Annotated in this window: 51 protein-coding genes and 2 pseudogenes (2 of these 53 running past the window's edge); 27 read left to right on the forward strand and 26 right to left on the reverse strand. The window is 71.2% G+C overall.

The genetic code is table 11. The features are described from left to right. Positions 1 to 257 carry the 5' portion of an STAS domain-containing protein gene (locus ABZ117_RS02865; RefSeq protein ID WP_356816741.1) on the reverse strand. It extends 100 nt beyond the left edge of the window, so the window shows 257 of its 357 coding nt (coding positions 1–257); its start codon is at positions 255 to 257; its stop codon lies beyond the left edge, outside the window. Beyond that, complete coding sequence (locus tag ABZ117_RS02870) at positions 254 to 898, reverse strand: SpoIIE family protein phosphatase (protein WP_356816743.1); 645 nt, start codon at positions 896 to 898, stop codon at positions 254 to 256. The genes ABZ117_RS02865 and ABZ117_RS02870 overlap by 4 nt, the downstream gene beginning before the upstream one ends. Before the next feature lie 413 nt (positions 899 to 1,311). Between ABZ117_RS02870 and ABZ117_RS02875 the strand changes: the two genes are divergently transcribed. The 4 genes from ABZ117_RS02875 to ABZ117_RS02890 all read left to right on the forward strand — a co-directional run bounded on the left by ABZ117_RS02875 (position 1,312) and on the right by ABZ117_RS02890 (position 7,985). Next, positions 1,312 to 5,286 carry a SpoIIE family protein phosphatase gene (locus ABZ117_RS02875; protein ID WP_356817384.1) on the forward strand — a complete coding sequence of 1,325 codons (3,975 nt, stop codon included), beginning with the start codon at positions 1,312 to 1,314 and terminating at the stop codon, positions 5,284 to 5,286. Continuing rightward, positions 5,286 to 5,573: an STAS domain-containing protein gene (locus tag ABZ117_RS02880; RefSeq protein ID WP_356816744.1), complete on the forward strand. Its 288-nt coding sequence runs from the start codon at positions 5,286 to 5,288 to the stop codon at positions 5,571 to 5,573. The genes ABZ117_RS02875 and ABZ117_RS02880 overlap by 1 nt, the downstream gene beginning before the upstream one ends. Positions 5,574 to 6,061: 488 nt before the next feature. Continuing rightward, positions 6,062 to 7,567, forward strand: a complete 1,506-nt coding sequence (locus ABZ117_RS02885; RefSeq protein WP_356816745.1) for a GAF domain-containing SpoIIE family protein phosphatase — start codon at positions 6,062 to 6,064, stop codon at positions 7,565 to 7,567. A 16-nt stretch (positions 7,568 to 7,583) separates the two neighbouring features. Then, complete coding sequence (locus tag ABZ117_RS02890) at positions 7,584 to 7,985, forward strand: STAS domain-containing protein (protein WP_356816747.1); 402 nt, start codon at positions 7,584 to 7,586, stop codon at positions 7,983 to 7,985. A 222-nt stretch (positions 7,986 to 8,207) separates the two neighbouring features. On the opposite strand, the gene ABZ117_RS02895 is transcribed toward ABZ117_RS02890, so the two are convergent. The 4 genes from ABZ117_RS02895 to ABZ117_RS02910 form a co-directional block, all read right to left on the reverse strand. Continuing rightward, positions 8,208 to 9,290: a HoxN/HupN/NixA family nickel/cobalt transporter gene (locus ABZ117_RS02895; RefSeq protein ID WP_356816748.1), complete on the reverse strand. Its 1,083-nt coding sequence runs from the start codon at positions 9,288 to 9,290 to the stop codon at positions 8,208 to 8,210. A gap of 401 nt (positions 9,291 to 9,691) precedes the next feature. Next, the gene (locus ABZ117_RS02900) at positions 9,692 to 10,222 is read right to left on the reverse strand and encodes an ABC transporter substrate-binding protein (RefSeq protein WP_356816750.1); all 531 of its coding nucleotides are present in this window, start codon (positions 10,220 to 10,222) and stop codon (positions 9,692 to 9,694) included. After that, positions 10,219 to 10,524: an Ada metal-binding domain-containing protein gene (locus ABZ117_RS02905; protein WP_356816752.1), complete on the reverse strand. Its 306-nt coding sequence runs from the start codon at positions 10,522 to 10,524 to the stop codon at positions 10,219 to 10,221. The genes ABZ117_RS02900 and ABZ117_RS02905 overlap by 4 nt, the downstream gene beginning before the upstream one ends. 86 nt (positions 10,525 to 10,610) lie before the next feature. Continuing rightward, positions 10,611 to 12,101 carry an IucA/IucC family protein gene (locus ABZ117_RS02910; protein ID WP_356816754.1) on the reverse strand — a complete coding sequence of 497 codons (1,491 nt, stop codon included), beginning with the start codon at positions 12,099 to 12,101 and terminating at the stop codon, positions 10,611 to 10,613. A 179-nt stretch (positions 12,102 to 12,280) separates the two neighbouring features. On the opposite strand from ABZ117_RS02910, the gene ABZ117_RS02915 reads away from it, so the two are divergent. The 4 genes from ABZ117_RS02915 (at position 12,281) to ABZ117_RS02930 (ending at position 16,171) form a co-directional block, all read left to right on the forward strand. Then, a complete protein-coding gene (locus ABZ117_RS02915) occupies positions 12,281 to 13,792 on the forward strand; it encodes an IucA/IucC family siderophore biosynthesis protein (protein ID WP_356816756.1) in 1,512 nt (503 codons plus the stop codon). A gap of 62 nt (positions 13,793 to 13,854) precedes the next feature. Then, positions 13,855 to 14,028 (forward strand): hypothetical protein, encoded by a 174-nt coding sequence (locus tag ABZ117_RS02920; protein ID WP_356816758.1) that lies wholly within the window; start codon positions 13,855 to 13,857, stop codon positions 14,026 to 14,028. An 80-nt stretch (positions 14,029 to 14,108) separates the two neighbouring features. After that, on the forward strand, positions 14,109 to 15,371 hold the full coding sequence (locus tag ABZ117_RS02925) for a VWA domain-containing protein (RefSeq protein WP_356816760.1): 1,263 nt from the start codon (positions 14,109 to 14,111) through the stop codon (positions 15,369 to 15,371). After that, complete coding sequence (locus ABZ117_RS02930; RefSeq protein ID WP_356816761.1) at positions 15,371 to 16,171, forward strand: hypothetical protein; 801 nt, start codon at positions 15,371 to 15,373, stop codon at positions 16,169 to 16,171. The genes ABZ117_RS02925 and ABZ117_RS02930 overlap by 1 nt, the downstream gene beginning before the upstream one ends. A gap of 127 nt (positions 16,172 to 16,298) precedes the next feature. Here the strand turns inward: ABZ117_RS02930 and ABZ117_RS02935 are convergent, their stop codons facing one another. Beyond that, the gene (locus ABZ117_RS02935; protein ID WP_356816763.1) at positions 16,299 to 16,925 is read right to left on the reverse strand and encodes a winged helix-turn-helix transcriptional regulator; all 627 of its coding nucleotides are present in this window, start codon (positions 16,923 to 16,925) and stop codon (positions 16,299 to 16,301) included. Between the two features lie 81 nt (positions 16,926 to 17,006). Between ABZ117_RS02935 and ABZ117_RS02940 the strand changes: the two genes are divergently transcribed. The 4 genes from ABZ117_RS02940 (at position 17,007) to ABZ117_RS02955 (ending at position 20,224) form a co-directional block, all read left to right on the forward strand. Next, a complete protein-coding gene (locus tag ABZ117_RS02940) occupies positions 17,007 to 18,215 on the forward strand; it encodes a pyridoxal phosphate-dependent aminotransferase (RefSeq protein WP_356816765.1) in 1,209 nt (402 codons plus the stop codon). A gap of 147 nt (positions 18,216 to 18,362) precedes the next feature. Continuing rightward, entirely contained in the window at positions 18,363 to 18,962 is a 600-nt protein-coding gene (locus tag ABZ117_RS02945) for a histidine phosphatase family protein (RefSeq protein WP_356816767.1), read from the forward strand. A 160-nt stretch (positions 18,963 to 19,122) separates the two neighbouring features. Continuing rightward, entirely contained in the window at positions 19,123 to 19,749 is a 627-nt protein-coding gene (locus ABZ117_RS02950; RefSeq protein ID WP_356816768.1) for a hypothetical protein, read from the forward strand. Between the two features lie 52 nt (positions 19,750 to 19,801). Next, positions 19,802 to 20,224, forward strand: coding sequence for an acyl-CoA thioesterase (locus ABZ117_RS02955; RefSeq protein ID WP_356816770.1), 423 nt, complete (start codon positions 19,802 to 19,804; stop codon positions 20,222 to 20,224). 76 nt (positions 20,225 to 20,300) lie between these two features. On the opposite strand, the gene ABZ117_RS02960 is transcribed toward ABZ117_RS02955, so the two are convergent. From ABZ117_RS02960 to ABZ117_RS02995, 8 genes are all read right to left on the reverse strand, one after another. Continuing rightward, positions 20,301 to 21,668, reverse strand: a complete 1,368-nt coding sequence (locus ABZ117_RS02960; protein ID WP_356816772.1) for a nucleobase:cation symporter-2 family protein — start codon at positions 21,666 to 21,668, stop codon at positions 20,301 to 20,303. Positions 21,669 to 21,930: 262 nt separating this feature from the next. Beyond that, positions 21,931 to 23,316, reverse strand: a complete 1,386-nt coding sequence (locus ABZ117_RS02965) for an 8-oxoguanine deaminase (protein ID WP_356816774.1) — start codon at positions 23,314 to 23,316, stop codon at positions 21,931 to 21,933. A gap of 69 nt (positions 23,317 to 23,385) precedes the next feature. After that, positions 23,386 to 24,798 (reverse strand): nucleobase:cation symporter-2 family protein, encoded by a 1,413-nt coding sequence (locus ABZ117_RS02970; RefSeq protein ID WP_356816775.1) that lies wholly within the window; start codon positions 24,796 to 24,798, stop codon positions 23,386 to 23,388. A gap of 64 nt (positions 24,799 to 24,862) precedes the next feature. After that, positions 24,863 to 25,810 carry a factor-independent urate hydroxylase gene (gene pucL, locus ABZ117_RS02975; RefSeq protein ID WP_356816777.1) on the reverse strand — a complete coding sequence of 316 codons (948 nt, stop codon included), beginning with the start codon at positions 25,808 to 25,810 and terminating at the stop codon, positions 24,863 to 24,865. Between the two features lie 4 nt (positions 25,811 to 25,814). After that, a complete protein-coding gene (gene uraH, locus ABZ117_RS02980; protein WP_356816779.1) occupies positions 25,815 to 26,222 on the reverse strand; it encodes a hydroxyisourate hydrolase in 408 nt (135 codons plus the stop codon). 4 nt (positions 26,223 to 26,226) lie between these two features. Beyond that, the gene (uraD, locus tag ABZ117_RS02985) at positions 26,227 to 26,739 is read right to left on the reverse strand and encodes a 2-oxo-4-hydroxy-4-carboxy-5-ureidoimidazoline decarboxylase (protein ID WP_356816781.1); all 513 of its coding nucleotides are present in this window, start codon (positions 26,737 to 26,739) and stop codon (positions 26,227 to 26,229) included. A 152-nt stretch (positions 26,740 to 26,891) separates the two neighbouring features. Continuing rightward, positions 26,892 to 27,254, reverse strand: a complete 363-nt coding sequence (locus ABZ117_RS02990; protein WP_356816783.1) for a helix-turn-helix domain-containing protein — start codon at positions 27,252 to 27,254, stop codon at positions 26,892 to 26,894. Then, positions 27,251 to 27,514, reverse strand: a complete 264-nt coding sequence (locus ABZ117_RS02995) for a thiamine-binding protein (protein ID WP_356816785.1) — start codon at positions 27,512 to 27,514, stop codon at positions 27,251 to 27,253. The genes ABZ117_RS02990 and ABZ117_RS02995 overlap by 4 nt, the downstream gene beginning before the upstream one ends. Before the next feature lie 158 nt (positions 27,515 to 27,672). Between ABZ117_RS02995 and ABZ117_RS03000 the strand changes: the two genes are divergently transcribed. The 4 genes from ABZ117_RS03000 to ABZ117_RS03015 all read left to right on the forward strand — a co-directional run bounded on the left by ABZ117_RS03000 (position 27,673) and on the right by ABZ117_RS03015 (position 31,753). After that, on the forward strand, positions 27,673 to 28,545 hold the full coding sequence (locus tag ABZ117_RS03000; protein ID WP_356816787.1) for a TIM barrel protein: 873 nt from the start codon (positions 27,673 to 27,675) through the stop codon (positions 28,543 to 28,545). A 16-nt stretch (positions 28,546 to 28,561) separates the two neighbouring features. Then, positions 28,562 to 29,452 (forward strand): 2-hydroxy-3-oxopropionate reductase, encoded by an 891-nt coding sequence (locus tag ABZ117_RS03005; RefSeq protein ID WP_356816789.1) that lies wholly within the window; start codon positions 28,562 to 28,564, stop codon positions 29,450 to 29,452. Between the two features lie 188 nt (positions 29,453 to 29,640). After that, positions 29,641 to 31,104 carry a catalase gene (locus tag ABZ117_RS03010; RefSeq protein ID WP_356816791.1) on the forward strand — a complete coding sequence of 488 codons (1,464 nt, stop codon included), beginning with the start codon at positions 29,641 to 29,643 and terminating at the stop codon, positions 31,102 to 31,104. A gap of 415 nt (positions 31,105 to 31,519) precedes the next feature. Further along, entirely contained in the window at positions 31,520 to 31,753 is a 234-nt protein-coding gene (locus tag ABZ117_RS03015) for a hypothetical protein (protein WP_356816793.1), read from the forward strand. A 341-nt stretch (positions 31,754 to 32,094) separates the two neighbouring features. Here the strand turns inward: ABZ117_RS03015 and gcl are convergent, their stop codons facing one another. The 3 genes from gcl to ABZ117_RS03030 form a co-directional block, all read right to left on the reverse strand. Further along, positions 32,095 to 33,882 (reverse strand): glyoxylate carboligase, encoded by a 1,788-nt coding sequence (gcl, locus tag ABZ117_RS03020; RefSeq protein ID WP_356816795.1) that lies wholly within the window; start codon positions 33,880 to 33,882, stop codon positions 32,095 to 32,097. Between the two features lie 343 nt (positions 33,883 to 34,225). Further along, positions 34,226 to 35,851, reverse strand: a complete 1,626-nt coding sequence (locus tag ABZ117_RS03025; RefSeq protein ID WP_356816797.1) for an AMP-binding protein — start codon at positions 35,849 to 35,851, stop codon at positions 34,226 to 34,228. Beyond that, on the reverse strand, positions 35,848 to 37,521 hold the full coding sequence (locus ABZ117_RS03030; protein WP_356816799.1) for an AMP-binding protein: 1,674 nt from the start codon (positions 37,519 to 37,521) through the stop codon (positions 35,848 to 35,850). Before ABZ117_RS03030 ends, ABZ117_RS03025 begins: the two co-directional genes overlap by 4 nt. A gap of 114 nt (positions 37,522 to 37,635) precedes the next feature. On the opposite strand from ABZ117_RS03030, the gene ABZ117_RS03035 reads away from it, so the two are divergent. From ABZ117_RS03035 to ABZ117_RS03045, 3 genes are all read left to right on the forward strand, one after another. Further along, positions 37,636 to 38,466, forward strand: a complete 831-nt coding sequence (locus ABZ117_RS03035) for a helix-turn-helix transcriptional regulator (protein ID WP_356816801.1) — start codon at positions 37,636 to 37,638, stop codon at positions 38,464 to 38,466. Positions 38,467 to 38,618: 152 nt separating this feature from the next. After that, a complete protein-coding gene (locus tag ABZ117_RS03040) occupies positions 38,619 to 41,462 on the forward strand; it encodes an AAA family ATPase (protein ID WP_356816803.1) in 2,844 nt (947 codons plus the stop codon). Positions 41,463 to 41,702: 240 nt separating this feature from the next. Further along, the gene (locus ABZ117_RS03045; protein WP_356816805.1) at positions 41,703 to 42,494 is read left to right on the forward strand and encodes a serine protease; all 792 of its coding nucleotides are present in this window, start codon (positions 41,703 to 41,705) and stop codon (positions 42,492 to 42,494) included. 134 nt (positions 42,495 to 42,628) lie between these two features. Here the strand turns inward: ABZ117_RS03045 and ABZ117_RS03050 are convergent. Beyond that, positions 42,629 to 43,141 (reverse strand): annotated as a pseudogene (locus tag ABZ117_RS03050) (crosslink repair DNA glycosylase YcaQ family protein); the annotation flags it as partial. Between the two features lie 155 nt (positions 43,142 to 43,296). Here ABZ117_RS03050 and ABZ117_RS03055 point away from each other — a divergent pair. Then, positions 43,297 to 44,430, forward strand: a complete 1,134-nt coding sequence (locus ABZ117_RS03055) for a magnesium and cobalt transport protein CorA (RefSeq protein ID WP_356816807.1) — start codon at positions 43,297 to 43,299, stop codon at positions 44,428 to 44,430. Between the two features lie 300 nt (positions 44,431 to 44,730). Here ABZ117_RS03055 and ABZ117_RS03060 read toward each other — a convergent pair whose 3' ends face one another. Then, entirely contained in the window at positions 44,731 to 45,480 is a 750-nt protein-coding gene (locus ABZ117_RS03060) for an SAVMC3_10250 family protein (RefSeq protein ID WP_356816809.1), read from the reverse strand. A gap of 175 nt (positions 45,481 to 45,655) precedes the next feature. On the opposite strand from ABZ117_RS03060, the gene ABZ117_RS03065 reads away from it, so the two are divergent. The 3 genes and pseudogenes from ABZ117_RS03065 (at position 45,656) to ABZ117_RS03075 (ending at position 49,625) form a co-directional block, all read left to right on the forward strand. After that, a complete protein-coding gene (locus tag ABZ117_RS03065) occupies positions 45,656 to 47,458 on the forward strand; it encodes a hypothetical protein (RefSeq protein WP_356816811.1) in 1,803 nt (600 codons plus the stop codon). A 43-nt stretch (positions 47,459 to 47,501) separates the two neighbouring features. Further along, entirely contained in the window at positions 47,502 to 48,671 is a 1,170-nt protein-coding gene (locus ABZ117_RS03070) for a serine/threonine-protein kinase (protein WP_356816813.1), read from the forward strand. A gap of 335 nt (positions 48,672 to 49,006) precedes the next feature. After that, positions 49,007 to 49,625: pseudogene (locus tag ABZ117_RS03075) on the forward strand (restriction endonuclease). A gap of 63 nt (positions 49,626 to 49,688) precedes the next feature. Here the strand turns inward: ABZ117_RS03075 and ABZ117_RS03080 are convergent. The 3 genes from ABZ117_RS03080 to ABZ117_RS03090 all read right to left on the reverse strand — a co-directional run bounded on the left by ABZ117_RS03080 (position 49,689) and on the right by ABZ117_RS03090 (position 51,702). Continuing rightward, positions 49,689 to 50,936, reverse strand: coding sequence for a site-specific integrase (locus ABZ117_RS03080; RefSeq protein ID WP_356816815.1), 1,248 nt, complete (start codon positions 50,934 to 50,936; stop codon positions 49,689 to 49,691). 44 nt (positions 50,937 to 50,980) lie between these two features. Further along, positions 50,981 to 51,298, reverse strand: a complete 318-nt coding sequence (locus ABZ117_RS03085) for a helix-turn-helix domain-containing protein (RefSeq protein WP_356816817.1) — start codon at positions 51,296 to 51,298, stop codon at positions 50,981 to 50,983. Between the two features lie 119 nt (positions 51,299 to 51,417). After that, positions 51,418 to 51,702 carry a helix-turn-helix transcriptional regulator gene (locus tag ABZ117_RS03090; RefSeq protein WP_356816818.1) on the reverse strand — a complete coding sequence of 95 codons (285 nt, stop codon included), beginning with the start codon at positions 51,700 to 51,702 and terminating at the stop codon, positions 51,418 to 51,420. A gap of 241 nt (positions 51,703 to 51,943) precedes the next feature. Here ABZ117_RS03090 and ABZ117_RS03095 point away from each other — a divergent pair, with 241 nt between their 5' ends. The 4 genes from ABZ117_RS03095 (at position 51,944) to mobC (ending at position 55,208) form a co-directional block, all read left to right on the forward strand. Next, positions 51,944 to 52,837: a hypothetical protein gene (locus ABZ117_RS03095; protein ID WP_356817386.1), complete on the forward strand. Its 894-nt coding sequence runs from the start codon at positions 51,944 to 51,946 to the stop codon at positions 52,835 to 52,837. Between the two features lie 71 nt (positions 52,838 to 52,908). Further along, a complete protein-coding gene (locus ABZ117_RS03100; RefSeq protein WP_356817388.1) occupies positions 52,909 to 53,532 on the forward strand; it encodes an ATP-binding protein in 624 nt (207 codons plus the stop codon). 29 nt (positions 53,533 to 53,561) lie between these two features. Continuing rightward, positions 53,562 to 54,440, forward strand: coding sequence for a DUF2637 domain-containing protein (locus ABZ117_RS03105; RefSeq protein WP_356816820.1), 879 nt, complete (start codon positions 53,562 to 53,564; stop codon positions 54,438 to 54,440). Between the two features lie 438 nt (positions 54,441 to 54,878). Beyond that, positions 54,879 to 55,208: a plasmid mobilization relaxosome protein MobC gene (gene mobC / locus ABZ117_RS03110; RefSeq protein WP_356816822.1), complete on the forward strand. Its 330-nt coding sequence runs from the start codon at positions 54,879 to 54,881 to the stop codon at positions 55,206 to 55,208. A gap of 65 nt (positions 55,209 to 55,273) precedes the next feature. Here the strand turns inward: mobC and ABZ117_RS03115 are convergent, their stop codons facing one another. The 3 genes in view from ABZ117_RS03115 to ABZ117_RS03125 are tightly spaced (at most 54 nt apart) and all read right to left on the reverse strand, a layout consistent with a single transcriptional unit that may run on beyond the window. Beyond that, positions 55,274 to 55,687, reverse strand: a complete 414-nt coding sequence (locus ABZ117_RS03115) for an NUDIX hydrolase (RefSeq protein ID WP_356816823.1) — start codon at positions 55,685 to 55,687, stop codon at positions 55,274 to 55,276. A gap of 54 nt (positions 55,688 to 55,741) precedes the next feature. Then, positions 55,742 to 56,296 (reverse strand): flavoprotein, encoded by a 555-nt coding sequence (locus tag ABZ117_RS03120; protein ID WP_356816825.1) that lies wholly within the window; start codon positions 56,294 to 56,296, stop codon positions 55,742 to 55,744. Further along, positions 56,293 to 56,989, reverse strand: partial view of a helix-turn-helix transcriptional regulator gene (locus ABZ117_RS03125; RefSeq protein WP_356816827.1) — the 3' portion only. The gene runs 572 nt beyond the window's last position; 697 of the gene's 1,269 nt are visible here — the last part of the coding sequence; its start codon lies beyond the right edge, outside the window — the gene reads right to left on this strand; it ends in the stop codon at positions 56,293 to 56,295. The genes ABZ117_RS03120 and ABZ117_RS03125 overlap by 4 nt, the downstream gene beginning before the upstream one ends.

Below are 56,989 nucleotides of genomic sequence, written 5' to 3' on the forward strand. Positions count from 1 at the left end.
AGTCCGGTCAGGCTGAGGGAACAGCCGGCGGCCTCGGCGCGGTGGTAGGCGGTCACGAGCACGGTGATGCCCGTGGAATCGCAGTAGACGACACCGGAGAGGTCGATCACCAGGGGGGTGCCCGGGGCGAGCGGGACGCGTTCCAGCGCCTGGGTGAGCTGTGGCGCGGTGTGATGGTCGAGTTCGCCGGTCACCTTCACCAGGACGGGGCCGGCCTCGTGGATCTGCTGTGTGACGGTCAGGGTGGGCTCGGTCACCGTTTCTCCTGATGGGGTGATGCAGGCGGTAGGGGTACGGACAGGGCGAGCAGAGCTGTGTCGTCGCCGACTCCCGGACCCAGGCCTCCAAGGAGGCCGTCCACAGTGTGCAGCAAGTGCTCGGCCGACGGCACGCCGCCGGCCGCGAGATGCCGGGCGAGCCGTTCCTGGCCGAGCATGTCGCCATCGGGTGTACGGGCCTCGACGAGGCCGTCGGTGTACAGCAGCAGGGACTCGTCCGGATCGAGGTGGATGGTGGCCCGGACGACACGCGGCTCGTGCAGCAGACGGATGAGTTGCCCGTCGACGGTGGAGACCGGCTCCACGGTTCCGTCCGAACGGATGCCGACAACCCTGGCAGGCGCACCACCTCGGTCTCCGCGGCCAGGCCATGGGACGCGACGAGCCGTACCTGGTCGGCGTCCCCGATCGCCACGCCGGCCATCGGGGTGGCGAAGATCCCGGCCGCCAGGGAGGCAATCTTGTCGTTGTCGAGAGCATGACCGGACCATTTGTCTGCGACGGGGTACTCGCGGACCGCGGCTATGCGTCCGTCCTCGTCGGACGTCAGGCCGAGGCGACATGCAGGCGCACTCGAAGTCATGGCCTGCGGCCTCCAGCGTGAGGGGCTCCTGCACCATGCCGAGTGCTGGTGCCCTGGCTGGTGGGCCTATCCTACGAGGCGATCCTTTTCGAGAGGACAGGTCGGTCACGCCACCAAAAGCGGAAGAACCTGCCGGGCGGGTGCCTTTTGTGTCGATGGCCTGTTCGGAAAACGTCGGCTCGTTCCGGGCGTGGTGACGGAGCCCGCCCACGGCGCGGTCGACACGGTGGCTCGGACTGGACGGCGTGGATGAAAGGGTTGGCTGTGGCAGGTTCCGCAGATGCTGAACGTCGGCCGTCGACGTTCGCGGCCGATGTGTTCGCCGCCGACGCGGAGATCGGCGAAGATCTTGCCGCGGTGGACTGGGCCGTGACCCCGCTCGGGCCGCCGGACGGCTGGCCGCAGAGTCTGCAGACGGCGGTCAGCATCCTGCTGTCGTCACGGTTTCCCATGTGGATGGCCTGGGGACCCGATCTGACGTTCTTCTGCAATGCCGCCTACCGCCAGGACACCTTGGGGCAGAAGTACCCCTGGGCGTTGGGGCGTTCTGCGAGCGAGGTCTGGGCGGAGATCTGGGACGACATCGGCCCGCGTATCGACGCCGTACTGGCCACGGGCGAGGCCACGTGGGACGAGGCGCTGCTGCTGTTCCTGGAGCGCTCGGGGTATCCCGAGGAGTCGTATCACACCTTCTCGTACAGCCCGCTGCGCGACGATTCCGGCACGGTGGTCGGGATGCTGTGCGTGGTGAGCGAGGAGACCGAACGGGTCATCGGTGAACGACGGATGGCGACGCTGCGGGACCTGGGTTCCGATCCGAGCGTCGTGCGGACCGAAGAGGAAATGCTGGCCTTCGCCGGTCAGCAACTCGGTCACAACCCGCGCGACCTGCCGTTCACGCTGACGTACCTCTTCCAGCCGGACGGCACCGCGCGACTGGCGGGACGCACCGGGCTGCCGGCGGGGCACCCCGTGGCACCTGCCGTCCTGCCGGCCGACGCGGAGAACGCTCTGTGGCCCACCGCCGCCCTGGCCGGAGGGGAGTCCGCGGTGCTGGACCTCGACGGCGCCCCCTTCACCGCGCTGCCCGTCGGGCCGTGGCACGAGCCGCCCGCCCGGGCACTGGCCGTGCCACTGCTGCAACAGGGCAGCGCCCCCTACGGGTTCCTGGTGGCCGGACTGAACCGCTACCGCCCGCTGGACGCGAGCTACCGCGGCTTCGTCGAACTGGTCGCCGGACACATCGCAGCCGGGATCTCCAGCGCGCGCAGTTACCAGGCACAGCAGCGCCGGGCCGAGGAACTGGCGGAGCTGGACCGGGCGAAGACCACCTTCTTCTCCAACATCAGCCACGAGTTCCGCACCCCGCTCACGCTGATCATGGGGCCGGTGGAGGAGCTCCGCACACAGTTCGACGGGGGCGATCCCCGGGTGCGCGACGAACTGGAGGCCATTCACCGCAACGGCCTCCGACTGGGCAAACTCGTCAACAGCCTGCTGGACTTCTCCCGTATCGAGGCGGGACGGATGCAGGCCAGGTACGAACCCGTCGACCTGTCGGCGGTCACCGCCGAACTGGCCAGTGTCTTCCGCTCGGCCGTGGACAAGGCCGGTCTCGGTTTCGAGGTCGACTGCCCCGCGCTGGATGAGCCGGTGCACATCGACCGGGGCATGTGGGAGAAGGTGGTCCTCAACCTGATCAGCAATGCGCTGAAGTTCACCTTCGAGGGATCCATCCGCATCTCGGTCCGTGCCGAGGGCGGCGACGCGGTGGTCACGGTCGCCGACACCGGCATCGGCGTGCCCGCCGAGGAGATGCCCAGGCTCTTCGAGCGCTTCCACCGCATCGAGAGCGCCCGCTCACGTTCCAACGAGGGCAGCGGCATCGGTCTCGCGCTGGTCAAGGAGCTCGTCGGCCTCCACGGCGGCACGATCACCGCGGACAGCACGCTGGGGCAGGGCACCCGCTTCACGGTCCGCCTGCCCTTCGGTACGGAGCACCTGCCCGCCGACGCCCTGGCGCCGGCCGCCTCCACCGCCGTCCCCTCGGCCACTGCCGAGCCGTATGTCCTGGAGGCGCTGCGCTGGCTTCCCGCGGACGCCTCCGGCGCGGAGACAACCATGGCGCCGGCGACGAGCGACACCGCCTATACCTCGGGTCCCGTGGTACCGGCGCGGGTGCTGACCGCGGACGACAACGCCGACATGCGTGAGTACCTCACCCGAATCCTGCGAGGCGCCGGATACCACGTGCAGGCGGTCACCGACGGACACGAAGCCCTGCGGGCCGTCCGTGCGGACGCTCCCGACCTCGTGGTCAGCGATGTCATGATGCCCCGCCTGGACGGGCTCTCCCTGGTGCGGGAGCTGCGCGCCGACCCGCGCACCGCTGCCGTGCCCGTGCTGCTGCTGTCCGCCCGCGCCGGGCAGGAAGCCTCCATCGAGGGCCTGCAGGCCGGTGCGGACGACTACCTCGTCAAGCCGTTCGCCGCGGCGGAACTGCTGGCCCGGGTGCGGGCCAACGTGGAACTGTCCCGTCTGCGTACTCATCACGCCCGCTGGCGCACCGCGCTGGTCGACTCCCTGAAGGAGGCGTTCTTCGTCTGTGACGAGGAAGGCGCGGTCGTCGAGACCAACTCGGCGTTCACCGACATCCTCGGGTACGGCCCCGACGAGCTGCCCTACCAGCCGATCCACCCCTGGTGGCCGAAGGCCGACAGCGATCCGGAGGGCCACGAGCAGGTCGCCCGCGCCTTCGCCGGATTGATGGAGGAGGGACACGGCCGCTACACCATCCCCGTCACCCACCGTGACGGGCGCCGGCTGTGGATCGACGTCGCCTTCAACCAGGCACAGGATCCCGACACCGGGCGCCGCGTGGTTGTCGGTACCTTCCGGGACGTCACCGCCGAGCACTACGCCATCCAGCGTGACAGCGCCCTGGCGGCGCTGAGCCTGCGCGTCTCCCGGGCCACCAGCCTGCCCGAGGCCCTGACCGGTGCCCTGAGCGAGCTGAAGGAACTGTGGCGGGCCCGGCAGGTGCTGGCCGTCGTCTTCGGCCACCACGCGGATCCCGTGGTGACCGCCACGGAAGCCGCACCGGACTGGCGGGACCTGCCCGCCGACCGGCGCGAGGTGCTCACGGCCCTGCGCGAGCGACCCCTGCTGACCCCGGTCACCGATCACACCAGTGCGGGCATCACCGTGGAGCATCCCGACGGCCCCATGGTGCTGTGGGTGGACCTCGGCGCCAACCGGCCGTTCACCGACGAGGACCAGCTGCTGCTGTCGCTACTGGCGGGGCACCTGGCTCAGGGGCTGGTGCGGGCCCACCAGATCGACCAGCAACGCGAGACCGCCATCGCCCTCCAGCGGGCCATCCTCGGTCCATCCCATCTGCCCGACGGCTTCGCCGTCCGCTACGAACCGGCCACCCAGCCTCTGGAGGTCGGTGGTGACTGGTACGACACCGTGGCGCTGCCCGACGGCCGGATCGGCATCGTCGTCGGGGACTGCGTCGGCCGGGGACTGGAAGCGGCCAGCGTCATGGGCCAGCTGCGCAGCGCCTGCCGCGCCCTGCTCCTTCAGGACGCCAACCCGTCCCGGACCCTCATGGCCCTGGACCGCTTCGCCGCCGGCATCCCCGGCGCGCTGTGCACCACCGTCTTCTGCGGCGTTCTCGACCCCGGGACCGGCCGGCTGACGTACTCCAGCGCCGGACACCCGCCGGGCATCCTCGCCCACCACGACGGCACCACCCGCCTGCTCGAGGACGGGCGGTCCGTGCCCTTGGCCGTGCGTCCCGGCAGGGCACGCCCCGAGGGGGAGTGCACGATCCCGGCGCGTGCCACTCTGCTGCTGTACACCGACGGTCTCGTCGAGCGCCGCCGACGCCCGTTGAGCGCGGGCATCCACCAGGCCGGCGAAGCCGTCCAGGACGGCAGGGACGCGGCCGTCGACGATCTCGCCACCCAGGTCATGACCCGTCTGGCTCCCGAGAACGGTTACGACGACGACGTCGCCCTGCTGCTGTACCGGCACCCAGCACCGCTGGAGGTGACCTTCCCCGCCGAGTCCTCGCAGCTCGCACCGGTCCGCCAAGCTCTGCGTACCTGGCTCGAACGGTGCCAGCTGCCCCCGCAGACCGCGCAGAACGTCCTGGTCGCGGTCGGCGAAGCCTGTGCCAACGCCATCGAGCACGGCCACCGCCACTCTCCGGGTGAGCCCGTCCGGCTGCGCGCCGAGGCGTACGTGGACGAGCTGCGCCTGGTCATCGCCGACACGGGACAGTGGAAGACCCCGCACCCCGAGGCCAACGCCCACCGCGGCCGCGGCATGACTCTGATGAAAGCCATGATGCAGCACGTCACCGTCACCTCCGGCGCCGCCGGCACCACCGTCCAGATGCACACGAGGATCGCGTGATGACCACCCCGCTCACCCTGACCCCGGGCCGGCGGTCCGACGGCACCCCGCTGCTGACAGCCGTCGGCGAGATCGACATGACCAACACCGGCGCCCTCTGTGAGGCCCTGGACGCCACCCACGGCCCGGTCGTCCTCGACCTCACCGGCGTCGAATACCTGGACAGCGCCGGCCTCAACGTACTGTTCGTCCGCGCCGACCGGGTCGAACTCGTGGCCACGCCTCTGCTCGCCCCCGTGCTGACGATCTCGGGACTCACCGAGCTCACCACTGTCCACGGTCTGTAGCGGACGACGGAAACCCCCTCCCCGCCCCCCGAGGTACGCAGGGAGCGGACTGCAACTCGGTGCGCCACGGAGGTGGCCACGGCCGCCTGCGCATGTGGCGAGCCGACGGCGAAATCGTCGTGGAGATCAGTGATCGGGGCCGGCTGGCCGATCTCCCTGACGGGCCGCCGCCGCCCCGACGCCTACGCGCCGACCGGCGGCCGGGGTGTATCGCCTCTGAGGCTGCGAGCTCGGTGGCTCGGTGCCTGTGTGACGCCTGAGCCCGGTGTCGTACCGCAGAAGCCGGAGGGCGCCGGCCTGGAGTGGCGGCGGCACCGCGCCGACCGGGTGCGGCGAGGCTCCCCGGCCGCCCGGCGACTGGGTACGCGAGGTCTGGGTGTCCCGCCGACTCCATGGCCCCTACCGCCATTGGCCCTCGACCTGCCCTCGGTTTAGGGTGCCTCAGTCCGTGTCAACCCCCCTCGGCCGGGCAGCGAAGGCGAACAGCGATGACCCAGCAGACTTCCGCAGTCGGCCCTGCCCCGGGGCCGCGCCCCCAGGTGGTTCCGGACACCGAGGTGGAGACGCGCCGCATCGCGGCGGTCCGCCGTTACGACATCCTGGACACGCCGCCCGACGGGGCGTTCGACCGGGTGGCGGGGCTGGCCGCCCGGCTCTTCGACGTGCCGGTGGCCACGATCACGATCGTGGACACCGACCGCATATGGTTCAAGGCCACCCACGGCCTGGACGGTGTGAAGGAGATAGGCCGCGATCCGGGACTGTGCGGCTCGGCCGTCCTGCGCGACGAGACGCTGGTGATCCCCGACACGCTGCTCGATCCGGTCGCGGCGGACAACCCGCTCGTGGCCGGCGAGATGGGAGTGCGTTTCTACGCTGCGGCCCCGATCGTCACCGGTGACGGACACCGATTGGGCACGGTCAACATCCTCGACACCAAGCCGCGCTCCATCAGCCAGGCCGACACCGCCACCCTCGCCGACCTGGCCTCGATCGTGATGGACGAGCTGGAACTGCGGCTGTCCGCCCTGCGGGCCCTGCGCCACGAGCAGGAGCGGCGCGAGGCCGAGCGCCGTCATGCGGAGGCGGAACGCGCACGAGCGGAAGCGGAGCACGCAAGGGCTGAGGCGGAGCGTGCGGCGCGGGAGCGCGCGGAGCAGGACCGAGCTGCGATCGCCGTTTTCGCCTCGACGCTCCAACGCGCCCTGCTGCCCCCGGTGCTCCCGACCGCTGACGGTCTCGAACTGGCCTGCCACTACCACGCGGCCTCCGTGTACGAGGTGGGCGGGGACTTCTACGACGTCTTCCCGCTCGACGACGATCGCTGGGTCTTCTTCCTGGGTGACGTATGCGGCAAGGGCACGGAGGCGGCGACCGTCACCTCGCTGGCTCGTCACACTCTGCGGGCTGCCGCCCGGGTCGACTGCGACCCCGTCGCGGTCCTGTCCGCGCTGAACACGGTTCTGCTCACCGATGTCGCCGCCGGCAGCCGCTTCTGCACCGTTGTGTTCGGCCTCCTCACATCCGAGGAGACCGGCGGGTTCACGGTCACGATCGCCACCGGAGGCCACCCGCCTGTCTACCATCTGCGTCCGGACGACGGCGGCGCGATGTGGGTGCGGGCGGTGCGGCCCAAGGGAGGGATGCTCGTGGGCGCGTTCCCCGATGCGCGTTTCGCCCCGACCACCTTCCGGCTGGCCCCGGGGGAAGCGTTGCTCCTCTACACGGACGGTCTGATCGAGGCGCATACCGCTCAGGGCGTCATGTTGGGTGATGAGGGCCTGACCGGCTTTCTGCACCAGCGCACCGGTCCGGTCCGGGCCACCGCCCTGGTGGAGGACACCGTTGCCCTGCTGGAGGCACTGCCCGGCGGGGCCGGGGACGACGTCGCTGTCCTGGCGCTGTCGGTCCCGGTGGACGGGGCGGCCTGCGACGACGAGGCGCTCCCCGCTTCCCGGGGCACTGCCGCGGCCTCGGACCCGGTTGAGCAGTGAGAGGAGAGACGACGACATGACCGCCGACGTCGAGATGACCGTCGAGAGGCCTCGTGAAGGCGTTGCACTCGCCGCTCTCATCGGTGACTTTGACCAGGGGAGCGGTCGTGGGTTGCACGACCGGGTCGCGGACATCGTCCGGGACGAACCCACCTATCTGGTCCTGGACCTGTCCAATATCGGCTTCTGCGACTCCACCGGGCTGAGCGTCCTGATCGGGATCTGGCACCTCATGCATCAGTCGGGCGGTTCGGTCGCCGTGGTCGGCGTGCCGACGCGCCTACAGCGCATGCTCACCCTCACCGGCGTCGACGAACTCCTTCCGGTGCATCCAACGGCCGCCGACGCGGTGCGAGCAGGGCCGGCCGGGCTGCCCGCCGAACCGGGCTTCGGATCGGGCATATCCGACGGGAGATGACGGCGGTGACGTCGTGCACGACGTCACGTGGGGCGGAGCGACCTGCCACCAGCGACCGCCTGCCGACCCCGCCGCAATGCACACGGTCCGTCGCATGTGAAGTGCATGGCCACTCCTGAGCCCGTCGTTTCTGGCGCGCACCACTTGATCACGCCCCCGCTGCCCGGACGCGTGAGTACGCGAGCGGCGCTGCTCCCCCGCGGAGCGGCGCCGCGAGCGGTCCTACTCGGCGGCCTGCTCAGCCACGGCCGGCCGGGCCAGGGCCGCCGTCCACTTCTCCTCGATGCGGCCGACCTTCCACACCAGCAGGGCGACGACCCAGGTGGCGAAGAACAGGGCGACGATGACGTAGCCGATGATGTTCAGGTCCAGCCCGGAGATCCAGTCCCAGAACAGGCCGTGCAGGCCGGCCTGCTCGGCGATCAGGCCCAGCAGTTCGACCGTGCCGATGATGAGCGCGACGGCGACGGACAGGCCGGTGATGGTGAGGTTGTAGTAGACCTTGCGGACCGGCTTGGAGAACGCCCAGCCGTAGGCGAAGTTCATGAACGAGCCGTCGATCGTGTCCAGCAGCGACATGCCGGCCGCGAACAGGATCGGCAGGCAGAGGATCGCGTACCAGGGCAGTCCGGAGGCTGCGCCCGAGCCGGCGAGGACGAGGAGGGCGATCTCGGTCGCCGTGTCGAAGCCGAGGCCGAAAAGCAGGCCCAGCGGGTACATCTGCCACGGCTTGGTGACCGACTTCATGACGCGGCCGAGGAGGCGGTTCATGAAGCCTCGGTTGTTCAGCTGCTCCTCCAGGGCCGCTTCGTCGAAGTGACCGGAGCGCATCCGCCGGAACACCTTCCAGATCCCCGCCATGATCACCAGGTTGATGCCCGCGATGACGTACAGGAACGTCCCGGAGACGGTGGTTCCGATCCAGCCGGTGATGCTGTGCAGTTCGGAGTCGTCGTTCTCCACCGGTCCGGCCAGCGACTTGACGCCGACGGAGAGGAGGAGGGCAAGAGCGAAGACGATGGAGGAGTGGCCGAGGGAGAACCAGAAGCCGACCGACAGCGGACGCTGACCCTCGTTCATCAGCTTCCGGGTGGTGTTGTCGATGGCGGCGATGTGGTCGGCGTCGAAGGCGTGCCGCATGCCGAGGGTGTACGCGGTGACGCCGATGCCTATGCCGAAACTCTTCGTGCCCAGGCTGTAATGCTCCGGGGCGACGATCGCGACCAGCGTGAACCAGCCGATGACGTGCAGCGCCAGGATGAAGGCGGCCATACCGCCGACACTGGCCCATTCCTTGCGGGTCATGGACGTACGTATGCGGTGCCACGAGATGCCGCGGCCGGTGCCTGGGCGGGCAGGGCGGGGAGGAGCGGAATCAGGAGCGGTGGTCATGGAGACGCGGGCCTTTACTGCTGGGCGAGCGGCCGTTTTCAGCCGCGCCTTCCAGGCTTCTGCCAATCGCTTGCAACAACAAGATGATGGCAGTAAAGCGGGAGCCAGAATTCAGTCATCGGCTCGAAAATTGTCGAGCTCAAGCCGCTCGGCGAGCGCCCGGGCCACCCGAGTGGGATCGGCCACCGCACCAGCCCCGTCAGGCACAGGAGGCCGACGCGCGTCAGTGCGCGACGTCCACAGCACCCTGTCTCCACCGCCCCCAACCTAAGCGGCCGCCGACACCAGGAGTTCCCTGGGTGTCAGGGTGGCGGTCAGCCCTCGGCGGACTCCACGACCCAGCCCCGCCGGACCGTCCACACCCTGCCCTCCGGTGTCGCGCCGCGCATGCCGTCCAGCACCCCCGGTCCCGCGGCGGTCACCAGACGCGTGTCCCCCGTGGCCGCGAAGCCGAACGTGCGGCGCGGGTCCCAGCCGGTGCTGTGCCGCAGGCGGCGGCTCAGCTGGGCCCAGCCGACCGGCGCGGCGGCCACCACCCAGGCGTCCGGTTCCGGATCGGTCAGCCGGCGGGCCTGACGCAGCCAGGAGGCGGCGTCCTCCGGCCAGTCGACCACCGCGGCGAGCCGTCCGCCGCGTTCCTGCCAGGCGTCGGCGAACGCCGCGGCGGCAGCCCTCGACGCGGCGTCCCGGCCATGCCCCAGGGCGACGCTGCCGCCGCGGACGCCGCAGGCCTCCAGCAGTGCCAGCAGCCGCGCGAGTTCGCGGCCGGTGTGCGGCCGGGGAGCGGGCCAGGGCCCGTAGCCGGCGAGGACGGAGGCATCCAGCCGTGGCGAGGGCTCGTTCATGACGCCTCCCCCTTCCGCCATGCGCGGTGGCGCAGGGGCAGGCAGACCGCGCACGGCCGGTACCCCGCGGCGCGGGCGGTGGCCTCGTCCGCGAAGAACACGCGGTGGCGCACGTAGTTCCCGCGGGCGATGTGCCGCAGGGCTGACGGGCAGTCCAGTCGTCCGTAGATCCGGCCGCGCCGGTAACCCCCGAACCGGCCGGGCACGTCGCTGCGGTACGGCCGGCCGTCGTCACCGGTCAGCGTGTATCCGCGGGCGGCCGGCGCCGTGGGGGCCGTGTCGTCGAGCCGTCGTCTGTCCACGGAGGCACTGTGCATCATTCCGGGCCGCCGTACGAGCGGTATTCGGACGTCGACCGCGCCACCCGGCTCCCGGCGCGTGTTTCCGGTCAGCCGGTGCGCAGGGGATTCGGCAGGGGCAGGTAGCGGGCGTCCGCGCCGCCCGCGCCGGTCCAGCGCAGCAGCAGGTTGGTCTTGCCCGGCAGGGTGGGCGCCGTCAGCAGGGCGGGGATCTCGGGCAGGCGGTGCCGGGCGAGCGCCCGGCGGGCGGCGGGCCACGGGTCGAGGCCGGGGTGGTGGTCGGCGAGGGCACCGGCGATCTCGGTGAGGTGGTTGACGACCAGGCAGTACACCAGCCGCTCCCAGCCGGCGGCGCGGGGGACGTCCGGCAGCACCTTGGCGCCCTCGGCGTCCCGGAACAGGGCCTGCACGGGCGTGCCCGAGGCGTCGACGGCGACGAGGGTGTTCTGGAGGTGTGCCTCGAGGACGACCCCGTGGTCGCCGAACGCGGTCAGGGCGGGTGGGACGACCTGGCGGAGATACGCCTCCCACCAGCCGGCCGGGTCGGTGGTGGCGGCCAGCGGGCTGCCGTCGAAGCCCTCGGCGAGGCCGGCGGCGAGCAGCGGGGTGGCGCCCGGCACGAGGTGGTCGCGCAGCCCGTCCCGGACCAGCACGGCCAGCTCCTCGAAGGCGAAGGCGGCGGTGCGGTAGCCGCGGTCGCTGAGCCAGGCCGCGGGCGGGCCCATCGCCGCGAAGGCGCGCCCGGCGGCGTTGTCGGTACGGCGGAGTCCGAGCAGGTCGTGGCGCCACAGCCGGCGGATGTCGTTGGTGATGCGCACATCGAGGCTGAACTTCAGGAACAGGTCACGGCCGGGCTCGTACAGCGTGCGGACCGCCGCCGTGGGCCACACGTCGAACGCGCTCGGGCCGAGCCGCAGCAGGCGGCCGTCGGCGAAGGCGGGGGCGAGGTCGTGGGCGGCCAGGTCGAGCTGCCAGGGGTGGGCGGGCAGCAGCCGGTAGCCGGGCGGGGCCGTGCCGAGGCCGTCCAGGGCGCTCGTGTCGCCCTCCTCGGCCACCTGGTCCTCGCGGACGCCGAGCAGCACCAGCGGGAAGCGGGCGTGCGCCTCGGGCGCGTACGGCAGCCAGGAGGCGGCCGGGCCGCCGCCGCGTGCCTTGGGGGCCGGGTGGTGCGGGTGGCCGGTGAGCAGGGACTGCTCCGAGCGCAGGTACGCGTCGGCGGGGGGCGTGGCCCGTGCGCGGGCGGTGAGCAGGGCGGCGACCGTGTCCCGACTGTCGATCATCTCGGCGGGCAGGTCGCCGCCGGGCAGTCCGGTGTGCCGGCGCAGTTCCTCGGCGACCAGTTTGACCAGTTCCGAGTGGCCGATCCGGCGCCAGACGCCGGCGGTGCACACCTCGGGGTCGGCGGGGCGCCGCCCGGCCCGCACCCGCAGCAGCCGTCCGCCCGGCAGCCGGTGGACGCGCCGGTCCCCGGAGTCCGCGAGCGGTTCGGCCACCTCCCGCAGGAGGCAGTTGAGCAGGGGCGCTGCCGCGTACGCGTCGGCGCGGCGGCCGGTCTCACCGGCGGAGGGTGTGAGGTCCACGCGTCCTCTTCGTCCGTCGTCGTGCGTCGTCGTCCCTCTCCATGGTCCGGTGCCCGTCGTCCGGAGGGGACCGGGGGCGTTCCCGCGCACGCCGGTGCGTCCTGCGGGGGCCGGTCGCGACCAGTATGGCTGTCGTCCCCGACAATCGTGCCGTGCCCCGTGTACCCGAGGAGCCGCCCGTGGACCGTCCCCCGACCGCCGAGAGCGAGGTCGCCGACGAGCTGGCCGCCGTCCGGCCCGCCCTGCTGCCCCGGTACGCGATGGAGCTGCCGGGTGCCCGCGCCGCCGTGCTGACCCGCCTGTGGCGGGCGCTGGTCCATGAGCCGCTGCCGTGGCTCACCGGCCGGACGCCCGGGCCGCACGGCCTCGTCCTGCGCCTCGCCGACGGCCGCACCCTGCACGGGCCGCACGCGGACCCGTACGCCACGAGCGCGTACGTCACGGCGGTCCGCCTCGGCCGGGAGCGGTACACGGACCCGGCCCTCCTGATGACCGCGCTCGGGGTGCCGCACGCGTCCCCCTTCGCGGCCGAACTGGCGCACAGTGTGGCCTCGCTGGCGCTGTCCCGGGCCGGCGCGGATCACCCGAAGGAGTGGCCGGCGCAGGACTGGGAGTGGGAGCAGCGGGTCGTCGACGGGCATCCGTTCCACCCCAACTGCCGGTCCCGGCCCGGTTTCTCGGTGGCGGACCAGCTGGCGTACGGCCCGGAGCACGGGCCGGTGGTGGAGCTGGGGACGGTGCCGGTGCCGGAGGACCAATGCCTGGTGTCCGGTGACTGGCCGGCCGAACTGCGCGACGGGGGACGGCTGCTGGTGCCGGTGCACCCGTGGCAGGCCGCGCATGTGCTCCGGCGGCCGTACGACCTCTGGCGCCCGGCCCGTCCGCTGATGTCCCTGCGCACACTGGCGCTCCCCGCCGGTCCGCATGTGAAGACCGCGCTCAGTGCCCGGCTGACGTCGTCGGTGCGGGACATCTCCGCGTACTCGGTGGAGGCGGCCGCGGTGCTGTCCTCCCTCGGCGAGGAACTGGCGGCGCGTACGGACGGTCTGCTGCACGTGACCCGGACCCTCGGGGCGGTCACCGCCGGCTCGCCCGCTCTGGCGGCCCTGCTCCGGGAGTCACCCGAGGCGTACACGGGCCCGGGCGAACGCGTGCTGCCGGTGGCCGCGCTCGCCGGCACGTCCCTGCCCGGTGACCCCGCCTGGCTGACCGCGTTCACCCGGCTGGCGCTCACGGTGGGGCTCGGGCTGCTCGACCTCGGGGTCGCCCTGGAGGCCCACGGGCAGAACCTCCTGGTGATCCTCGCCGCCGACGGCAGCCCTCGGCGGCTGGTCTACCGGGACCTCGCCGACATCCGGATCAGCCCCGCCCGGCTGGCCCGCCACGGCGTCCCGGCGCCGGACCTGACCGGCCGGCTGATCACCGACGACCCGGCCGCCCTGCGCCGCAAGCTGTTCGGTTCCCTGGTGGCGGGGGCGCTGGCGGGCACGGCGGGTTCGGGCCCGGCGCTGGCCGCGGCGCTGACGGCCGCCCTGCCCGGCCTGCCGCCCACCCCGGACCTCGCGGCTCTGCGCGACGACCCGCTGCCCACGAAGGCGCTGACACTGATGCGTCTCTCCCCCGGCCGCACCGGCGACATCTGGACGGCCCTGCCCCCGCCCCGCGCGACGGCGTTCCCGGCACCGAGCTGATCGCGCCGGACCGCATCCGGGCACCGGTCCGCCGGGTCACAAGGCCGCCCGTCGCGGCGCGGGTGGACCCGGTCGGTGAGGTCGAGCACGGTGAGGCCGCCCGGCGGGCGATCACGGTGGCGCCGGGCGAGGGGGAGGAGAGGGTGGCCGGCGGGCGGATCACCGGCGGCTTCAGCGTCGCCGCGTACCGGGCCCGTCCGGCGGGGGTGTTCGGGGCACCGGGCGGCGGGCCGTGAGCGCGGCGGGGCGGGGCTTACGGCGGCAACTGCCGCCCGGCGTTTTGGAGTCCGGCCGGTCTGATCAATAGGATCCGGCGATGATCAGAAGACAACGGCTGGCGGCGGGCGTCTGCGCCCTGCTCGCCGCCCTGACGGCCGGGATCGCGTTCCCCGCCGGGGCGGTCGCCGACGAGACGGAGCAGGCCGCTCCCAAGGTCGAACTGGTGCTGGACGTCAGCGGTTCCATGCGTACCCGGGACATCGACGGCGGCACCCGGATGGCCGCGGCGAAGCAGGCGTTCAACGAGGTGCTGGACGCGACCCCGGAGGAGGTCCGGCTCGGCATCCGCACCCTCGGCGCCAACTACCGCGGCAACGACCGCCAGGAGGGCTGCAAGGACACCGAGCAGCTGTACCCGGTCGGCCCGCTGGACCGGACCGACGCGAAGACGGCCGTGGCCACGCTGGCGCCGACCGGCTGGACCCCGATCGGGCCCGCGCTGCTGAAGGCCGCGGCCGACCTGAACGGCGGTGACGGCACCCGCCGTATCGTGCTGATCAGTGACGGCGAGGACACCTGCCAGCCGCTCGACCCGTGCGAGGTGGCCCGGGAGATAGCCGCCAAGGGCATCGGGCTGACCATCGACACCCTCGGCCTGGTGCCCGACGCGAAGACCCGCGACCAGCTCAGCTGCATCGCGGACGCGACCGGCGGCACCTACACCTCCGTACGGCACAAGGAGGAACTGACCGACCGGGTCGGGGATCTGGTGGACCGGGCCGCCGATCCGGTGGTCACGCCGGTGGCGACCGAGGGCGCGGCGCGGTGCGCGAAGGCGCCGGCGCTGAAGTCCGGACTGTACACCGACCGTGAGGAGTTCGGGCAGCAGCGCTGGTACCGGGTGGACGTGCGGCCCGGCCAGGAGCTGCGCGCCTCGGTGAGCGTGGCCGCCGACCGGGCCGTCCACCCCGACTACGGGCTGCTGCTGCGGGCGGTGACCGTGCACGGGCGTGAGATCGTGCGCGGCGAGGCCGCCGGCACCGGCCGGACGGACGCCGTCTCCACGGGCCTGCGCTATCCCAGGCCGGACAGCGACGACGACGCCGCGCCGGCGGAGACGGTGTGCCTCCAGGTCACCAACTCCTTCTCGGCCGCCGCGGGCGTGAAGACCACGCCGGGCCTGCCGCTGGAGCTGACCGTCGACGTGGTGAACGGGCCGTCGGGCCACCACGACGTGGCCTCCTTCGGTCTCGGCCGCGGCTGGTGGCTGCTGGGCGCGCTGGTGCTCGTCGGCTTCCTCGCCGGTCTGCTGTGGGGCTGGCTGTCACGCTGGCGGGTCGCCGTCTGGAGGACGAACTGATGCGTATCACACGTGTGCTGGGCGCCGCGCTGCTGGCGCTGGGGCTGGCCGCCGGGCCGGCCGCCGCCGACTCCTCGCCGTCCCCGGCCGCCTCCGACGACGGCAAGGCGCCCACCCGGGCGGGCACGTCCTTCCGTACGGCGACGGAGATCGAGCAGGGACAGCGGGCCACCGCGTCCGGCTCCACCGGTGACTACCTCTACTGGTCGTTCCCGGCGGACACCGGGCAGCGCCCCACCGTCCGGGCGACCGTGAAACTGCCCGGCACGCACGGCTCCGAGGCGTGGCAGCTCGACGTGTACGACGGGCTGCGGCGCCGGCAGGCCTGCCAGTACGGCGCCCAGACCCGAACCGCCGCGCAGGGCACCGGATCGGTCGAACTGGCCTGTGTGCTGCGCACGGTGCGCGGCTGGTCGGAGCCGTGGGCCGACGACCCGCTGCCGGGCACGTACTACGTGCGGCTGACCGTGGTGGACCTCGGCGCCTCTGACCTCGGGCAGCCGGTGAGCGCCGAGGTGCGCGTCGACAGCAAGGACATCGGCGGCGCGGCCGCCGTGGACGGTTCGCTGGGCAAGCCGCTCGTCCCCGGGATCGCCGTCAAGGCCGGGGAGGACAGGGACGGTTCGAAGGCGGCGGTGCTGTCCAGCTTCGGTTCGGACGACGGCTGGTCGTCGGGCTGGTGGTCCGACCGCTGGGTGTGGACCGCGATCGGCGGCATGCTGGCCGCGCTCGCCGGCATCGGCGGGTACGTCCTGACGCGCGGACCGGGGCGGCCGTCCCGGGTGCCGCCGAACGCGTAGCCCGCCCCGAGTGAAGGCCCGCCCACCGGCGGGCCTTTCACGTCGCGGCGGGGGCCGCAGGCGGTCACGGCACGGGCCGCAGGCGGTCACGGCGCGGCCGTGGGTGGCCTCCGGGCCGCGATGTGCGTCACGCGTCCCGGAGTGCCTTGGCGAGGGTGCCGTCGCCGGTCACCGTCACCCGTCCGTCCCGTACCGCCTCCGGCAGGCCGATCTCGCCCCGGGCCAGGGCCTCGCAGGTCGCCGCGTCCATCGTCAGCCGCGCCGCGGGCTCACCGGGCGCGGGCCCGTCGCCGTACACCGGCCCGGTTCCGGCGCCGACCCGCAGATGGAAGTCGCCTTCCTCCAGGCGCACTTCGACCGTGCCCTCGCCCTCCAGCGCGCGCAGCAACGGCAGCGCGAACCAGTGCGCGCGGACCGCGTCGGTCGGGCGCCGCTCCCCCAGCTCGGCCTCGCCCCAGCTGCCCAGTGCCTGCAACACCGGCAGCAGCCGCCGCCCGCGGTCCGTGATCTCGTACACGTACGCCGCGCCCGGCGGGGGCAGCCGCCGCCTGGTGGTGAGCCCGTCCCGTTCCATGTCCTTCAGCCGGGAGGCGAGGACGTCCGTGCTCACGCCGGGCAGGTCCGCGTGCAGGTCCGTGTAGCGGCGGGGGCCCGCGAGTAGTTCCCGGACGATCAGCAGGGTCCAGCGGTCGCCGACGAGGTCGAGCGCACGGGCCGCGGAGCAGTACTGGTCGTAGCTTCGGCGAGGTGGCATGCGACGCAGTCTAGACATGTTGTTGGACTTTCCAAGCTCACACTTGGTAAAACCAAGTAACACGAGTTCCCGGAGGGACGCATGGAGTTCCGGCAGTCGAACAAGCTCAGCGAGGTCTGCTACGAGATCCGCGGCCCGGTGATCGAGCACGCCAACGCGCTGGAGGAGGCGGGGCACAGCGTGCTGCGCCTGAACACCGGCAACCCCGCGGCCTTCGGCTTCGAGGCGCCGGAGGAGATCATCCAGGACATGATCCGGATGCTGCCGCAGGCCCACGGCTACACGGACTCCCGCGGTGTCCTCTCCGCCCGCCGCGCGGTGGCCCAGCGCTACCAGACCCTCGGCCTGGACGTCGGCGTGGACGACGTGTACCTGGGCAACGGCGTCTCGGAGCTGGTCACCATGGCCGTCCAGGCCCTGGTCGAGGACGGTGACGAAGTCCTCGTACCGGCACCGGACTTCCCGCTCTGGACGGCCGTCACCACCCTGGCCGGCGGCAAGGCCGTCCACTACCTGTGCGACGAACAGGCCGACTGGAACCCGGACCTGGCCGACATGGCCTCCAAGATCACGGACCGGACCAAGGCCGTGGTCATCATCAACCCCAACAACCCGACCGGCGCGGTCTATCCCAAGGAGGTCGTCGAGGGCATCCTCGACCTCGCCCGCCGGCACGGCCTGATGGTGTTCGCCGACGAGATCTACGACCAGATCCTGTACGACGACGCCGTCCACCACTCGGCCGCCGCCCTCGCCCCCGACCTGGTCGTCCTCACCTTCTGCGGCCTGTCCAAGACCTACCGCGTGGCGGGCTTCCGCTCCGGCTGGCTCGTGGTCACCGGACCGAGACAGCACGCGAAGAACTACCTGGAGGGCCTGACCATGCTGGCCTCCATGCGGCTGTGCCCCAACGCGCCCGCCCAGTACGCCATCCAGGCCGCGCTCGGCGGCCGCCAGTCCATCCGCGACCTGACCGTGCCCGGCGGCCGGCTGCACGAACAGCGGACCGTGGCCTGGGAGAAGCTCAACGAGATCCCCGGCGTGTCCTGCGTCAAACCCAAGGGCGCGCTGTACGCGTTCCCGCGCCTGGACCCCAAGGTGCACCGCATCCACGACGACGAGAAGTTCGTCCTGGACCTGCTGCTGCGCGAGAAGATCCAGGTCGTCCAGGGCACCGGCTTCAACTGGCCCTCCCCCGACCACTTCCGCATCCTCACCCTGCCGTACGCCGACGACCTGGAGGCGGCGATCGGCCGGATCGGACGGTTCCTCAGCGGGTACCGGCAGTAGCCGTCCGGCCCGTTTCGCGCGCTCCTTCGAAGATCACCCCCGTTGACGGCCGCGGCGCCCGCGCCGCACACCCCGCCGGGTCCGGAGGGCGGCCGTCTGGCGCAGTCCGCCCTGCGGGCGGTGGCGGCCCTGTGGCATCGTGCCGTCATGGGTGACCTCCTCCTCGTCCGGCACGGTGAGACCGAGTGGTCGCGGTCCGGCCGGCACACCGGCTCGACCGACGTGCCCCTCACGGGCCACGGGCGGGAGGAGGCACGCCGGCTGGCACCGCTGATCCGCTCGCACGAGGTCGCGGCGGCCTTCGTCAGCCCCCTGTGCCGGGCCCGGGAGACCGCCCGGCTCGTCGGCATCCCGGACGCTGCTGTCGACGGCGACCTGCGCGAATGGGACTACGGCGGCTACGAGGGCGTGACCACCGCGCAGATCCAGCAGCACCGGCCCGGCTGGTTCCTCTTCACGGACGGCGTCGTGCCCGGCCCGCCGGACCACCCGGGCGAGACCCCGGAGCAGGTCGGGGAGCGCGCCGACCGGATCCTGGCCAGGGCCGACGCCGCCCTCGCCGGCACCGAGGGAACCGTCGTCCTGATCGCCCACGGCCACTTCCTCCGCGTCCTCACCGCCCGCCGGCTGGGCCTGCCGCCCCGGCAGGGCGCGCTGTTCCAACTGGCGACGGGGGCGCTGTGCCGGCTCGGCACGGAGCACGGGCGGCCGGTGGTGGCGGGGTGGAACATCCGGCCACCGGAGTAGGGCGGCATCGCACGTACGGGAGACGGGACGGCGTGCGCGGGGAGACCTCCCGCGCCGGGCGCCCTCCGCCCGGGCCGTTGTCGGACCCGGCCCGTACCCTGCGAGGAGGCCGGTCCACCCGGACGGCCCCGTGCCCCGCCGGCCCCGGAAGGAGCGTCCCGTGACCCGACCGCCCACCGCCGCGCAGCGCCGCGTGATCGAGGCCGCCGATCCGGTCACCGGCCGGCTGCGTGGTACGCAGTCCCAGCTCGCGGCGCTGGTGAGGCAGGGGCTGGCCTTCCGGCATCCCCGGCCGCCGCACGACCACTTCCTGACCCCGGCCGGCCACCGGATACGGGAGGCGGTGCCGGAGGTGCCGGCCGAACCCGTGGCGGACACCGGGGTGTTCGCGGCCCGGGTCGGCGGCGAGGAGGAGCCGCCCGCCTCCGGCCCGGCCCGGCTGCGCGAGGTGCACAGCGCCTGGCAGGGGCTGCTGGAGCTGCGCCGGATGACCAGTGCGGACGGGGCGGTGGACCGGCCGTGCGGCTGGGAGCGGGCGCATCTGGTGCGGGCGGCGGCGCTCGCCCTGGAGGCGGCCGGACACCGTCCGGCGGGCGGGGGCGGGGGCGGGGACGGTTACCGGGTGCGGGCGACCCCGCAGCCGGAGGCGGTCGCGGTGTACGCGCCGGACCCGCCGGCCCTGACGGCCTGCGCGGCCACGCTGGAGCGGGCCGGGTGGCAGGCGGGCGAGTACAGCGAGCCGCGGACGGGCGTGCGCTATCTGCTGGCCTCGCCCCGCCGGGTCTGAACGGCGTGCCAGGATCGGGGTGTCCGGAGTGCGAACGCGAGAGGGGCGAGCAGTGTCCGAACCGTTTTCCGTGCGGGTGACCGTCCGCGGCTACGAGACCGATACCCAGGGCCACGTCAACCAGGCGGTGTACGTCAACTACGCGGAGCACGCCCGCTGGTCCCTACTGAGCGCGGCCGGGATCACCCAGGCCCGGCTGCTCGGTCACGGTGTCGGCCCGGTGGCGCTGGAGACGACCATCCGCTACCGGCGTGAGCTGCTCGCCGGTGACGAGATAGACGTCACCTGCGTGTTCGAGTGGGGTGGCGGCAAGACCTTCCGGATCCTCCAGGAGATCCGCAGGACGGACGGCACGGTGGCCGCCGAGGTCACCGCGGTCACCGGTCTGCTCGACCTGGCGGAGAGAAGGCTGGTCGCCGATCCGGGCGGGGTGTTCAAGGAACTGGCGGCCGAACCGGCGCTGTTCGGGTTGTGACCGTCGAAGGGTGACGGCCGGGCCGGGGGACACGGGCCGGCCCCGTCTCCCCCGGCCCGGCGCACGGCCGGCCGGTTCAGTGGGCGGCGGCTATCTCCTCCCCCGCTTCCATCGGGTGGGTGACGTCCTGGGCCTCGTGGCCCTTGCCGAGGTGGTTGAAGAGGAGGTTGAGGACGACGGCGGTGACGCAGCCGGTGGAGATGCCCGAGTCCAGGACGATCCTCGCCGTCTCGGGGAACGCGTGGTAGAACTCCGGCGCGGTGATCGGGATGATGCCGACCGCGAGGGACACGGCGACGATCAGGACGTTGTTGTCCCGGTCCAGGCCGGCCCGGACCAGGGTCTGGATCCCGCTCGCGGCGACCGAGCCGAACAGGACGACGCCGGCGCCGCCGAGGACCGGCCGGGGCACGACCGCGATGAGCGAGGCGGCCATGGGACACAGGCCCATGAGGACCAGGAAGCCGCCGCCGGTGGCGACGACGTACCGGCTGCGGATGCGCGTCATCGCGACCAGGCCGATGTTCTGGGCGAACGCGCTGCACATGAAGCCGTTGAAGAACGGGCTGAGGGCGGAGCCGAGGGTGTCGGCACGCAGACCGGCCGCGATCGTCTTCTCGTCGGCGGGCCGTTCGACGATCTCGCCGAGGGCCAGCATGTCGGCGGTCGACTCGGTCATCGAGACCACCATCACCACGCACAGCGAGAGGATGGCGGCCAGCTGGAACTGGGGGGCGCCGAAGTGGAACGGGGTCGGGAAGCCGACCACGTCGGCATGGGCGACGGGGCCGAAGTCGGTCACGCCGAAGGGGATGGCGATGAGCGTGCCGGTGACCAGGCCGAGCAGGACGGCGATCTGCTTGACGAAGCCGCGGGTGAAGCGGCGCAGCAGCAGGACGATGGCCAGGGTGATGCCGGCGAGGGTGAGGTAGGTCGTCGAACCGTAGTCGTGCGCCCGGGGATCGGGCCCCTGGGCCCAGCCGAAGGCGACCGGCAGCAGGGATACGCCGATCAGGGTGATCACGGATCCGGTGACGACGGGCGGGAAGAAGCGGACGGCCTTGCAGAAGACGGGGGCGGCCAGGAAGCCGAGGAGACCGGCGACGATGACCGCGCCGAAGATGACCGGCAGGGCGTCCGTCTTGTCCTTGGTGGAGGCTACGACCGCGGTCATCGGGGCGACACCGGCGAAGGTGACGCCGTTGACGAAGGGCAGCCGGGCGCCGATCTTTCCTATGCCCAGCGTCTGGAGGATGGTGGCGAGGCCCGCGGTGAACAGGCAGGCGCCGGTGAGGAAGGTCAGGTCGGTGGCGGAGAGGCCGATGGCCGCGCCGACGATCAGGGGTGGGGCGACGACTCCGGCGTACATGGCGGCCACGTGCTGTAGGCCGCTGGTCGCCATTTTGAGGGCGGGGAGTTTCTCGTCAACAGGATGGGCGGCCACGGCTGCTCCTCCGGGCGGGTAACACGTCGTCACAGACGCGGGTTTCATGGAGGTGGTGCGTGTGGTCGTGCGGGACCGTGACGGGGATGGGGCACGAGCGGTGCGGTGGTGACCGCTCCGGGGCGCGCGCGTCCGCACGCACCCCGGAGACGGCCGGCCGTGGATCCCGCTGGGATCCACGGCTCCGGCCGGAAGCCGTCCCCTCCGGCCGGAGTCATGTGGCGGGCCGGCCGTACGACGGCCGGTCCGGGTGCCGCGGTGGTCAGTCCTGCGCGGCGATGCGGGCGAGGCGCCGGGCCTCGTCGCGGGTGGAGGCGGCGATGGTGTCCTCGTCGGCGGTGAGCAGGCGGCCGTTCCCGACGATCTGCCGGCCGTTGACGAAGGAGGCGGTGACCGGGGCGGCGGCGCCGAGGACCAGCGCGGTCACCGGGTCGGCGATGGAGGCGTGGGCGAGCGTGTCCATCTTCCACAGCACCAGGTCGGCCAGCTTGCCGGGCTCCAGGGAGCCGATCTGCCCGGCCCGGCCGAGGACCCGGGCGCCGCCGTGGGTGCCGAGCCGCAGGGCCTGGCGGGCGGTCAGCGCGGCCTCGCGGTGGGTGCCGAGGCGGTTGATCAGCAGGGCGTTGCGCAGTTCGGTGTGGAGTTCGCCGGACTCGTTGGAGGCGGTGCCGTCGACGCCGAGGCCGACCGGGACGCCCGCCCTGAGCATGTCGGGGACGCGGGCGATACCGGCGGCGAGGCGGGCGTTGGAGGAGGGGCAGTGGGCGACGCCGGTCCTGGTGCGGGCGAAGGCGGCGATGTCGGAGTCGCTCATGTGGACGCAGTGCGCCATCCACACGTCCTCGCCGAGCCAGCCGGTGGACTCGAAGTAGTCGGTCGGGCCCATGCCGAACAGCTCGTGGCAGAACTTCTCCTCCTCCACGGTCTCGGAGCCGTGGGTATGCAGCCGTACGCCGAGCCGGCGGGCCAGTTCGGCGCCCTCGCGCATGAGTTCGGTGGAGACGGAGAACGGGGAGCAGGGGGCGACGGCCACCTGGGTCATGGCGTCGAAGGAGGCGTCGTGGTGCGTGCGGACGGTCTCCTCGGTGGCGGCGAGGGCGCCCTCCAGGGTCTCGACGGCGAAGTCCGGCGGCAGGCCGCCGTCCTTCTCGCTGCGGTCCATGGAGCCGCGGGCCAGCGTGAAGCGGACACCCAGTTCGGCGGCGGCCCGGATGATCGAGCCGGACAGGTCGCCGGAGCCGTCCGGGTGGACGTAGTGGTGGTCCATGGCGGTGGTGACACCGCCGCGGGCCATCATGGCGAGGGACCCCTGGGCCGCGGTGTACGTCATCTGCTCGTCGATGCGCGCCCAGGTGGGGTAGAGCGCGACCAGCCAGTCGAACAGGTTGTGGTCGGTGGCGAGGCCCCGGGTGATCCACTGGTAGAAGTGGTGGTGGGTGTTGACCAGGCCGGGGGTGGCCAGGTGGCCGGTGCCGTCGATGCGGCGCACCACGTTCTCCAGGCCTTCGGGGGCCCGGCCCGCGCCGACCGACTCGATCCGGTTGCCGGCGAGGACGAGGTGCCCGGAGGCGTACTCGGTGTCGCCCGCGTCCACGGTCGCGATGGCACAGTTCTCGATGACGGTGCGCTGGGCTGCCGGTGCTGCCATGGTGCTTCCTTGTCTTTCAGTGGCGGCCCGTGGCCGGGGAGGGGTCCACGGGGAGGGCACGGCAGGACCCTAGGAGGATTTGAGTGCCGGGGCCGGTCCGCGGCTCCGGGTGCCGAGATGGTGGAAGAACAGGTTGAGCAGGACCGCGACGAGGGCGCCGGCGCTGATGCCGGAGCCGAGCACGGTCTGTGCCCAGGCCGGGAAGTCGGCGTAGAAGGTGGGTGCGGCCAGCGGGATGATGCCGGCGCCGAGTGCCACGGCCACGAGGATGATGTTGGAGCTGTCGTCCAGGCCCGCCTCGGACAGCGTACGGATGCCGCTGACGGCGATGGAGCCGAAGAGCACGATGCCGGCGCCGCCGAGGACCGGCATGGGCACCAGGGAGACGACGGCGCCGAGGACCGGGAAGGCGCCGAGGACGAGCAGGGTGCCGCCGGCGACGGCGACGACGTAGCGGCTGCGTACCCGGGTGAGGGAGACGACGCCGACGTTCTGGGCGAAGGCGGAGGTGGGGAAGCCGCCGAAGACGGGGCCGAGCAGGGTGGCGAGGCCGTCGGTGCGCAGGCCGCGGGTGATGGTCCTGGCGTCGGCGCGGCGGTCGCAGATCTCGCCGAGGGCGAGCATGCCGGCGGAGCTCTCGGTCATCAGCACCAGCATCACGATGCACAGGGAGAGGATGGCCGCGGGCTGGAACTCGGGGGCGCCGAAGGCGAACGGGGTGGGCAGGGCGGCGACGGGCGCGGACCGAAGGCCGCTGAAGTCGGCCATGCCGAAGGGGATCGCGGCGAGGGTGCCGACGAGCAGCCCGGCCAGGAGGGCGACCTGTCGGACGAAACCCCTGCCGAAGCGCTGGATCAGCAGGATGACGGCGAGGGTGAATCCGGCCAGCGCGAGGTGGCGCATGGCCCCGAAGTCGGCGGCGGTCGCGTCGCCGCCCTGCGCCCAGCTCACCGGGACGGGCATCAGGGTGACGCCGATCAGGGTGATGACGACACCGGTGACCAGGGGCGGGAAGAAGCGCAGCAGCCGGCCGAAGAACGGGCCGAGGGCCAGGCAGAAGGCGCCGGCCACCATCACCGCGCCGTAGATGGCGGGGAGTTGGTGTCCATGGCCGTTGGTCTCGGCGATGGCGAGGATGGGGGCGATGCCGGCGGAGGAGGCGGCGTTGACGAAGGGCAGCCGGTTGCCGACGAGGCCCTTGACGCCGATGGTCTGGAGGATGGTAGCGACGCCGGCGATGAGCAGGCTCGCGGCGATGAGCCGGGTCCGGGCGGCGATGTCGAGTCCGCAGGCCTGGCCGATGATGAGCGGAGGAGTGACGACGCCCGCGTACATCGCGGCGATGTGCTGGAGTGCGGCGGGGACGAGCCGCGTCGGGTGGAGCTTCTCGTCCACCGGGTGCACGGACGTGACGGCGTCCTCGGTGTGCACCGGCGGGGTGGAACACGGGGCTGTGGCGGGCCCCTTCGCAGGCTGTGCCATTTCGTTCCCTCCGGTGTGGCGCGCCCCGGGCCCCGGTGGCGGGGCAGGGGGCGCGCGTCCCGCGTCAGAGGTTGGTCATGTCGACCGGGATCTTCGCCTCGCAGCCGTCCCGGAGGATGGTCGCCTCGATCAGGCCGTAGGGCCGGTCGGCGGCGAAGTAGACCTCGTTGTCGTTCTTGAGCCCGAACGGCTCCAGGTCGACGAGGAAGTGGTGCTTGTTCGGCAGGGAGAAGCGCACTTCGTCGATCTCGCTGCGGTTGTTGATGATGCGCGCGCCCATCTGGTACAGCGTCTGCTGCAACGAGAGGGAGTAGGTCTCGGCGAAGGCCTGGAGCATGTGCTTCCTGACCTGCTCGTAGGACTTCTCCCAGTGGGGCGCCTTCTGCTCGTCGTCGGTCCAGTTGAAGCGCCAGCGGCTGGAGACCTGGGTGGCCAGGATGCGGTCGTACGCCTCCTGGAGGGTGGTGTACTTGTCCTTGACGTAGCCCCAGAACTCGGAGTTGGTCGAGTTCATCACGACCAGGTCCTTGAGGCCGGAGATGACCTCCCACCGCTCACCGTCGTAGGTGATCTGGGTGACGCGGGTCTCCTGGTTCTTGCGGACGAAGGAGTGCTTGACCTCGTCGGCGCCGATGAACCTCGAGTTGGCGTCGGAGGTCTCGATCCGCTCCCAGGCGTACTCCTCGATCCGGATCCGCGCGGTCCTGATCGGCTCCTGCGAGCTGACGAAGTGGCGGGCGAGGTGGATGCCGAACTGCTCGGCGGACTCGATGCCGTACTCCTTGGCGAACGCGAACACCGTGTTCTTGGTGGTGTCGGTCGGCAGGACGTTCGCGTTGGAGCCGGAGTAGTGGACCTCCTCCATGTCGCCGCTCAGCGCGACGGAGACGTTCAGGTCCTTGATGTGATGGGTGGCGCCGTCCCGCGTGATCTTGACGACTCGGTTCTCGGCCTTGCCGTACTGGTTCTGTCCCAGGATGACAGGGCGGGCAGGGCGGGAATTGTCGGTCATGTAGCTAGCTCCCTCGGTAAACGGAGTAGCCGAACGGGTTGAGCAGCAGCGGTACGTGGTAGTGCTCGCCCGGTACGACGGCGAACGTGATCGCCACCTCCGGGAAGAACACGCCGGGTCCGCTGTCCCGGTTCGCGGGGGCGTCCTGCTGCGCATCGGCTTGCTTCTTCGCAGATTGCTCTTCGAAGTACGGCTCCACGGCGAAGTCGAGCCGTACGTGGGTCGTCCCTTCCGGCAGGGCCGGCAGGTCCTTGCACCGGCCGTCGGCGTCGGTCGCGGAGCCGCCGAGCGTCTGCCAGTCGGCTGCCGCGCCGCCGCGGGCGCGGAGCCGGACGGCGACGCCCTCGGCGGGGCGGCCGGCGGAGGTGTCCAGGATGTGTGTGGACACGGAGGCGGTGGTGCTGGTGCTCATGGTGTCAGGCGTCCTCTTCGACGAGTCGGGCCAGTCGGATGCGGTTGATCTTCCCCAGCTCGGTGCGGACGATCTCCCGTTCCTGCTCCGGCGCGTTGCCGATGCGCTCCTTGACCGCGTCGCGCATCTGCTCGGCGGTCCGGCCGGTGGCGCAGATGAGGAAGACGTGGCCGAACTTCTCCTGGTAGGCCAGGTTGAGTTCGAGCATCTCCGCCTTGAGTGCGGCGGAGGCGCCGGCCATGCCGCGCTGTTCGCGGGCGGAGGTCGGGTCGCCGGGCCGGGGGCGTCCGATCGGCGGGTGCCCCGCCATCGCCTCTTCCAGGTCCGCGGTGGTCAGTTCGGCCATGGCGGCGTCGCTGGCGGTGCGGAGGTCCTCGACGGTGGCGTAGGGACGGGCGGCGGTCAGGCGCCGGGCCCACTCGGTGGAGGCGCACGCCTCGTGGAGGGCGGCGAGGGCCGCCGGCTCCTCCAGGGCGTTGAACCGGGCCAGACCCGGGGGCGTGGAAGTCGACGTCACGGGAGCCTCCGTGGCCACGATGGGCCGTCGTGCTGAACGGGCTGCCGATAGCTAACGCCCTCGGAAACATCACGTCAACACTTTGTTGAAAATTCCGCGTAACAAGAGAGGACCGGGCCCGGGCGGCACATCCACCCCCGCTCCGCGGCCCGTCAGGCGCCCTTCTCCCGGTTGAGGTAGTTGTAGACGGTGAAGCGGCTGACGCCGAGCGCGCCCGCCACCGTCTCCACGCCGTGCCGCACGGCGAACGCGCCGCGCGCCTCCAGGATCCGTACGACCTCCTGCTTGGCCTTGCGGTCCAGGTCGGCCAGCGGCCGGCCCTGCCTGCGCTCCATGGCGGCGAGGATGTGGTCGAGGGAGTCGGCGAGCTGGGGCAGGCGTACGGCGACGACGTCGGCGCCCTCCCAGGCGAGGACGACGTCCTCGGGGCCGGCCTCGTCGGGCGGGAGCATCTCCCCGCCCATGGCGTCGACCAGCGGTTTCACGGCCGCGATGAAGGGCTCGTCCCCGGTCACCTCCCCTCCTCCCCGATCCCGTCGTCGATCACGTTGACCTGGAGCGAGACCCGGGTCGCGCCGGCCTGGAGGGACTTGCGCAGCAGCGCGTCCACCGCGGTGAGCACCCGGTCGGCCCCGCCCTCGGCGGTGTTGCCGAACGGGCCGACGTCGACGGCGTCCAGCCCGGCCGTCTCGATGACCTCCCGCGCCACCAGGGCGTGCGCGGGCGCTTCGTCCAGGTCGAAGGGTTCGGTCGTGAACTCCACTCTCAATCGCACGGGCTCAACCTAACGCGCGGGGCGGTTCCTGGGCAGTCCTGCCGGACTCCGTGCCCGGCCCCCCTTGACAAGCGGCGACACACGACGGCAATCTTCCATTAAGCAGAAACGAACTTCCGTAATACGGAATAGCGACCACGGAAGGGAGCGCGGCCCGAATGCCAGGTTCTGAGTGGAGCACGACCACAGACCAGCGCTTCAACGTCAACCTGTCGATCCTCTTCACGGAACTCCCGCTCCTGGAGCGCCCCGCGGCAGCCGCCGCGGCGGGCTTCTCCGCGGTCGAGCTGTGGTGGCCCTGGATCGACTCCCCCACCCCCGGACGGTCCGGCCTGGACGCCCTCAAGCAGGCGATCGAGGACGCGGGCGTCCGGCTCACGGGACTGAACTTCTACGCCGGGCAGCTGCCCGGCCCGGACCGCGGCGCCCTGTCGGTGCCCGGCGAGGAGTCGGAGAGGTTCCGCGCCAACATCGACGTGGCGGCGGACTTCGCGGCCTCCCTGGGCTGCAAGGCGCTCAACGCGCTGTACGGCAACCGGGTCGAGGGCGTGGACCCGGCCGAGCAGGACGCCCTCGCCCTGGAGAACCTGGTCCTGGCGGCCCGGGCCGCCCACCGCGTCGGCGCCGCCCTGCTGATCGAGGCCCTCAACAAGCCCGAGTCGCCGCTCTACCCGCTGGTGTCGGCGCCGGCCGCGGTCGGCGTCGTCGACAGGGTGAACGCGGCGACGGGCCTCGGCAACGCCAAGTTCCTGATGGACCTGTACCACCTGTCCATGAACGGCGAGGACCTGCCCGCGGTCATCGACCGGTACGCGGCGAAGACCGGGCACGTGCAGATCGCCGACAACCCCGGCCGCGGCGCCCCCGGCACGGGTTCGCTCCCGCTGGCGGAGCTGCTGGACCGGCTGCGCAAGGCCGGTTACGACGGCTGGGTCGGCCTGGAGTACAAGCCCGGCGACCGCCCGAGCGCCGAGGCCTTCGAGTGGCTCCCGCGCGCGGCGCGCCGCACCCCCGACCTTGCAGAGCAGTGAGAGAGGCACCCCGAAGATGAGCAACCTCCCCAAGATCGCGTGGATCGGCCTCGGCATCATGGGCTCCCCCATGGCCGAGAACCTGATCAAGGCGGGTTACCAGGTCACCGGCTACACCCTGGAACAGGACAAGCTGGACCGCCTGGCCGCCGCCGGCGGCACGGCCGCCCCCTCGATCGCCGAGGCCGTGCGCGAGGCCGACGTGGTGATCACGATGGTGCCCGCGTCCCCGCAGGTCGAGGCCATCGCCTACGGCCCGGACGGCATCCTGGAGAACGCCCGCCGCGGCGCCCTGCTGATCGACATGTCGTCCATCACCCCGCAGACCTCCGTCGACCTGGCGAAGGCCGCCGAGGACAAGGGCATCCGGGTGCTGGACGCCCCCGTGTCCGGCGGCGAGGCCGGCGCCGTGGAGGCCGTGCTGTCCATCATGGTCGGCGGCCGGCAGGCCGACTTCGACGAGGCCAAACCGGTCTTCGAGGCGCTCGGCAAGACCATCGTGCTCTGCGGCCCGCACGGCTCCGGCCAGACCGTGAAGGCCGCCAACCAGCTCATCGTCGCCGTGAACATCCAGGCGTGCGCCGAGGCCGTGGTCTTCCTGGAGAAGTCGGGCGTGGACCTGAAGGCCGCGCTGGACGTCCTGGGCGGCGGCCTGGCGGGCTCCACCGTGCTGACGCGCAAGAAGGACAACTTCCTCGCGCGTGACTTCAAGCCCGGCTTCCGTATCGACCTGCACCACAAGGACATGGGCATCGTCACGGACGCCGCCCGCACCGTCGGCGCGGCCCTGCCGGTCGGCGCCGTGGTCGCCCAGCTGGTCGCGTCACTGCGCGCCCAGGGCGACGGCGGCCTGGACCACTCGGCCCTGCTGCGCGCCGTGGAGCGTCTGTCCGGCACCCAGGCCTGACGGGCCGCACAAGACTTCCGGGCCGCGGTGCCGCTGACACCTGTCCTGTCGCGCCCAGGCGGTGCCGCGGCCCGGAATCAACTTCAACAAACTGTTGACGCTTAGAGGTCCCACTCCTAGGCTCCACCAAGCGGAAGAAGATTTCCGCTGCCACTCGCACGGAAGTGCCACCGCACGGAAGGTCCCCGATGTCCAAGCGCGTGCTGACGACAGAGTCCGGCGCCCCGGTCGCCGACAACCAGAACTCCGCCTCCGCCGGCGTAGGCGGCCCGCTCCTGATCCAGGACCAGCACCTGCTGGAGAAGCTCGCGCGCTTCAACCGCGAGCGCATCCCGGAGCGTGTGGTGCACGCCCGTGGCTCCGGCGCCTACGGCCACTTCGAGGTGACGGACGACGTCACCGGCTTCACCCACGCCGACTTCCTCGACCGGGTCGGCAAGCGCACCGAGGTGTTCGTGCGCTTCTCCACGGTGGCCGACTCCCTCGGCGGTGCGGACGCCGTCCGTGACCCGCGCGGTTTCGCCGTGAAGTTCTACACCGAGGAGGGCAATTACGACCTCGTCGGCAACAACACCCCGGTGTTCTTCATCAAGGACCCGATCAAGTTCCCGGACTTCATCCACTCGCAGAAGCGGGACCCGTTCACCGGCCGCCAGGAACCCGACAACGTCTGGGACTTCTGGGCCCACTCCCCCGAGGCCACGCACCAGGTGACCTGGCTGATGGGCGACCGCGGCATCCCGGCGTCGTACCGCCACATGGACGGCTTCGGCTCGCACACCTACCAGTGGACGAACTCCGCGGGCGAGGCCTTCTTCGTCAAGTACCACTTCAAGACGAACCAGGGCATCCGCTGCCTGTCCGCCGAGCAGGCGCAGGAGATCGCGGGCCAGGACCCCAACTCCCACCAGACGGACCTGCTCCAGGCCATCGAGCGGGGCGTGCACCCGTCCTGGACCCTCTACGTGCAGCTCATGCCGGCGGCCGAGGCGGCCGACTACCGCTTCAACCCGTTCGACCTGACCAAGGTCTGGCCGCACCGGGACTACCCGCTCCAGCGCGTGGGCCGCCTGGTCCTCGACCGCAACCCGGACAACGTCTTCACCGAGGTCGAGCAGGCCGCGTTCTCCCCGAACAACTTCGTGCCCGGCATCGGCCCCTCCCCGGACAAGATGCTCCAGGGCCGCCTGTTCGCGTACGCCGACGCCCACCGCTACCGCCTCGGCGTCAACCACACCCTGCTCCCCGTGAACGCCCCGAAGGCGGTCCCGGGCGGCGCCCTGAACTACGGCCGTGACGGCCTCATGGCCCTCAACCCCCAGGGCCGGCACGCCAAGAACTACGAGCCGAACTCCTACGACGGCCCGGTGGAGACCGGCCGCCCGCTGTCGGCCCCCCTCGCGGTCCACGGCCACTCGGGCACCCACGAGGCGCCCCTGCACACCAAGGACGACGACTTCTTCCAGGCGGGCGAGCTGTACCGTCTGATGTCGCCGGAGGAGAAGTCCCGCCTGATCGCGAACATCGCCGGCGGCCTCTCGCGGGTCTCCCGCGACGACGTGATCGAGAAGAACCTGGCCCACTTCCACGCCGCCGACCCCGAGTACGGCAAGCGCGTGGAGGAGGCGGTCCGCGCCCTGCGCGAGGACTGACCGCGGGAACCACGAGCAGCGTACGGGATCCGACTGGAGGTCATGGTCGCGTACGCGGCCCGCGCACGACGCCGGACGGCCCCGATGAGGGGTGGCCGCCGGCACAGAGCGCGGGCAGGGCGAGGACCGCGGTGGCGTGCGAGCCAGTGCGGTGGTGAAGGACCCGGACCCCCTTCTCGACCAGAGGGAAGGGCGCCCGGCTCCGTCGCTCCCACCGCGGTCCCACCCAGCCCCTCCCATGGGGCCCGCCCACCCCGTCCGGCGGCGCGAACGACCTGTCGCGCCCAGCCTCGCGCCGTCGGACGGTCACCACACGGTGCCCGCAGCGCCCCCTGGCCCAGGGGGCGCTTTCGCGTGTTCCCGGCGGCCCGGCCGCCGGGGTGCGCGGGCGCCGCTTCCGCAGCACGCTGAAGCCATGGGCAATCCGACGCAGTACCCGCACATCGTGGTCCACCCGCCCGCCCTGGACGGCTCCCGGCGCGTCACCGAGGGGGACGTCATCCTCGGGATCGCGTCCCATCTGGACGACGTCGTGGAGATCCTGCGGCTCACCGACCTGGACCGCGTCGAGGTGGAGGAGAGCGATCTCATCGAGTGGCAGGGCGGGGGGCCGGACGACTGGCCGGGACTGTCGGAGCACGAGCCGTAGGGCCACGAGCCGGAGCGGGGGCGCGTACGGCGGCGGCCGTACGCGGGCCGCGGAACCTCAAATCAACCTCTGAACACCGCCGCGGGGGCTTCAACTGCGCCTGGAGTCGGGCACATTATCGGCAAGCGGGGCCCGCCGACACGGGGGCGGCGGACCCCGCACGGGGCGGCACGCGGGCCGTACGGGCCGTACGCCGCCGGCCCCCGGTGGGGCGGGACGCGGGCGACGGGGGTGCCGCTTCCCGCTCGGCCGGGGCGGCGGGGCCGGCCCGGCCGGTGTGCGGGCACGGGAAAGGGGCGGCCGTCCTGGTGGACGGCCGCCCCTTTCCCGTGCCGGGCGTGTCAGACCTTCAGGGGCCTGACCGATGTCGGCGCGTGGCCGGGCTCGGTGGCCAGGTCCTCGAACTCGGAGACGTCACTGATGTCCATGGTGCGGCTCATCGAGATGTTGGTGATCCGCTCCAGGATCGCCTCGACGACGACCGGCACCCGGTACTCGGCGGCCAGCTTCTTCGCCTGCTCGAAGGCGGCGCCCAGCTGGTCCGGCTCGGTGACCCGGATGGCCTTGCAGCCCAGGCCCTCGGCGACCTTGACGTGGTCGACGCCGTAGACGCCCAGCTCGGGCGCGTTGATGTTCTCGAACTCCAGGTTGACCTGGAAGTTGATGTCCAGGCCGATCTGGGCCTGCCGGATCAGGCCGAGGTAGGCGTTGTTCACCAGCACGTGCACGTACGGGATCTTGTGCTGGGCGGCGACCGCCAGCTCCTCGATCATGAACTGGAAGTCGTAGTCGCCGGAGAGCGCGACGACCGGCGCGTCCGGGTCGGCCTTGGCGACGCCGATAGCGGCCGGGATGGTCCAGCCGAGCGGGCCGGCCTGGCCGCAGTTGATCCAGTGGCGCGGCTTGTAGACGTGGAGCATCTGCGCGCCGGCGATCTGGGAGAGGCCGATGGTGGTGACGTACCGGGTGTCCGGGCCGAAGGCCCTGTTCATCTCCTCGTACACGCGCTGCGGCTTCATCGGCACGTTGTCGAAGTGCGTACGGCGCAGCAGCGTCGCCCTGCGCTCCTGGGTGGAGGCCACCCAGTCGGAGCGGTCCGGGAGCCGGCCCGCCGCCTTCAGTTCCTTCGCCACCTCGACGAACAGCTCCAGCGCGGCCTTGGCGTCGGAGACGACCCCGTAGTCCGGCGGGAAGATCTTGCCGATCTGGGTGGGCTCGATGTCGACGTGGACGAACGTGCGGCCCTGCCGGTAGACGTCCAGCTTGTAGCCGGTGTGGCGGTTGGCCCAGCGGTTGCCGATGCCGAGGACGAAGTCGGACTCCAGGAAGGTGGCGTTGCCGTACCGGTGGGAGGTCTGGACGCCGACCATGCCGGCGTTCAGCTCGTGGTCGTCGGGCAGCGTGCCCCAGCCCATCAGGGTGGGGATGACCGGGGTCCGGGTCAGTTCGGCGAACTCGGTCAGCAGGCCGGCGGCGTCGGCGCCGATGACGCCGCCGCCGGCGACGATGACCGGGCGCTCGGAGTCGAGCAGGTAGGAGATCGCCTTCTCGATCTGGGCGCGGGTCGCGGCCGGCTTGTAGACGGGAAGCGGCTCGTACGTCTCCACGTCGAACTCGATCTCGGTGAGCTGCACGTCGATCGGCAGGTCGATCAGGACCGGGCCGGGCCGGCCGGAGCGCATCAGGTGGAAGGCCTGCTGGAAGACGCCGGGAACCTGCGCGGCCTCCAGGACGGTCACCGCCATCTTCGTGACCGGCTTGGCGATCGAGGCGATGTCGACGGCCTGGAAGTCCTCCTTGTGGATGACGTGCGTCGGCGCCTGGCCGGTGATGCACAGGATCGGGACGGAGTCGCCGATGGCCGAGTACAGCCCGGTGATCATGTCGGTGCCGGCGGGACCCGACGTGCCGATGCAGACGCCGATGTTGCCCGGTCGGGTGCGGGTGTAGCCCTCGGCCATGTGCGAGGCGCCCTCGACGTGGCGGGCGAGGGTGTGGCCGATGCCGCCACCCTCCTTGAGGGCCTTGTAGAACGGGTTGATCGCCGCGCCCGGCACACCGAAGGCGTCGGTGACGCCCTCGCGCTTGAGGATCTCAACTGCCGCGCGGGCAGCGGTCATACGGGCCATCGAGTACTCCTGCTTCGGCTGTCGGATGCGTACTCCCGTCGCGCCCCGCGGCGAGCACGGTCTCCAGTGGTCGACCTTCCACAAACTTTCGCATTGTGGAATATCACTTCTACTATCTGGAAGCAATGTAGGTGGGCCGGGCAGGGGCGTCAAGAGTGGTCCGCGAAGCGGCGGGCGCCGAACAGGACTGCGGGGACAGGGGCGGCGCAGGAGACCACCGGGCGCCGGTCACACCGGCGCGGCCACCGGCACGCCGAACGGGCCCCGGCCGAGTACGCCGCCGACGGCGCGCTCGTCCGGGGCCCGCCGTGGAGTACTCAGCGGATGCTCGGCTCCCGCCGTCTCACACCCCGTACGTCTCCCGGAGCTCCACCTTGCGCACCTTGCCCGACACCGTCATGGGGAAGGAGTCGAGGATCCGCAGCCTGCTGGGGATCTTGTAGTGCGCGAGCCGGCCCGCGCAGAAGGAGCGGAGGTCCTCCAGGGTGAGCGGGTCCGCGGGGTCGGCCGGGATGACACAGGCGAGGACCTCTTCGCCGTACCGCTCGTGCGGCACCCCGACGACCTGGACGTCCCGGATGCCGGGGTGGGCGTGCAGGAACTCCTCGATCTCGCGCGGGTAGATGTTCTCGCCACCCCGGATGATCATGTCCTTGATCCGGCCGACGATCTCCACGTATCCGTCCTCACGCATCACCGCGAGGTCCCCGGTGTGCATCCAGCGGCCCGCGTCGATCGCCTCGGCGGTCTTCTCCGGCTCGTCCCAGTAGCCGAGCATCACGCTGTAGCCGCGCGTGCACAGCTCGCCCGCCGTCCCCCGGGGCCGGGTCACCCCGGTGGCCGGGTCGACCACCTTGACCTCCAGATGGGGCAGGACCCGGCCGACGGTGGCGGTGCGGTGCTCCAGGTCGTCCTCGATCCGCGTCTGCAAGGACACCGGTGAGGTCTCCGTCATGCCGTAGCAGATGGAGACCTGCTCCATGTGCATCTCGGTCACCACCCGCTTCATCACCTCCACCGGGCAGGGGGAGCCCGCCATGATGCCGGTGCGCAGGGAGGTCAGGTCGTAGGAGGCGAAGTCCGGCAGGTTCAGCTCGGCGATGAACATGGTCGGGACGCCGTAGAGGGACGTGCAGCGCTCACGCTGTACGGCGTCCAGGGTGGCCGCGGGGTCGAAGGACGGGGCCGGGACGACCATGCAGGCGCCGTGCGAGGTGGCCGCGAGGTTGCCCATGACCATGCCGAAGCAGTGGTAGAACGGCACCGGGATGCAGATCCGGTCCTGCTCGGTGTAGGCGACCGACTCCCCCACGAAGTAACCGTTGTTGAGGATGTTGTGGTGGGAGAGGGTGGCGCCCTTCGGGAAGCCGGTCGTGCCCGAGGTGTACTGGATGTTGATCGGGTCGTCGCAGGACAACGCGGCTTCCCTGGCCCGCAGTTCGTCCAGCAGCGCGTCCGACGGGTGCGCCCCGCGCGCGGTGAAGGCCTCCCAGCCCGGGTCGCCGATGTACACGGTCTCCCGCAGCCGCGGACACGCGTGCCGCACCTCCTCCACCATCGCCCGGTAGTCGCTCGTCCGGTACCGCGGGGAGGCGAACAGCAGGGAGATCCCGGCCTGGCCGAGGACGAACCGCACCTCGTGCGTGCGGTAGGCCGGGTTGATGTTGACCATGACGGCGCCGACCCGGGCGGTGGCGTACTGCACCAGCACCCACTCGGCGCAGTTGACCGCCCAGATGCCCACCCGGTCACCCCGGGCCACCCCGCTCGCCAGCAGCGCGCACGCCAGTTCCTCGACGTCGGCGGCGAACCGGGCGTACGTCCAGCGCCGCCCGGACGGGACGTCGACCAGCGCCTCGCGCTCCGGCCACGTGGCCGCGGCCCGGCCGAGATCGGCGCCGATGGTGTCTCCGAGCAGGGCCGTGGTGCCCGTCCCGTGGGTGTACGACAGTTGCGGGGTCACCGTCATCTGAAGTCCTCCTCGCGGTACTCGTCGCGTGAGCCCGCGGCCGTCGCCTCGCGCAGCTCGATGCGGCGGATCTTGCCGGAGACGGTCTTGGGCAGCGCGCCGAACTCCAGCCGCCGGATGCGCTTGTAGGGGGCGAGCACGCTGCGGGAGTGCTCGAAGAGGATCTTCGCGGTGCCGGGGCCCGGTTCCCAGCCCGCGGCCAGGACGATGTACGCCTTCGGCACGGCGAGGCGCAGCTCGTCCGGGGCGGGCACGACGGCCGCCTCGGCCACCGCCTCGTGCTCCAGCAGCGCGCTCTCCAGCTCGAACGGGCTCACCTTGTAGTCGGAGGCCTTGAACACGTCGTCACTGCGCCCGATATAGGTGAGATATCCCTCTTCGTCGCGGGAGGCGATGTCACCCGTGCGGTAGTAGCCGCCCGCCATGACCTCCGCCGTGCGGTCCGGGTCACCGTGGTAGCCGGTCATCAGGCCGACCGGGCGCTCGGTGAGGTCGAGGGCGATCTCCCCCTCGTTGACGCCGGGCGCGCCGGAGACGGGGTCGAGGAGTTCCACCCGGAAGCCGGGACTGGGACGGCCCATCGAACCCGTCTTCAGCGGCTGGCCGGGGCTGTTGGAGACCTGCACCGCGGTCTCGGTCTGCCCGAAACCGTCCCGGACGGTCACGCCCCAGACCCGGCGGACCTGCTCGATCACCTCGGGGTTGAGCGGCTCGCCGGCCGCCAGCGCCTCACGCGGCGGGGTGCGCAGCCCGCCCAGGTCGGCCTGGATGAGCATGCGCCACACGGTCGGCGGCGCGCAGAACGTGGTGACGCCGGCCCGGTCCATCTCTGCCATCAGCCGGGCCGCGTCGAAGCGGGTGTAATTGACGACGAAGACGGTCGCCTCGGCGTTCCACGGGGCGAACAGGTTGGACCAGGCGTGCTTGGCCCAGCCGGGCGAGGAGATGTTCAGATGCACGTCACCGGGTTTCAGACCGATCCAGTACATGGTGGCCAGGTGCCCGACCGGGTACGAGGTGTGGGTGTGCTCGACCAGTTTGGGGCGGGCGGTCGTACCCGAGGTGAAGTAGAGCATCAGCGGGTCGTCGGCGAGGGTGGGGCCGTCGGGGAGGAACTCGGCGGAGCCCGGGTAGGCGTCCTCGTACGGCTCCCAGCCCTCCTCCGGCAGGCCGCCGACCGCGATCCGCGTGTAGGCGCCGGGCACGTCGGCGAACTTCGCCGTGTCCTCCGCCCGGACGATCACGTGCTTCACGCGGCCCCGCTCCACCCGGTCGCGCAGGTCGGCCGGGCCGAGCAGCGGGGTGGCCGGGATGACGACCGCGCGCAGCTTCATCGCGGCCAGCGCCGTCTCCCACAGCTCCACCTGGTTGCCGAGCATGACGAGGACGCGGTCCTCGGCGGCGACCCCGCGCTCGCGCAGCCACCGGGCCACCCGGTTGGAGCGGTCGGCCAGCTCGGCGAAGGAGAGCCGGGTCTCGGTGCCGTCCTCCTCCACGATGTGCAGCGCGGTCCGGTCGTTGCCGTCGGCGATCACGTCGAACCAGTCCAGCGCCCAGTTGAAGTGCTCGGGCCGCGGCCAGGCGAACCCGTCGTAGGCGGTGGCGTAGTCCTCGCGGTGCTCCAGCAGGAAGTCCCGGGCACCCCTGAAGGCGTCGGTCGCCGTCGTCATCTGTCCTCCCATGGTCCCGGCCATTGCCGGGCGGCTCTCTGGCATCGTCTAATCCGTGATGCAGGTCTCACTACCCCCGAACGGGGGTGAGGACTGCCGAAGGGGCGGACAAAGGTGACGGCAGACGCGGTGAGCGATGTGGTGATCGGTGGCGCGCTGGCCCGGCTGCGGCGTGCGACGGGCCTTCCGGTCGCCTTCGGCGGGCTGGTGGAACCCGGCCGGCCGCGGATCCGCATCAGCGAGCTGAGCGGCACGACCACGGCCTCGCTGCACGCGCTCACGGTGACCTCCGGCAGCGGGCTCGGCGGCCGGGCCGTGGCGCTGGCCCGGCCGTGCGCGGTGACGGACTACTCCAGGTCCCGGCAGATCAGCCACGAGTACGACGTGCCGGTGGCCGCCGAGGGCATCCGCTCGGTGCTCGCGGTGCCGGTCGTGGTCCGGCGCCGGGTACGCGGCGTGCTGTACGGGGCGCTGCGCTCGGCCGAGCCGCTCGGCGACCGCACGCTGGGCGCGGCGGTGGCGGCGGCGCGGGACGTGGAGCAGGCGCTGGTGGTGCGGGACGAGACGCGGGGGCTGCTGGCCGCGGCCCGCCCGGAGCCGGACCGCGCCGGCCGGGGCGCGGGGTGGGAACAGGTGCGCGAGGCACATGCCGCGCTGCGGGCCCTGGTCCCCCGGGTCACCGACCCGGGTCTGCGGGCCGAACTCCTCGCGGCCTGCGGGCTGCTGACCGCGCCGCCACCCGTCGGCGGCGTGACCCTGGCGCCACGCGAGCTGGACGTGCTGTCCTGGGTGGCGGCGGGCGCCACCAACACGGCGGTGGCCGAACGGCTGGGTCTGCGGCCGGAGACGGTCAAGGGTTATCTGCGCTCGGCGATGCGGAAGCTGGGCGCCCACACACGAGGAGAGGCGGTGACCGCGGCCCGCAGGGCGGGACTGCTGCCGTAGCGCGGAGACCGGCAGGAAACCTGCCATTCATGCGGCGGCGCTTCGAATTTCCCTCTGCTTGACCGTTTGTTATTTCCCTCACCACGGCTTCCGTCCGAATTTCCAGGATCGTTGCCTAGAATTTGGCCCGGACACGACACACGAGGGGAGCGGTGACCGTGCGACGGGACTTCCAGGAGCCTGCCAGGTGCCGCCCCGACCTGGTCATCGGCCGCGAGGAGCTGTTCACCGGCGCCCGCGGGCAACTCGCCTCCGGGGGCAGTGTGCTGCTCCACGGCCCCGCCGGAATAGGGAAATCCACCGTCCTGCGGGCATTGGCCGAGGAATACGGCGCCACCGCCCGCACGGTCTTGCGCTGCTCGGCGACGGAGTCCGAATCCCACCTTCCGTTCCTGGCCCTCGCCGACCTCCTCGGCCTGGTCCTGGACGACATCGCCCCGCGGCTGCCGGCCGCCCAGCGCACCGCCCTGGAGTCGGCGCTCACCGGCCGCGGCGAGTCCAGCCTCCAGCGCGACGGCCTCGCCCTGCGCCTGGCCGTGCTCTCCGCGCTGCGCGCCCTCGCCGCCGACGGCCCGGTCCTGATCGTCGCCGACGACCTCCAGTGGCTGGACCCGGCCAGCGCCGAACTGCTCGGTTTCGCCGCCCGGCGCCTGGAGGGCACCCCGGTGCAGCTGCTCTGCGCGGTACGCACCGAAGGGCAGAGCAGCCAGGAGTACGACCGCCACCTGCACTCCTGCCCGCCGGACACCCTCGCCGTCCAGCTCCGCGCGCTCTCGCGCACCCAGGTCGCCCAGTTGCTCGGCCACCGCGGCCACGGCGGCCTGTCCCGGTCCACGGTCCGCGAGATCCACCGCACCAGCGGCGGCAACCCGCTGTTCGCCCTGGAGCTGGGCCGCGCCCTCGCCGAGAGCCCCACCCCGCCCCGCCCCGGCGAACCGCTGCCGGTGCCGACCTCGCTGCGCGCCCTGGTCCTCAGCCGCCTGGACATGCTGTCGGTGGAGGCCCGCCGCACCCTGCTGGTGGCCAGCGCCGGCGCCCGGCCCACCCCGGCGCTGCTGCACGCGGCCGGCCGGGAGAACGCCGAGGCCGAGTGCGCCCAGGCCGCCGAACTCGGGCTGCTGGCCACCGAGCCCGACGCGCCGGCCGTACGGTTCGCGCACCCGCTGATATCCGCCGCGCTGTACGCGGAGACCCCCGCCCAGGAGCGGCGGGCCGCGCACGCGGCGCTGTCCACCGCGGCCTCCGACCCCATCGAACGGGCCCGGCACCTGGCCCTCGCCACCACCGGCACCGACCCACGGGTCGCCGCCCGGCTCGCCGAGGCCGCGGCCCTCGCCCGGGACCGCGGCGCGCCCTCGGTCGCCGCCCAGCTCGGACTGCTCGCCGCCCGGCACACCCCCGCCGACGGGACACCGCGGCAGGAGGAGCGCCGGCTCCAGGCCGCCGAGGACGCGATCACCGCCGGCGAGGTCGACCTGGCCCGGGACATCGCCCGCGAGGTGCTGGCCCGGGCGACCGTGCCCGCCGACCGGGTGCGGGCCTGGATGATCGTCATCGACAGCGCCGGCCACACCATGGCCGAGGTCGACGCCGTCTTCCCGCAGGCCCTCTCCGACGCCGGCGAGGACCCCCGGCTGCTCTCCCTCGTCCACTACCAGCTGGCCTGGCGGGCGCTGATAGTGGAGGGCGACTTCACCGAGGCGCGGGAGGCCGCCGCGCACGCCGCCGGGCTGGCCGCGTCCGGCGGCGACCGGCGCACCGAACTGCTCTCCCTCGCCTTCCAGGCGCAGACCGAGACCCTGATGGGCCATCCGGAGGCGCCCCGCACGATCAAACGGGCCCTGCGGGAACCCCAGGACCCGCGGGTCGCCTGGCATCACAACGGCGCGGGCAGCGCCCGGTTCCGCTGGCTGGTCATGGGCGACCAGCTGGCCGAGGCCCGGGCCACGGTCACCGCCCTGCTGCGCGAGGTCCGCCGGCGCGGCTCGGTCGAGAGCGAGGTGCACTTCCTGCGCGGCCTCGCCGAGACGGAACTGCGGGCCGGGCACTGCGGGCGCGCGCTGGACCTGGCCCGCGAGAGCCTGCGGCTCGCCCGGGACTCCGGCATCGGCGAGACCGCCTCCGCGATGCTGACCTCGCTCGCGGAGGCCTCCGGCGGCGACGTGGACCGGGCGCTGGCGCTCGCCCGGGAGGCGGTGCAGCACGCCGAGGAGGACGGCGACCAGATGTATCTGTCGCGGGCGCTGGGCGCCCTCGGGTACGCCCAGCTGGTGGCCGGGGACCCGGCGGGCACCGTCCGTTCGCTGCGCCGGGTGCGCGGGCTGGAGCTGGCGCTCGGCATCACCGACCCGGCCCGGGGCCGCTGGCAGGGCGACCTCGCCGAGGCGCTCGTCCGGACGGGTGAGCCCGGCGAGGCGCAGGACGTCATCGACGTCAGCCGCGAGCACGCGCTGCGGCTCGGCCGGGAGAGCGTCCTCGCCGTCCTCGACCGGTCCGAGGCGCTGGTGCGGGCCGCGCGGGGCGACCTGGAGGCCGCGCTCGCCCAGCTGACGTCCGCTCAGGACCGGCTCGGCAAGCTCGGCTACGGTCTGGAGGAGGCGCGGGCCGCGTTCGCGCTGGCCCGGCTGCGCAGCAGGCGCCCGGCCGAGGGGGCGCCCCGGACCGGTGCGGCCAACGTCTTCGACGAGGCCGCCCGGATGTTCCGGCGCTGCCGGGCGCTGCCCTGGTTGCGCCAGGTGGACGAAGCACTCACCACCCCCGAGCGGGACGTGGCCCCGGCCGTGCCGGAGGCGCTGCACGCCCTGGACGGGCTGGCCGCGATGGAGCGTCAGGTGGCCGCGCTGGTCATGGAGGGGGCCACCAACCGGGAGATCGCCGCCCGGCTGTTCATCAGCGTGAAGACGGTGGAGGCGACCCTGACCCGGGTCTACCGGAAACTGGGGATCCGGTCGCGCGTCGACATCGTCCGATTGGCGGCAGGTCACCGCGCGAACTGAGCAGGGCCCTTGTTAACTGAGCCGGACCGAGGGTTTTCCCTCACCCAACCCCCTAGGGGGTTCCCTCATTGGGAGCCGAGGGTTCCGGGTCCTAGCGTAAAGGGCGTGCCGCTCGCCCGGGCACATGGGGGTCGGTCCCCTCTCCGAGTTCCCGACCGTGCTCGAGCAGGGGACCCCCGCCCCATGCACTCCCCACACCCGCGCGACCCCCCACCGGTGCAACCCCCACTGAGGAGACTCATGTTCGGGACCCTACGTGTGAGAAAGACCGCCGCGACCCTGGTGGCCACCGCCGCCGCCGCCGCGACCGCGCTGCTCGCCGCGCCCACGGCGAGCGCCGCCCCCCAGCCCGTCGTCGGCGGTACGACGACCACGACGACCGCGTACCCGTTCATGATGCAGATCACGGACGCGTCCCAGAACCAGTTCTGCGGCGGCACCCTGGTGGCACCCAGGAAGGTCGTGACGGCCGCCCACTGCATGGTCGGCGAGAGCACCGCCGGCGTCCGCGTCGTCGGCGGCCGGACCTACCTCAACGGCACCAACGGCACGGTCGGCAAGGTCAGCAAGATCTGGATCAACCCGGACTACTCGGACGCCACCAACGGCGACGACGTGGCCGTGCTGACCCTGTCCACGTCGATGCCGTACACCCCGGCGTCGTACGTCTCCTCCAGCCAGACGGGCGTCTACGCGGCCGGCACCACGGCCCGGATCCTCGGCTGGGGCACCACCTCGGAGAACGGCGGCTCCTCCAACCAGCTGCGGACCGCGACCGTCCCGGTCGTGGCCGACTCCAGCTGCCGTTCCTCCTACGGTTCGGACTTCGTCCAGTCCGACATGGTCTGCGCCGGATACACCTCCGGCGGCGTCGACACCTGCCAGGGCGACAGCGGCGGTCCCCTGCTCATCGGGGGCGTCCTGGCAGGGATCACTTCCTGGGGCGAGGGGTGCGCGGAGGCGGGCTACCCGGGTGTCTACACCCGGCTGGCCACCTTCTCGGACCTGGTGACCGCGCAGGTCAACTCGTGACCCGGAAGACTTCCCGAGCACACCTCGGGTAACCGCCGGGGGGCGTTGCGGGCCACCACGAGCGGCCCGCAACGCCCCCTCTCCAACGCCCCTCACCCCATGTCCGGCTCACCGCCCCGACCGCGCCCGACCGGCGGAAGCGTGCACCGGGCGGCGACGCCGAGGGTCTGCGCATCGGCGTCCGGCCACACGGCACCGAGGTGGCGCGGCTGGGCCATGCTCCGCGGCCCGGTCTCGACCAGATCGCGGGTCACGGCGGCGAGACGGTCCGGGTCGACGCCGGCCAGACCGGTGCGGAAGCCGCCCACTTCGCGCAGGCGGGCCGGCTGGACGAAGAGCCGCAGGGCGAGGCAGTCGTCGGCGGTGTGGATCGTGGAGCGCGGGGTGACGATACGGGCGACCCGGCGGCCGGCCATGAGCGTGGACAGCCGTTCCGGCGCGGAGCCGTCGAGGCGCGCGGCCGGCGCGTAGTACGGGGGCCGGGTGTTCCGGGCCTGGAGGCCCAGCAGGTGGCCGACCGCGTCCGGGGCGGACCGACCGGAGCGGTGCAGCAGGAGCTGCCGGGCGAGGGTGGCACGGTTCGAGGCCCGGGCGCCGAGGACCGGAACGGCCGCCGCGCCGCTCTTCCTCGCACAGTTCGTCGCCATGACCGCGGGGTGACACCGGTCGGGGACACCTTCGGTCCGCGACTTCCGCCGGGACCCGCACCGTGGCTTCCGCCGGTCGCGGCGGGCCGCGGATATCCTGCTGGTAGCCGCGCCGGGTGAGCACGCCCGCCGCGGGCACCACCGGGAGGCGGCCGATGCCCGAGCGACCCAACGGCAGGAACGGCGGCCGCAGGTCCGGCTGGCGCCGCGCCCTCACCCCGGCCCAGCCCCCCGCCGCCGGGCCGCCCACACCCTCCCCCGCCGAGCCGCCCGACGTCGTACAAGCCGTGCTCTACCGCGACGGCGTCCGCGTCTCCTCACCCGCCACCCTGGCCGAGACCTACCACGCGCTGCGCGAGCAGCCCAGCGGCATGGCCTGGATCGGCCTCGCCCGGCCCACCGGCAGCGAACTCCACTCCCTGGCGACCGAGTTCGATCTCCACCCGCTGGCCATCGAGGACGCCATGGAGGCCCACCAGCGGCCCAAGCTGGAACGGTACGGCGACACGCTGTTCGTCGTGCTGAGCGCCGCGCGCTACCTCGACGCCCCCGAGGAGGTCGACTTCGGCGAGCTGCACGTCTTCGTCGGCCCCGACTTCGTCATCACGGTCCGGCACGGCGACGCCCCCGACCTGTCGGCGGTCCGCCGCCGCATGGAGGACGCGCCCGAGCTGCTGGCACTCGGCCCGGAGGCGGTGCTGTACGCGATCCTGGACGCGGTGGTCGACGGCTACGCGCCCGTCGTGGCCGGCGTCCAGAACGACATCGACGAGATCGAGACCGAGGTGTTCCGCGGCGACCCCGAGGTCTCCCGCCGCATCTACGGACTCTCCCGCGAGATGGTCGAGTTCCAGCGCGCCACCCGCCCCCTCGTCGGCATGCTGCACGGCCTGATGGCCGGGTTCGCGAAATACGAGACCGACGAGGAACTCCAGCGCTACCTCAGGGACGTCGCCGACCACGTCACGCACACCAGCGAACGCGTCGACGGCTTCCGCCAGGCCCTCACCGAGATCCTCACCGTCAACGCGACCCTGGTCACCCAGCAGCAGAACGCGGAGATGCGGGCCCTCGCGGAGGCGGGCTTCGAACAGAACGAGGAGGTCAAGAAGATCTCCTCTTGGGCCGCCATTCTGTTTGCACCCACGTTGGTGGGAACCATCTACGGCATGAACTTCGACACCATGCCGGAACTGCACTGGGTCGCGGGCTACCCCTTCGCCATCCTGTTGATGGCAGTGGTCTGCACGAGCCTGTACGTCATCTTCAAGAAACGCGACTGGCTATAGCTGGCCGACTCGATCCACTGATCAACTTCGCCATGGCGAACGTCACCGAGGAGCCGGTCCGGGGACCCGGGGAGAATCTGGGGAGAATGCGCAGCCCAACCTGACAGCGTGCTTCCCAGGCCGCGTCAGCCCTGCCCCCGGCCCGGACAGGAGATCCAACAGCCAGGCCCGTGAACCACTTGCCAATGCCACGACCACAGTCACCAGACGTATGGTCTCGGTCAACGATCACCCGCAAGGGGCCCTTCACCTGCAGGCCATCCGCCTGCCGTAGAGACGTAACGCGAAGTTTCCGCAGAATCACGCGAGCGCCTGCGGAGAGTCGCCTGTCGCGTACTCCACAACGAGGGGGCTTGCCACAACACAGCGAGGAGCGGCGGGGGTACGCGGAAGAACCCCCGTAATACGCGCGTAGCCGGTCATCATCGCGGACATGTCGATGCCACCGTCCTCATCGTCCAGTGCATTTAGCAGCTCTTGCACGCCCCGGCCGTGAAGGCGCACGGCGCTTCGGGGTGGTGACTGCTCTGCCGAGAGAGGGTCACGGAGCCTGGTAAGTGCCTCTACGACCTGCCCCGCCCTGGTGACGAACGCGGTTCCCAGGCTGGAAGCCGAGTTCTCCACCTCCAACGCGGGTCCATCTACCGGCATGGGGGTCCACCCCCTAAGATGCCGAACCGATCCATGCATGATCAAACGAGAGCGTTCATCAGGCGCAGGCTCCGTTCCGGTACCGCTTCCAGAGTCCACGAACAGCACGAGGTCCTGATGGGCGCCACTGAGCGTCACGCAACGAATCGGCGCCTCGAACTGCACCCACTGACCAGGACGCAGGTCAGGCGCCTCGTACCAATCTGCCACGAGACCAACATGCTTGTACACGTCGCGCAGGTGTCGCAACTGGCCTTGTTCCGAGTCGGGCGCAGGTGCATCCATATCGATACCGCCAAACGGCGACGTCACCCGGAGAGCGCCAGCGCGTGGGACGCGACGAGGCTCAGGCACGAACTGTCGCAACTTGCTCTCAGACAAGTAGACGATCTCACGCAAGGGGCGCCCCGTCCGCTCGGGTGGTCAAGTGACACGCTCATACTGCCACCCCCTGCCGACACTGGTTGGAACATCTCAATGCCCGTACAGATCAAGCCAGTCGCCCTCTAAACGGCCGCATGACGTCGAGAATGAAGGGCACGCACCACACGCGGCGATGACATCGGGGGATGCCATGGATGACTGGCTTGAGCCGGGTTCGGCGCTACACCGACTCACCGAGCGAATCGACGGCATCGAGACGGGACAAGGACGCCACGAGGGCAAGCTCGACAGCTTCAGGGACGGACTTCACCGCGTCGAAGAGGACGTTGTAAGGCTCAGCGACGAGGTCGACCATGTACGCCGGGAGATCTCAGGGCTGGAGAGCGCGGTCGCCGACACACGCCAGACTCTCGACACCTTCATCGAACAGTACGGACGCGACCGAGAAGTCTCCAAGGCGCAGGCGGAGCTATCTCGCCTGACGACCGAATGGTACGCGGCCTTCTCGCAGCGCAAGCAAACTCGCGCACTGGCCCGTGGACTGGTACACACGCTCACCGCGCAGGCCGTCTACCGAAACGTGGTGAACACAGCCACCGTTCGGGCTAGCTCCGAGGAGCGGCTGCTCCTCGAACCTACGTACTGGCTCGCTCCCGCCACGATGGCGGTCGCGGCCAAGTTCCGCAACGAGGAGGAACAGGGAGAGCGTGCACGGGCACACGCATGCGCCTTGGACGCCGCTAAGGCAAACCTCTTCTTCTCGTTGACATGTTCCCGTCTCGGCGACGAGAAGGAAGCCGCTGCATGGATGGACCTCTACCTCCAGTCACTTGATCCCAATGAGCTGGGCCAGGATTTCTTGGTCGTCTTGGAAGCGATCGCCGGCAAGGAACTGGGCGCGGAGGCACTTGGATATACCCAGCAGGCCATGGCGCGATGGAGCCGAGGCGACTCGGCCCTCTCAGCCGGCGGCTACGCATCACCCAAAGCAAGTGGTGGCACCGACCTGGAGTCCCGACTCCTGAATCTACGCAGCCGCCTTACCGAGAGTCGGTACAAAGCTCTCCGCGAGACATGCGGCACCCAGTGGGAGGCCCTTCAGGACGGCTGGGAACTCTCGACTGTGGTCGACAGGACGTTGGCTCACCTTGACGAGACGTTTCCAGATGGATTCGACGAGGCCGACCCGGTCGACACATCGGTTAGAAGCGGCGTCCACGTCGAAAGCGCTCTGGAGCGTCTTATCGACCAACTCGAGCCGGACGAAGGGGCCATGCGCGAGCGGATGCGCCGCCTTGAACGCATCATCGAGTACGGAGGAGATCTTGAGGCAGCTGGCCAAGCGCACGATTCGTCACTTGCCGTTGACGCTGCGCCGGTCTCACTCATCACACTCCTCGATCAGGCTGTATTCGAACCAGACGAGGTACGACTCGGTCAGCCGGCTCGCCGCATGGCCTTGCATGCCATCTGGCCCGGCTTAGAGGAAGCCGCCCAGCGCTTCGTCATCACCTCCCGAGATCGCCTTCCGCGTCATGTCACGTTGCGCGTTGGAGCCTGGTCCTACTCCGTGCCGACAGACCCGCGGCGGATGGTGGATCCGAACCGGCTTGTCAATGACCTCACCTCGCGTATCGAGCGCCAAACTCAAGGCCAGTCGGACGCCGTGGTACGCAGATGGCCTCGACTGCTAGCCGCCCTGACAATGGGCACCCTCACCGGGGCACTGCTGACTCCATTCGTTGACGACGGGGCACGGTGGATCTTTCTTCTGCTCACGATCGGCATGTTCACTTGGGCAGGTTGGGAGATGTGGAGCGTGCCGCTCCGAAAAAGGCGTGTACGCGATCATGGAATGCGAGTGCGCCACGAAGCTGTCACGACGTTAGCCGACGCGCTACGCCAGTGTGAGGACTTCTTCGAGGATTGGCATGCCTCGCTGGACCGGCTGGATTTCCTCACCCAATGGGGCGAGACCCACAGGCAAGACTGACTGCGGAATACGATAATCCAGCCAGAGGACGGAAGGCATCCACGTGGACAGCAATAAGTTAATCGGCGGCCGTTATAGAAAAATGGGAGACAGGCCGGTCAGTGGCGCCATGGGTGATGTTTGGCCAGCCGAGGACATTAAACTGGTCCGCACTGTGGCCCTGAAATTTCTTGCGCGACAGCGCCTCCGCCATCAGGGCGCCCTCACGGAATTCACCGATTGGACGGTGAAAAGATTCGGACGAGAGGGGGTTGCCATGGCCCGGATCAGCCACCCTCACGTCGCACACATCTACGACACTGGAGAGCACGAGGGTGAGCTTTACATCGTCATGGAGTACATCCAGGGAAAATCACTAGCCACCCATTTGAAGGAGGGTCCCACCGTTACCCTTGAGCGAGCCGTGCGCTGGACACGCCAGATGTGCGAGGGCCTCCAGGCCGCGCACTCGCGCAAGGTACTGCACCATGACATCAAACCCGACAACGTCATGATCACGAATACGAGTGAAGTCAAGATCGTGGATTTCGGGCTTGCATCCTTCGCCGATGCCACCCAATCTCACACAGGTGTGGGCACCGCGCTGTACAAAGCGCCAGAGAGGTGGAATGGCAAGCCTGGAAGCACACAGAGCGACCTGTACTCCGTAGGCTGCGTCCTATACGAAATGCTGGCTGGGCGCCCACCATTTGGTACTCCTCAGGACGATCCCATGACCGTTGGTAGGATGCACCAGGACAACTCACTGGCGCCACCAAGCGCCCACCGTCCAGGCATCCCCGAGGAACTCGACCTGATCGTCGAGATTCTCTTAGCCAAGGATCCTGGATATCGTCCGCGGAGCGCGGAGGCAGTCGCCGTGGCCATGAAAGATATCCAGCAGTCCCTAGGAACTGAAGACGTGCCCGTCACAAACGGGGCAAAGGCGTCTGACGCCCAGCACAGCAATGCGTCCCATTCGGAGCGCCTTCAGGAATTTGATCGCCGCATCTTCGAGTCGGAACTCCGCTTCGGTCCGGGAAGTCAGGAAGCGTTAGCGGCACGCGTAGAACATGCGGAACTCACCGGCCAGTCAGGGGACGCGCGTGGAGCCGCAGCCTTGTACAACCGCCTCGGGCGCGACTGTCAGGACTTCTTCGGGCCGCATGACACACGAGTACTCAACGCCTTCGAAGGTGTGGCTCGCTGGATCGCGAGATCGGGCGCAAGTTGACCAGCTGACAACGGCGTTGAGGCCGAACCGGAGCCGACCCTCTCACCGAGGGAGGACCACCACAGCACCGGGCTTCCTGCATCAGACGGATACATGAGCGTGCGCAGCTACATCCGCCGTAGGCCAGGTCCCAAAAAGGATAAAAGCCTAAGCGTCTGGGCCGTGGCCGGCCTGTGCGCGGGGGTGTAGCTCTGCGGGCAGGCCTTCGGGTTCGGCGACAACACCGCCGAACAACAGCCCGCGCCGAAGGCCGCCGTCTCCGCGCCAGCGGGCGGGCAGTGACGGCCCGACGTCGGCGAAGCATCCAGTGGCGACCGCGCAATACCGCAGACGTCCTGGGTGCGGCAGCCGTTGCCCTCGCGCTCGCGGTCGCCTGGCACAGGCCGCATCGCGCCTCCTCGCGAAGGCCGCCGAGAGCTGGCCACTGCTGGTCCTGATCGGTCTGGCACTCGCCACCGGCTTGGCCTGCCTCCGGATACGACGCTCCCACCGGAACCACGCGGACAGCGAGAGGCCGGCTCGTCTGCGCATCACCTTGGCCGAGTTGGACGCAATGGACGACCAGCAGTTCGAGTATGCGCTACGCGATCTCCTCGTCCGCGACGGCTGGGCGGCCACGAAGGTGGGGCCGAGGCGGGGACCAGGCCGCGGACGTGATCGGCGTCCTGGTACCCCTCGGACGGATCGTGGTGCAGGCGAAGCACACCCGCGTCGGAGGCAAGGTCGGCTCGTCGGTGATGTACGAGGTGAAGGGCACAGCAGGGCCCGCGCACAGAGCGGACCACGCGGTCGTCGTCACCAACGGCTCCTTCACGCGCGGCGCCACGGCCTGGGGCGACCGCCACGGAGTCCACTGACCGACTGGACCAATGGGCCCACGATGGCAAGGCCCTGCACGAACTGCTCAGACTGCCCTCCCGGCGCTCCCGCCTGCCCTGGCGCCGAGCGGCATGAGACGCAGAGCCTGACCCACCAACGAGAACGGGGTGGCACAGCATGAGCTGTGCCACCCCGTTCTCAGGCAAGGGCAAGTTCTTCTGGGACGTACTGAGGGGCCACTCCGAGCAACGCATCGACTGCCGAGCGGCCTTTACCGCCGGCCTCGGGCATGAAGTGGGCGTAGTGGTCGAGGGTGATGGTCGGGCTGGAGTGGCCGAGCCATCGTGCGAGGGTGACGACGGATTCACCCGCCTCGAGGATCACGGAGGCGTAGGTGTGCCGGAGCACGTGGAAGCCGTCCTTGCGGGAGGCCTTCCAGCGCTGGCCGTTCTCCCGCACGGGGATCACGCCGGCCTTCGCGAGGGCGGGCTTCCACACCTCGTCGTTGAAGATGTTGGCGCGGATGGCGTTGCCGTAGGTCGTGGTCAGGACCAGCGGGAAGGTGCGCTTCTCCCGATCGGGTTCGGGGCCGCCCCAGGGCAGCTCGACCTCAACAGCCGGGTGTTGCAGGAAGTGTGCGCGCAGCTCGGCGGCCACCGAAGGCGGCATGTCGACGACGCGGGTCTTCCCGCCCTTGGGAAAGGTGAAGTACAGGCGGCCGTACAGGAGCTGGACCTGTCGGCGGACGCGGATGAGGCCGCGCTCGAAGTCGACGTCCGCCGACGACAGCCCGAAGACCTCCCCCTGGCGCAGCCCACAGCCGAGGGCGACGACGACGGCGATCCGGTACCGCTGGTTGATGACGTCCCGTACCCGCCGCGCGGTCTCCAGTAGCCACGCCTCCCGCTGATCCTCGGGAGCCTTGGGCCAGCGCACCGACTTGGCGCGCATCGGCTTGCGGACCAGACGCTTGTCGTCGATCGCCGTCTCGAAGACGTTCGAGAGGGTGGTCAGGATCTGTCGGGCATAGCGCGGTGCGCACTCACCTTCGAGCGTGGCGATGTAGCCGCGCAGAACGGACGCGGAGACGTCCCGCAGCGCCACTTCGCCGATGTGCGGAAGGACGTGGAGGCGCACGCGCTCGTCGACCCGCTTGACCGTGCCCGGTGCTCCACGCACGCCCGCCTGCCAGTGGTGCCTGACGTAGTCGGCGATGGTGATGGAGCCGTCGCGCGGATCGACGAACTCGCCCCGCTCACTGTCGGTACCGGCCCTGCGGAGCCACGCCTTGGCGTCCTCCAGGGTGTCGAACGACATGCCCCGGACCCCCGGGATGCCCGCAACCCGGTAGCGACTCCCCTTTCCGTACCGGGCAGTGCGCTCGCGCTTGCCGGTGACGGGGTCCTTCTTCTTGTTGATCCAGCGGTCTTCGATGTAGCCGGCCAAGTGTTTCCTTGCAGGTAGGGGTCGGGAGGGGCGGCCGGGAGGCGTCAGACGGTTGCCAAGTAGGCGGCGCGCCGCTGCGGTGCGGCGCTCACCGGGTTGAGGGCGGGGTTGGATCGGGAATCCGCCTGCTCCTGCTCCCGTATCCAGGCGTCGAGCGCATCGATCCGGTACGTCACTCGCCCGCGGGCACCCATGCGGAAACTCGGCGGACCCTGGCGCCGGTGACGCCATACGTAGAGCGTCTTGGGTGAAATACCGAGATATTCAGCCGCGTCCTGCACCCCGAGAAACGCGCGACCGATGGCCGGACGGTGACGGAATCCGACAGCGGTAACGGAGGAGGCCGGGTCGATAGAAGACAAGCGAGAATCCTTAAGGCAGACGAAGGGAATGAAAGCGCCCCGCCGCCATGGGCGGCGAAGACGTACAGGACCACGAATGGTCCGGAGAATCCCCGGTTTCGGAAACCGGGGATCGTCGGCTATATTCCGCCCACCCCGGCGGGAGCCGGGTGGATCGGCACCGTCGCCAGCAAGATCTGCGGAGGGGTTCCGAGGGCGGCAGCGATGGCGACGAGGTCGTCGATGTCGCAGCGCCGGACCGTGCGTTCGATACGTGAGAGCGCGGTGAAGGTCATGGGGCGACCGAGTGCGGTGACGCGGGCAGCGAGCTGGCGCTGGGAGTAGCCACGGGCGACGCGGGTGCGTTCGATGGCGTGGGCGGCGGCCCGTCCGGCGGGTCCGATTTCAAGGGGGCGTGGCGGCATTGCTGTGTTGTAGCTTGCGCGCCCGAGCCTTCGGAAGGCTTTCCTGTCTGCCGTGAGCGATGCCAGCAGATTTCAGGGGCGATTTCGGCGACCGGGATTTCAGGTCTACCCTGCAGCCGGAAAATCTTTCAGGAATCCTAGAACCAGCTCTGGACTTCCGGGGCAGGGGTGTGGCTGTGTTGTCCACGCACCACTGCCCCGCTGTCTGCACGCCCCCAATTCCGAAAGGCGGTCGATCCTCATCGCCCGTATCCGCACCATCAAGCCCGAGGCCTTCGCCTCCGAGTCCCTGGCGGCCGTGTCCCTGACAGCCGAGCGGACCTTCTTCGGCCTGCTCACCCAATCCGACGACAAAGGCCGCATCCGCGACCAGGCCGCCGTCATCGCCGGACAGCTGTGGTCGCTGCGCCGCGAGCACGGCCCGGTGGAGGTCGAGGACGACCTGACGCAGCTCGACGCTGCCGGCCTGATCTGCCGCTACGAGGGCGAGGACGGAAGGCAGTACCTGCACATCGTCGCCTTCGGCCGCCACCAGAAGATCAACCGCCCCAGCGCCAGCAGGATCTCGGACTGCCCGCACCACGACCTCGGCCTTCCCCGTGAGACCTCACTGCCCATGCGCGGAGCAGTCGCTGAGGCTTCCGTGAAAGGTCCGGGAGAAGACACGGAGCCCACCATGAGCCGAGACTCTGCTGGTCAGGGGCGATTCAGTGAGTCGTCAGCGCATGCTCAGGGAGGGCTCGTAAAGGCCGCGGTGAACCCTCAGCGTCCGGATCTAGGACCTAGGAACAGGGAACTAGGAACTACCCCGTTGGGGGGCGCGAGCGCCCCCGCGCCCCAGACCGTCTCGGCGAAGGACCTCGTCACCGAGTACGCCGCGGCCTGCGAACACCGTCCGCCCGCGAGCGTGCTCGGTCAACTCGGACGGGAAGCCGCGAAGCTCCTGGCCGAGGGCATCGACCCCGCCCACGTACGAGCCGGTCTGGACCGCCACCGTGCCAAGGGCCTTCACCCGAAGACCCTGGCCAGTGTCGTGCACGAGGTCATGAACGCGGGGACGCCCACGACCGCCGTCACCCACCGTCCCTGGACCAACCCCACCGACGTCGCCGCTGCCTACGGGGGTGCGCTCTGACCGCCACCACCCTGCCCACCCCCTCCGGTCAGGCCGTCCGGGCCGTGGCGGGCATCCTGGCCCGCCGGGGCATGGACCCCCTCATCGGCTCGGAGGAACCGGAGCCCACGCCCGAGCCTGTCAGCGCACTGGAACTGGCCGACGGCCGGATCCCCCCGCGATACCGGCATGCCCTCGCCGATCACCCCCAAGTCACCGCCTGGGTGGACGAGATCGCGCGTGCCGGGCGCCCCGGCCCGAGCGGTACGCGGGGCATAGCAGAGGGCCCGTCGCTCCTCATCGCTGGTCCCACGGGCACCGGCAAGACCCACCAGGCCTACGGGGCCGTCCGCGCACTGCTCGCTGCCGGCGTCCGCCTGCGCTGGGAGGCGGTCACAGCCGCCGACCTGTACGCCCGCCTGAGGCCCCGCCCCGGCCTCGACGCGGAACGTGAGCTGCACACCTTGGCCCGCTGCCCGCTGCTACTCCTGGACGACCTCGGCGCCGCCAAGGGCAGCGAGTGGACGGAGGAGCTGACCTACCGGCTGATCAACCACCGGTACGAGTACCTGCGCCCCACCCTGCTCACGACCAACCTCCCCATCCCCGAGCTCCGCACCGCCCTCGGCGACCGCGTCGCTTCCCGCCTCTCCGAAATGACCCACCGGGTCGTCCTCGACGGCGCCGACCGCCGCCGCACCTCCCCTGCCGCTTGAACGCGCCAACCCCTTGGAGCACCACCCGCTTGACCACCACCTCCCACCGCACGCAGACGGCTGAGCGGTACGCCCTGGCCGTCGCAGGCTGCGTCATCGTCGCGCTCACCGCAGCAGGATTCTGGCTCTCCTACGCCCATCTCGCCGAAGTCGCGGGGCAGCACGGTCTCAGCGCTTCCCCAGCCCGCCAGTGGGCGTGGCCCGCCACGCTCGACGCCTTCATCGTCGCCGGGGAAGTACTCATGCTCCGGGCCAGCCTCCGCCGGGAAACCGACGGGTGGGCGATCGCCCTCACCGCTGCCGGATCACTGGGCTCCATCGCCCTCAACGTCGCCGGAGTCAGCAGCACCAACGGCGTCCCGGCCCCGGCCCTCGACTACGTCGTCGCAGCCGTGCCTCCAGCAGCCGCGCTCTTCGCCTTCGGCGTCCTCATGCGGCAGATCCACCGCCATGTCGCCGCCGACGAGTCCCACCACAACCGCTGTCCGGCAGGAGAGCCCGCAGCGCATCCCGCGGACCTGGACCGTCCCCGCGCGCACCCCGCCACAGCGCAGCTCCCCTACCCAGAAGGGCCCATGGACCCTCACAGCCCTCCACGCGAGGGTGGCCGCCTCGCTCCGGCTGACGCCCTACGGGACGGATCAGGCGATGTGGCGGAAGAGGCCGATCAAGTGGCGGAAGCCCACGTCCCGCCGAAGAAGCGCACCGGTCGCAAGCCCGCCGCCACCGACGACGAACTCCGCGCCATCGCCCGCACCGCCCCGCTCGGACGCGATGGACGCGCGTCAAGCCGCCACATCGAGACGGCTGTCCGCGCACGTGGCCTCTCCATCGGCAGGGACCGCCGGGACAAGATCACCCAGCAGGTCCAGGTCGAACTCGACAGCGGCAGGGCGGACGCCGCGTGAGCCCCGTCCGAAGTCAGGCTGCCCACCCGCGCATCCGTCGCGGGGCGAGCTGACGTTCGTACGCCCCATCCCCACAGCACCGAAGCCGTTCCAGCCCGACCAACAGGAGACACGCTCTTGCACGACGCCTCCACAACCACGAGTCCCCACGACCACCAGCAGGCGGCCCCTACCCAAGCCCGAGACGGAGCAAGTTATCCCTTTGGACACTCCACCACCGGCGGAGTGTCCAAAGGACTCACCGCCCCAGGGGGACGGAGCATCGTCCGGCGCCGGGGGACGCCTGACGAGGAGGCCGCGACCGCGGGACGGACGCAGCCGGGGGAAGAGCAACAGTCTCCGTGCGAAGCCACGTACGCCTCCGCTACCCCTCCAGAGCCCCGTATACGACGCCGTACCCACAAGCACGGCCAGCGCTCCAAAGTGTGCAGCGTCCGTGTGAACGACGACGAGCACGCGCTCGTCGCGACCGCCGCGAAGGCCGTCGGCGTCACCGTCGCCGGCTTCTTCGCCAAAGCCGCCCTCAGGGCTGCCCTCGACCCGCACACCAGCGCCGCGGCCATCGCCGGGCGTCGTGAGACCGTCACCGAGCTGTTCGCTGCCCGCAGGCACCTCGGTCAGATCGGCAACAACCTGAACCAGCTGACCCGCGCCGTCAACTCCGGCGGCCAACCAACTGACAGTCAACTCGATGCCGTGCTCGTTGCGGTCCGCCGAGCATCCGCCCGCGTCCAGGACGCCACCGACCGACTTCTCGAAGACGGCTAGGACCTGCCCCACCGTGGTCCCCGAGATCCGCCGTGTGCGTGTTGTCCCAATGCGCGCGGTCCGCGTCAGCGCTCCAGGACGACGCCGAGGTGTTCTTGCACCGGCTCGAACAGGGGGTACGGGATGTACTCAGAGATCTCGATGTGGGCCACCCACGCGAGTTCGGCCAGCTCGTCGGTGTCCACGACTCGCGCGTGGCCGCCGGCTACCTCGCAGGCGGTGTACGACATCAAGCGGCCGGTGTCAGGGTGGACCCGTTCCCCCAGCAGCTTCAGCGCCTTCACGGCGAGGCCGGTCTCCTCCAGCGTCTCGCGTACGGCGGCCTCCTCCCGGGCTTCGCCCGGCTCGACCGCACCGGCGGGGAACTGCCAGGACAGCCGCCCCTCGCTGATCCGGCGCCGCACCATCAGAACGCGGCCCTCGTGCACCACGACGGCCGCTGCGATGGCCGGTCGCCCCTCAGCGTTCTGCTGCTCCACGTTGCTCCTCCAGGTCGGGTGGGCTGGCTGCCCCGAAGGGCGATGCCGACACGTTCACTGCGGCTCGGCCCCGGCATGGAGGAGCGGGGCCAGCAGATCGACCGCTTCCTCCCACGGGAAGCGGTCGGCCCCGCCACCGGACTTCGGACGGTGTGGCTCGTAGCTGCCGATCAGAACGCCCATCTCCCGGAGCTCGTCAATGCTGCGCCGGTAGGCCCGGTGGGCGGCGAGCGCGGTGTTCACGTAGGGCAGCAGGACCGTGGGGACGCCCATGCCGGGGGCTTCGCAGAGAATGCCGAGGGCCAGGTTGTCGGCGAAGCCGGCGGCCCACTTGTTGACCGTGTTGAACGTGGCTGGCGCGACCGCGATGGCATCGGCCCGCGGGTACGTCCGCGCCTCGCCGGGCTCACGCCAGGCGGACCGGACCGGGTACCCGGTCTGCTCCTCGATCGCCCAGGCGTCGAGGAACTCGAGACCCTGCGGGGTGGCGATGACCCCGACCTCCCAGCCCCGTTCCTGCGCTGCGGTGATCAGTCTGCCGACGTCGCCAGCGATCCCGGCGGCGCACACGACGACGTACAGGAAGGGCTTGGACTGCGGCTCGGTCACGCGGGTACTCCCAGTCGGCGGCTGAAGTGGTGGAGCTCCGGCAGGGTACGACGGCGGTCCCGCGCGGCCATGTCGGCGACCAGCTCGCGGACGGCGGGACGTCGTACGTCCTGGGCGGCGCAGGTCTCGGCGATCCGCAGGGCCTGGTAGCCGTCTGCCAGGCGGCCCTGCTGGGCGTAGGCGCGGGCGGCCTCGATCCAGAGTGCGGCACGGCGCTCGGGGACCGGGATGTGGCAGTGCATGAGCGGGCGGGCCGCGTCGAGGGCGATGCCCGCGTCGCCGAAGGAGACCGCCGCGCTGATCCGGTGCAGGGTGACGTTCGTCGGGCTGAAGTTGGCCCAGGCGTCCGGCCGGTCCAGAGCGACGTACCGGGCCACCTCCTCCGCTTCGGCAAGGAACTCCCCGGTGGCGGCACGGTCGGCCGCGCGGCTCGCGGCCGTGGCTCCGCGCAGCAGGAGCAGCCCGAGGACGGCGAGGTGGTGCGGGGAGCGACGGTCGTACGAGCCGGTGAGCTGGGAAGCCGTGTGCCGGATCAGCGTGACTGCCTGGCCGGGGTGCTTTTCGCGGACGAGGGCGTGCGCGTGGAGCCGGATGCTGGCGGCGAGGACGAGGGGGTCGCCGAAGCGTTCGGCCTCCGCCATGGCGCGGCCGACGGCGAGCCAGGCGGTTCCGGCGTCTCCCTGTTTGAGGAAG

It is taken from the genome of Streptomyces sp. NPDC006309, from assembly GCF_040613095.1.
Lineage (GTDB): Bacteria > Actinomycetota > Actinomycetes > Streptomycetales > Streptomycetaceae > Streptomyces.

Bases quoted from the DNA above. Each gene is read 5' to 3' on its own strand.
- ABZ117_RS03090 (WP_356816818.1), bottom strand. From the start codon at position 51,702: ATGCCGCCACGCCCCCTTGAAATCGGACCCGCCGGACGGGCCGCCGCC.
- ABZ117_RS02880 (WP_356816744.1), top strand. From the start codon at position 5,286: ATGACCACCCCGCTCACCCTGACCCCGGGCCGGCGGTCCGACGGCACC.
- uraH (WP_356816779.1), bottom strand. From the start codon at position 26,222: ATGAGCACCAGCACCACCGCCTCCGTGTCCACACACATCCTGGACACC.
- ABZ117_RS03005 (WP_356816789.1), top strand. From the start codon at position 28,562: ATGAGCAACCTCCCCAAGATCGCGTGGATCGGCCTCGGCATCATGGGC.
- ABZ117_RS03100 (WP_356817388.1), top strand. From the start codon at position 52,909: ATGGACCCCCTCATCGGCTCGGAGGAACCGGAGCCCACGCCCGAGCCT.
- ABZ117_RS03055 (WP_356816807.1), top strand. From the start codon at position 43,297: ATGCCCGAGCGACCCAACGGCAGGAACGGCGGCCGCAGGTCCGGCTGG.
- ABZ117_RS02945 (WP_356816767.1), top strand. From the start codon at position 18,363: ATGGGTGACCTCCTCCTCGTCCGGCACGGTGAGACCGAGTGGTCGCGG.
- ABZ117_RS02930 (WP_356816761.1), top strand. From the start codon at position 15,371: ATGCGTATCACACGTGTGCTGGGCGCCGCGCTGCTGGCGCTGGGGCTG.
- ABZ117_RS02900 (WP_356816750.1), bottom strand. From the start codon at position 10,222: ATGAACGAGCCCTCGCCACGGCTGGATGCCTCCGTCCTCGCCGGCTAC.
- gcl (WP_356816795.1), bottom strand. From the start codon at position 33,882: ATGGCCCGTATGACCGCTGCCCGCGCGGCAGTTGAGATCCTCAAGCGC.
- ABZ117_RS03000 (WP_356816787.1), top strand. From the start codon at position 27,673: ATGCCAGGTTCTGAGTGGAGCACGACCACAGACCAGCGCTTCAACGTC.
- pucL (WP_356816777.1), bottom strand. From the start codon at position 25,810: ATGACCGACAATTCCCGCCCTGCCCGCCCTGTCATCCTGGGACAGAAC.
- ABZ117_RS03025 (WP_356816797.1), bottom strand. From the start codon at position 35,851: ATGACGGTGACCCCGCAACTGTCGTACACCCACGGGACGGGCACCACG.
- ABZ117_RS03045 (WP_356816805.1), top strand. From the start codon at position 41,703: ATGTTCGGGACCCTACGTGTGAGAAAGACCGCCGCGACCCTGGTGGCC.
- ABZ117_RS02885 (WP_356816745.1), top strand. From the start codon at position 6,062: ATGACCCAGCAGACTTCCGCAGTCGGCCCTGCCCCGGGGCCGCGCCCC.
- ABZ117_RS03065 (WP_356816811.1), top strand. From the start codon at position 45,656: ATGGATGACTGGCTTGAGCCGGGTTCGGCGCTACACCGACTCACCGAG.
- ABZ117_RS02925 (WP_356816760.1), top strand. From the start codon at position 14,109: ATGATCAGAAGACAACGGCTGGCGGCGGGCGTCTGCGCCCTGCTCGCC.
- ABZ117_RS02870 (WP_356816743.1), bottom strand. From the start codon at position 898: ATGGTGCAGGAGCCCCTCACGCTGGAGGCCGCAGGCCATGACTTCGAG.
- ABZ117_RS03015 (WP_356816793.1), top strand. From the start codon at position 31,520: ATGGGCAATCCGACGCAGTACCCGCACATCGTGGTCCACCCGCCCGCC.
- ABZ117_RS02895 (WP_356816748.1), bottom strand. From the start codon at position 9,290: ATGACCCGCAAGGAATGGGCCAGTGTCGGCGGTATGGCCGCCTTCATC.
- ABZ117_RS03010 (WP_356816791.1), top strand. From the start codon at position 29,641: ATGTCCAAGCGCGTGCTGACGACAGAGTCCGGCGCCCCGGTCGCCGAC.
- ABZ117_RS03030 (WP_356816799.1), bottom strand. From the start codon at position 37,521: ATGACGACGGCGACCGACGCCTTCAGGGGTGCCCGGGACTTCCTGCTG.
- ABZ117_RS02935 (WP_356816763.1), bottom strand. From the start codon at position 16,925: ATGCCACCTCGCCGAAGCTACGACCAGTACTGCTCCGCGGCCCGTGCG.
- ABZ117_RS02890 (WP_356816747.1), top strand. From the start codon at position 7,584: ATGACCGCCGACGTCGAGATGACCGTCGAGAGGCCTCGTGAAGGCGTT.
- ABZ117_RS02965 (WP_356816774.1), bottom strand. From the start codon at position 23,316: ATGGCAGCACCGGCAGCCCAGCGCACCGTCATCGAGAACTGTGCCATC.
- ABZ117_RS02940 (WP_356816765.1), top strand. From the start codon at position 17,007: ATGGAGTTCCGGCAGTCGAACAAGCTCAGCGAGGTCTGCTACGAGATC.
- ABZ117_RS02875 (WP_356817384.1), top strand. From the start codon at position 1,312: ATGTGGATGGCCTGGGGACCCGATCTGACGTTCTTCTGCAATGCCGCC.
- ABZ117_RS02970 (WP_356816775.1), bottom strand. From the start codon at position 24,798: ATGGCACAGCCTGCGAAGGGGCCCGCCACAGCCCCGTGTTCCACCCCG.